Below are 57331 nucleotides of genomic sequence, written 5' to 3' on the forward strand. Positions count from 1 at the left end.
ATTTGCTTGGCCAGTGCCGTTGCCGTCTTGTTGATCGATGCGAGATCGACCGCGGCTCCCAATATCTCGGCGGCGCCGCCTTGGGCAGCCCCGTTGCTCGATGGCGCGCTATTGTCAGCGCCTTGATCAGGGGTTGCGGCAATCGCGCTTCTGCCGTCATTGACCGCCGCCGACTGCCCAGTCAACGTGGATGGCGCACCACTACCGTCATCGCCGCCGCAACCGGCGAGGCTCATTCCCAACGCGGATGACAAGATAACGCACGCCAATCTTCGATTATTCGATATATTAATCACTACCCCTCCAAAAAACTGACCATTCCCGCAGCCCACACTTCGCGCTCATATTCAGAAAGCCCCCCCCTCAAGCTTTCCGGCCGAAACAGTACCCCACCCGCTCCGGCAAACCATCGTCATCACTGACAGTTATCGGATAAATTTACAATTCATTAGATATAAAAATCGAAAATTCAGAAATCCGATACCCTCTCACGCAGCAATCAATGTCAAAATAATTGACTTGCTCGTTCAGAATACCCCCCAGCGCCTGATGTGCCCCCTTGCCCGGACAGCCCACCCAAGCGAGGCACTGCGTTCACCTCCTGCCCACCATCCACCAGCCAACAACTCAACCCATAAAAATATCAATCAATCACTTCAAAAAATATATTCAAAACTCAAAAATCTTTAAATATCGAAAAACCTGACCAAGGATGGAATCCCCCACCTTGAATTAAAATACCTTAATCCACGCAAAATGAAAGCGCGCCAAGCCACCAAACAAGGCGCTATTGAATATAGTTTGCGCGGTGGATGCGGCCCATGGCGCCCCACTCGGAGCAGATGGAATTCAGAAACGTCGCCCGGAAACGGCGCGCCTGGCGATGGAGCGCGGTCCCAAACGGTCGCGCCTTCGCGAAGCCTTCCCTCGCCTTTGGCTGGCTGGTGGCGAATGCGAACCGCCATGTCCTGCGTCTACTCGTCATGGCTGACGATGCCGGGCCGCGGGCGACGCACGCCCGCCCCTCCGCAATTCCGTTCAAGACGCCCGCGCATCCACGGCGCACGATCGCGGCCATGAACTCAAGATATGCCGGATACCTCTACCTGTCGCTCGCGATGCTCGGCGTGGGCAGCACCGTCGTCGCGAGCCGCCTCGCGGGCGACAGCCTCCCTCCCTTCACCGCCACCGCGCTGCGATTCGCGATCGCCCTGCCGCTGTTCTGTATGCTGATGCGCTTGCGCCGCACAGCATGGCCGCGCCCCGCGCGACGCGACCGCCTGCTGCTGCTCGCGCAGGCCGCCGCCGGCGCGGTCGGCTACACGGTGCTGCTGATCGCCGGCACGCATCTGTCGTCCGCCATCGATGCCGGCATCATGCTCGGCACCCTGCCCGCGATGTCGACCCTGTGCGCCGCGCTGCTGCTCGGCGAACGCCAGACTCCGCGCGACTGGTGCGCGGCCGCGCTCGCCACCGCGGGCGCGCTGGCCGTGACGCTCGACGGCAGCGCGTCATGGTCGTGGCGCGCGCTCGCGGGTGATCTCCTGGTGCTGGCGGCGGTCGCGTGCGAAGCCGTGTTCATCCTGCTGAACCGCCGCCTCACGCAAGCGCTCGCGCCACTCGCGCTGTCGACGACGATGGCGGGCCTCGGTCTCGCGCTGTCGCTCGTGCCGGCCGCCTTCGAATGGCGCGCGATGCACATCGCGCCGAGCCTCGGCGCACTGGCCGCGATCACGTACTACGCGCTGGTGCCGACCGTACTCGGCTATCTGCTGTGGTACGCGGGCTCCGCGCGCACGAGCGGCACCGAAGCCGCCCTGTTCACCGCCCTCGCGCCGGCGTCGGCCGTGGTGCTGGCCGCGCTCGCATTCGCCGAACCGCTGGGCGCCGCGCGCATGGCCGGCCTGTCGCTCGTGCTGGCGGGCGTCATGATGGGCGCGCTGCCGCGCCGGACCGGAAAGGCCCACCGCGACAATGCCCGCCCGCCCGATGCGGCCGCCCACCCGGAGCACGGCTGCCGCCCGGCGACGCCCGATGCCCAATGAGGCCCGGCCGGCACGCACCCGACAGGCGTGCCGGCTACGTGCGACGACCCGGCAGCGCGAACACCGGGCCCCGCGTCCCGCCACCCGACATCGTCACGCACTGGCCGGCCGTCCCGTCCCCGCCGCCGCCCCCGGACACCCCGCGCCGCCGCCCGCGTGCTCAGCCGCGCACCTCGCCCGGCGTCCGCGCGCGCCGCGCCAGCGCCGCGTACTGCAGCAGCATGATGGTCTTGCCATCGACGATCTCGCCGCGCCCGACCATCGCAAGCGCCTCGTCGAGCGTCAGTTCGACCACTTCGATATCCTCGCCCTCCGCCTCGACGCCGCCGCCGCCGCCGACCTTGGCGCCCGCGTCGTAGTCGGCGACGAAGAAGAACAGCTTCTCGGTCACCGATCCGGGGCTCATGAACGCCTCGAACACCTTCTCCACCCGTTCGACGCGATACCCCGTCTCCTCTTCGACCTCCTCGCGGATGCGCGCATCCGGCGTCGCGTGGTCGAGCAGCCCGGCCGGCACCTCCAGCAGCATCCCGTCGTGCCCGTTGACGAACGCCGGCAAGCGGAACTGCCGCACCAGCAGCACGGTGTCGCGCGCGCGGTCGCGCAGCAGGATCGTCGCGCCGTTGCCGCGATCGTAGGTTTCCCGGCTCTGTCGCTGCCACACCTGGTCGCGACGCAGGAAATCGAAGGTGGTCTTCTTGAGCACGTACCAATCGTCGGACAGCACCTCGGTCTTCAGGATGCGCACGCGCTCGGCGGTCGGGGTCATCGTTCGTCTCCGTTGTCGAAATCGAGACCCGATGGTATCGTGCAAATTCATGCAAAAACAAGAATTTTCGTGCAAGCCCAACCGATGCTCACCGACCAGAGAAAAACCGCGATCCTCACCGCGCTGCGGCGTGACGGCCAGGTGCTGGCCAAGCAGTTGAGCGAAACCTTCGGCGTATCCGAGGATACGATCCGGCGCGACCTGCGCGAGCTGGCCGCCGAAGGCAAGCTGCAGCGCGTGCACGGCGGCGCGCTGCCCGCGTCGGCCGCCGACGCCGACTACGCGCGGCGCGTGCCGCTCGAATCCGACGGCAAGCGCGCGCTCGCGCAAGCCGCCGCGCGCCTGATCGAGGACGGTCAGGTGGTGATCCTCGACGGCGGCACCACCGCCGTCGAACTCGCGCGCCAGTTGCCGCCCGCGCTGAAAGCCACGGTCGTCACGCACAGCCCGAGCGTCGCGGTCGAGCTGGTCGCGCATCCGGGCGTCGAGGTGATCGTGATCGGCGGGCGGCTCTTCAAGCATTCGATCGTCACGGTCGGCGCGGCCGCGCTCGAGGCGCTCTCGGCCATCCGCGCCGATCTCTACTTCATGGGCGTGACGGGCGTGCACCCGCGCGCGGGGCTCAGCACCGGCGACCTGGAGGAGGCCTACATGAAGCGCGCGCTGGCGTCGCACGCGGCGGAAACCATCGTGCTCGCGTCCGCCGACAAGCTCAACGCGGCCTCGCAATACCAGATCGGCGCCCTGTCGCTCGCGACCTCGATCGTGGTCGAGCGCGACGCGGATGCGGCGCACGTCGAGTCGCTCGTCGCGGCGGGCGCGACGATCGTGCGCGCCTGAGCGGCAAGACCCGCCTCCCCAAATGAAAACGGGCCCGCGCAAGCGGGCCCGTGATGCGGCGCTTCGAACAGCCGGACTTACTTCGCCTTTTCGGCCGTATCCGAAATCGCCTGGCCCCCCTTCGAGATGTCCTGGCCGGCGCCGGCGATCGTATTGCAGCCGGCGAGCGCGGCGGTGAGGATCAGCAGTACTGCAGCAATCGAGCGAGTCATTCGCAATCTCCTTGGAAAGAAGGGCTCGCGCCCGCGAGCCGTCGACGCATGCCGCCGCGCAATCGGGCGGGGACCGGTCCCGATTATACGGACCCGTCGCGCCGCTGCATCCGATTGCACAGCGAACGTGGTGAAGCGCGCACATGCCCCCTGGGGGACACGTTTCTCTTGACTTTGGCCGGCGCCGACCTAATATACGCACCGCGTATATTTCATCACCGAAGGCCATCCGATGACCGTCCCTCAACAAGCGTTCCTCCGCGACGCGATGCGCCGCCTCAACATGACCCGCGAAGCGTTCGCGAACCGTATCGGCGTCAGCCGACGCGCCCTCGACACGTGGCTCTTGCCCGACGATTCGCAGGAATCGCGCAGCATGCCGGAGATCGTCGAGCGCTTCGTGTCGGAAATCGTCACCCACGCCGCCCCGGCCGACGGATATACGCAAAGCGTAGATTCCCAGAGCGCATCGCACCAATTCCTGTTCGAGGGCAAGCCGCAGCTGCTGTCGGTCGACCAGTTCTCGCGCGACTCGGTCGAGGCGCTGTTCCGCGTCGCCGACGTGATGCAGCCGATCGCCCGCCGCCACAAGATCTCGCGGGTGCTGGAAGGCGCGGTGCTCGGCAACCTGTTCTTCGAGGCCAGCACGCGCACGCGCGTGTCGTTCGGCGCGGCATTCTGCCGGCTCGGCGGCTCGGTGTGCGACACCACCGGCTTCACGTTCTCGTCGATGGCGAAGGGCGAATCGATCTACGACACGAGCCGCGTGATGGCGGGCTACGTCGACGCGCTCGTGATCCGCCATCCCGAGCAAGGCTCCGTGGCCGAGTTCGCGCGCGCGATCAACCTGCCCGTGATCAACGGCGGCGACGGCCCCGGCGAGCACCCGAGCCAGGCGCTGCTCGACCTGTACACGATCCAGCGCGAGTTCTCGCGGCTCGGCAAGATCGTCGACGGCGCGCACATCGCGCTCGTCGGCGACCTGAAATACGGCCGCACCGTCCACTCGCTCGTCAAGCTGCTCGCGCTGTATCGCGGCCTGAAGTTCACGCTGGTGTCGCCGCCGATGCTGGAGATGCCGGCCTACATCCTCGACCAGATCTCGCGCCACGGCCACGTGGTCGAACAGACCCAGGACCTCGCGAAGGGCCTCGCGGGCGCGGACGTCGTCTACGCGACGCGGATCCAGAAGGAGCGCTTCACCGACGAATCGTTCGAGGGCTACACCCCGGATTTCCAGATCAACCAGGCGCTCGTCGACGCGGTGTGCGGCCCCGACACGCTGATCATGCACCCGCTGCCGCGCGACAGCCGACCCGGCGCGAACGACCTGTCGACCGACCTGAACCGCGACCCGCGCCTCGCGATCTTCCGCCAGACCGACAACGGCATTCCGGTGCGGATGGCGATCTTCGCGGTGCTGCTGGGCGTCGAGCACCAGGTGCCGCATTCGATGCGCGACGCCGCGTGGCGCCCGCCCGCGTACCTCGGCCCCGAGGACGCGGTGTTCCACGGCGTCGACTAAGCCTCCCATCTGTTACACATCGGCGCCGGGCCCCCTGCCCGGCGCCGTCCCACGCCGGCCGTCGCGGCCGCGCGCCGCCTTGCCCGTCTGAATCGAGCCCCGCATTTTTCGCCGACGTTGCGTCAATTTGGCTGCGAATTTGAGATTTGTTCAAGAATACGTAACAAGAACGCTTCTCATTCATGAAGTTATTCACTAGAATGCCCCTCGAAAACAATCTGTAATAAATGTGACGAGGTCGCCAAGCGCAACACGGCGGCCTTTCCATCACGCTCCGGCACAAGGAATAACCGTTCATGAAGTCGCGTATCGACGAGCGCAAGCTCGGCCAGTTCACCACGCTTTGCGGCGTGCTCGCCGCCACGCCGGCATTCGCCCAGGATGCCGCGCCGCCCGCCACCGCAGAAAACCATCTCGCGCCGATCCAGGTGAAAGGCCAGGCCGACCACGGCTTCAAGGCGGATACCGCGTCGTCGATCAAGTTCACCGCGCCGCTCGTCGATACGCCGAAATCGGTCACCGTGATTCCACAGGAACTGATCCGCAGCACCGGCGCGACGACCCTGGCCGAGGCGCTGCGCACCGTGCCCGGCATCACGTTCGGCGCGGGTGAAGGCGGTAATCCGCTTGGCGATCGCCCGTTCCTGCGCGGCTACGACACGCAGGGCAGCATGTTCGTCGACGGCATGCGCGATGCCGGCGCGACCACGCGCGAGATCTTCAACACCGAGACCATCGAGGTCACGCGCGGCTCCGACGGCGCGTTCGGCGGCCGCGGCGGCGCGGGCGGCAGCATCAACACCGTCACCAAGATGCCGCACCTCGGCACCACCGCGGCGGGCAGCGCGGGCCTCGGCACCGACCGCTACCGGCGCTTCACGGCGGACGGCAACTGGCAGTTCTCCGAACACGCGGCGTTCCGCCTGAACCTGATGAGCCACAACAACGACGTGGCCGGCCGCGATGCGGTGAACAACGAGCGCTGGGGCGTTGCCCCGTCGGTCGCGTTCGGCCTCGGCACGGCGACCCGCGTCACCGCGAGCTACTACCACCTGTCGACCGACGATCTGCCCGACGGCGGCATCCCGTACTTCTACACGACCGGCAACAAGCCCGCGAACGTCGACACGATCTACCCCGCCCCGGTCGACCGCCACAACTTCTACGGCCTGGTCAACCGCGACTTCCGCAAGACCACCTCGGACATCACGACGGTGCGGATCGAGCACGACATCACGCCGTCGCTGACGCTGCGCAACACCACGCGCTACACCGAATCGACCCAGGACTACATCTGGACCCAACCCGACGACAGCCAGGGCAACGTGATCAACGGCAAGGTCTGGCGCCGCAACAACAACCGCAACAGCGCGATCAACAGCATCGCGAACCAGACCGAACTGTTCGGCGAATTCCGCACCGGCCCGTTCAAGCACAGCTTCACGACCGGGATCGAGCTGTCGCGTGAATGGGGCAAGCGCGATTCGTACACGGTCGCCACCGACACCGGCAAGATCTGCCAGCAGGGCATCGGTGCGATTTCCGGCTACAACTGCACGAGCCTGTGGTCGCCCAACCCGAATGATCCGTGGGCCGGCTCGGTCAAGGCGAACAACGACCCGGCGCATGCGCGCACGGTCACGAAGTCGATCTACGGCTTCGACACGGTCGAGCTGACGCCGCGCTGGCTCGTGAACGGCGGCGTGCGGATCGACGATTACTCGACCCGCTTCACCGACACCCGCGCGAACGGCTCCAAGACCTACACCCGCGACGACACGCTCGTGAACTGGCAGCTCGGCCTCGTCTTCAAGCCGACCCAGTCGAGCAGCATCTACGCGTCGTACGCGACCTCGTCGACGCCGGCCGGCATGATGCTCGGCGAAGGTTCGGAAACCCAATCGCTGACGCCCGGCCGCGGCGGCGTCGGCTCGAACGCCGACCAGATGTCGCCGGAGAAGAACCGCAGCATCGAGCTGGGCACCAAGTGGAACGTGCTGAACGACAAGCTCGCACTGACGGCCGCCCTGTTCCAGATCGATACCACCAACGCCCGCGTCACGCTGCCGAACAACCAGTACGCGATGGTCGGCAACAAGCGCGTGCAGGGCCTCGAACTCGGCATCGCGGGCCAGCTGACCCGCGCATGGCAGGTTTATGGCGGCTACACCTACCTGAAGAGCGAACTGCGCGACAACGGCAAGAACACGGCCGACGACGGCAACCAGTTCCCGAACACGCCCAAGCACAGCTTCACGCTGTGGACCAACTACGACGTGACGCCGAAGTTCACGGTCGGCGGCGGCGCGTTCTATATGTCGAAGGTGTTCGGCGACACGGCGAACCTGCGGGCGGTGCCGTCGTACTGGCGCTTCGATGCGATGGCGCAGTACCGGATCAACAAGAAGTTCGACGTGCAGCTCAACGTGCAGAACCTGTTCAACCGCAGCTACTTCGACCAGGCGTATCCGGCGCACTACGCGTCGATCGCGCCGGGCCGCTCGGCGTACGTCACGCTGAACGCGCGCTACTGATGGCGCAGCCGGTTTCGCTGCGCGAGCTGGCGGCGGTCTCGCCCGACCGCTTCGCCGCACTGCTCGCCGGGCCGCCCGAGATCGCCGCCGCGTGGGTTGCGGCGGCGGCCGAGAACGGCGTCGTCGAGGCGCAGGCCGTGTACGGGCAATATCTGCTCGACGGACAGGGCGTCGCGCGCGATCCGGCGGCCGCGCTCCGCTGGTTCCGGCATGCGGCGCAGGCCGCTCACCCGATGGGCATGAACATGCTCGGCCGCTGCTACGAATTCGGCTGGGGCACCGCCGCGTGCGCGAGCGTCGCCGTGTACTGGTATCGCGAAGCCGCGCGCGCGGGGCTCGACTGGGGTATGTACAACTACGCGACTGCGCTCGCGCTCGGCAACGGCATCGAGGAAGATCGAGCGGAAGCGCTCGCGTGGTTCGAGAAGGCGGCGGCGCTTGGTCATGCGAAATCGCAGAACCTGATCGGCGGCTTCTACGAGGACGGCTGGGTGGTCGAGGCGAACCGCGACGCCGCGCTCGATTACTACCGGCGCGCCGCCGAGGGCGGCGATTTCCGAGGCCAGTTCAACCTGGCCCGCCTGCTCGGCGAGCAGGGCCGCGTGGCCGAGGCGCTCGAATGGCTGGCGCGCGTGCCGCGCACCGCGACGCCCGCGTTCCTCGAAAAAATGCGCGCCCATCTGGCGGATTCGCCGCTCGCCGCGTTCCGCGCGGTCGCGCATGCGCAGGCCGCCGCCTCCACGGAATCCGCATCATGATGCTGCACATCCCCGGCGTGCTGACCCAGGAACAGGTCGGGCAATGCCGCGCGCTGCTCGACAGCGCGGAATGGACCGACGGCAACGCGACCTCGGGCGCGCAATCGGCGCTCGCGAAACGCAATCGGCAGTTGCCGGAAGGGTCGCCCGCCGCGCGTGCGGTGGGCCAGGCGATCGAGGACGCGCTCGCGCGCCATCCGCTGTTCTTCTCGGCCGCGCTGCCGCTCAAGGTGTTTCCACCGCTGTTCAACCGTTATGAAGGCGGCGAGGCCTTCGGCACGCATGTCGACAATGCGATCCGGTTGCTGCGCGGCACCGATTTCAGGGTGCGCAGCGATCTGTCGGCGACGCTGTTTCTCGAAGAACCGGATGCGTATGACGGCGGCGAGCTGTGCGTCGAGGACACCTTCGGCGTGCATCGCGCGAAGCTGCCGGCGGGCGATCTCGTGTTGTATCCGGCGTCGAGCCTGCATCACGTGGCGCCTGTCACGCGCGGCGCGCGGGTGGCGTCGTTCTTCTGGATTCAGAGCATGGTGCGCGATGATGGTGACCGGACGCTGCTGTTTCAGCTCGATACGCAGATTCAGGCGCTGTCCGCCGAGAAAGGGGCGAAGGATTCGGTGGTCATTGCGTTGACGGGGGTTTATCACAACCTGTTGAGGAAGTGGGCGGATGCGTAGGGAGGAGTGAGAACGAGGCTTGATGCAAACAGCCTCCGTCGTGTGGCTCGGGGGCCAGCCGGGCCGTCATTATCGCCTCACACATCGACCGACAAGAACTGCTGCGACAGAACCTCCAAAGTTCCGGGCGAGTCCTTCACGAACCCGCCCGCCAACGATCAGTAGGTACCTGGAATCAGTGCTGATTGGACGTCGAGATGAAGCCTGGCGTGCTGTTGATGAAGTTGTTGATAGCGGAGATGTCGAAGCTGCCCCAGCCGGATGCGTGGTCCCAGCCGGCAGCGGCCGAATAGGCGCCGTTGCTGCCGCTGGTGACGTCATGCACCGGCAGCGTCTTGCCATACGCGTAGAGGGCCGGCGCGGCAAAGCCGATCGAGTTCGTGTGCGCGCTCTCCAGGCGGGCCCACGAGCCGACGAAGAGCGGCGACGCCAAACTCGTTCCGCCGTTGTTGTAGTACCCGGATCCGTTGGGCAGGGGGTTCTGCGAGTTGGCGGTCAGGTAGTAGATGATCGGCGAATTGGTCCAGTCCGCATCGAACGCAACGTCAGGAACTGCCCGATAATTTCCGGAGACATTGCTTTGCCAGGCTGGTTTTGCCTCAATCTTGCTGACGCCGCCACCGCTATACGGCCATACTTTTTCGGAGATGTAGCTGTCCGTGACCGTCGTGCTCAGCGTCGTGCCGCCAACCGCGACGACGTACTGCGAACTGGCGGGATAGCTCACGGCTGCTTGAGTCTTGTCACCGTATTCGCCGTTGAAGTTGGTACCGGCTTGAGCCGCGGTCGGGCAAGGATAAGCGCCATTGTCGCCCGATGAAACCGAGAAGGTTTGCCCTTGGGCCACGCCAAGCTTGAAATACGAATCCGCCCAGGCGGTGTCGGTGTTGGCCTGACCATTCAAGGTGCACACTTCGCCGCCGTCACCCCAGGACATGTTGATGACCTTGGCGGTATTGTCGCTGACAGCGCCATTGATCGCCGCGACGAGGCCAGCGGTCGTGACGGTGCTGCCGTTGCGCCCGTAGTTACTGTAGGCGGTATAGAAAGTCAGGCTTTTCACGCCGCCGCTGGTGCCGGCGATCGCCTGCGCATCCATTGCCCATTCGCCCTGCCCGGAGTCGTCGTTGCCGGTGGCACCCTTCGATCCGCCATAGGCCTTGATCGTCGTAGGCGTTTGCGGAATGCCCTGGTCTTTCTCCATCTTGACCAGATCCGCCGCGGACGTCGTCATGGAACCCCAACCCACGATAGCCACCGCGGTTGACGTCGCGGCGGCAAGACTGCCGGCGTCGTACACCGTCGCGAATTCCTGCGGTTTGTAGCCATGCGCATTCGGATTGCCGTCGACGCTGGTGACGACCGAGTAAGCGGGTTTCAGCTTCTGGACGGGCATCGAATAAACCCGCGGCTGATTCAACGTTTGCAGCCCGAGCACCCGATCCACCGTGTCGCCGAGCGCCGCCGGCACCTCCACGTTCGCCGTATTGGCGATCGCGTCGCGACCGTGAACGTTGAAGTGGCCGATCGTCGTGCGGAACGCCGAGCGCGCCATGCCTACCGTCCCTTGCGCCGTCACGAGCATCCGGTTGGGCGCGACCTGCACGTTGGTGAAGCCCGCCCGGGTCAGGTGGTCCACCACGGCTTGCACCTGCTGCTCGGTAGGCGTATACGTGGCCACGCTCTCATCCGTGCTCAGGAATTTCTGATACGACGCGCTGCCAGGGCGATGCGCCTCCTTGATGAACTGATCCAATGCCCCCTCGTTGCGAAGCTTCATCGTAACGGCAATCGCCAGCGGCTCCGCATCCTTCGCATCACTGGTGAACTGCCCCCCAGCCACTTCCGCGTGCACGTGATTTCGCGTGTGCACCCAGCTTCCTGCTTCGGTGGTTTGGGTTTGCGCCGCCACCGTCGTGCCGTATGCCGCGAGCGCAACGGTCAATGCAATCGCCAGACGTCCACGCGTCAATGCGCGTGATATTTCGTTTTCAGAAACCGACATATTTCAGCACTCCTGATGATTGATCTTGAAAATTGGACGATCTGCGTGGCCGTGACGTCATACGTTGACGCCGGATACCTCCTTCTCCAAAGGAAACCATTGATCTAGGCGCATCGGCCGTGGCGCGTCGACCCCACTGGAACCCGTCTCATCGAGACCTTCATTCATCAATCGATATATTTTGCACTCCTACTTATATCCCAAAAGCCATGTCCGGCATGCTGCGGCGCCTGAATTCTCGGCTTCGGCGGTCATTACGGACTCGTCCGGAGTCTGCCGGATGAAATGCTTGAGGAATACAACGCCCGGAGCCCGGACGTATTCAGCGGCCTCTCCGCACGTCTTCCCGCCGCCGCTTCGGTGGCCACGGGATCATCCACGGCCACCGGAATGCACGAATCAGGAATATCCGTACTCCGTACATTCGATCTATAGCGGCCGGGATTCCTACCGGATTTGAAAATCGTGACTGAGTGCCCTTGCGCCCTCTTGATCTGGCACCCACTCCTGAAATGTATGTATAACTAAATATTTCTGTTAGCATTTTGTTTGATTTAGACCAAACTGCGATAGCTCTCGGGGCACAAGATAACAATCAAAAATTACACCAGTCAAACTTTATTTGACTTGTGATAAAAATTTTAAGTGGATTTGAGAATCGCGCTTAGGTTTGGTGCGCGGAGTCGTGTGCGCAACACTGAATTGTCAACCACTGGGGGATGATGTCTGATTGAAATCACATTTTCACTCAGAACGCGATTGAATGCGGTCACACAAACGGTTTGCATGGACTTAGGGAAGCACTGTGACCTGAGGCTGAATTTTGTGACCAATCAGGCAGTGAGTCTCGCGTCGATATTATCGGAATCCAACCAGGCTCGACGGACCGTGGCCGGAGGTTGATAGCGATGCGCGCTATGGGGCCGGCGCTCGTTGTAGAACTGCCGCCAGCGTTCGATGAGTACCTTGGCCTCGGCACGGCTGCGGAACGATTCCCGGTTCAGCAATTCGTCACGCAACTTGCCGTTGAAGCTCTCGACGAACCCGTTTTGCCACGGACTGCCTGGCGCGATGAAGGCCGGACCGATTGCAGCGTCTCGCAGCCAGCTGCATGACCTTGGCAGCGGTAAATTCAGCGCCGTTGTCAGGCCGAACGAACGCTGGCTTGCCGTACAGCCGCATCAGTCGCGACAGCGTCAAGATCACATCCTGCGACCGCAAGCTGGCGCCGACTTCGATCGCAAGGCACTCGCGGGTGTATTCATCGATCACGCAGAGCATCTTCAACGCCCGCCCGTCCACCAACTGGTCGTGCACAAAGTCATAGCTCCATACCGAATTGGGTGGTGTCGCACCGGGCAAGCGAATGTCGTTGCCACAACGACGACGGCGCGGACGCCGCCGAGGAATGTTGAGCTGCAAGGCTCGCCACATTCGCCGCACGCGCGATTCGCCCATCGCCAGCCAGGCCGACATCCGCCGGTAGCCGAAGCGCGGCACTTCCTGCGCGGCCGCCATCAGTTGCTCGCCCAGGCTCCGATCCTTCTCCGGTTGCTTGAGCGTATAGGTAGCCACCCGGCGACTCAGCCCCAGATAGCAACATGCCTTGCGTTGCGAGAGACCCCGCCGAGTCAGGACTTCCAGCGCTTCGCGCCGGCCCGTTGGGGTACTCATTTTTTTCGGCTGAATTCCTTCAGACCGTCGATCACCAGCATCTGCTCGGCGATCAGGCGCTTGAGCCGATCGTTCTCCGATTCCAGATCCTTGAGCCGGCGGGCGTCGGCCACATCCATGCCACCGAACTTGTTGCGCCAACGATAGAACGTCTGTTCCGAGATGTTGTGGCGCTTGCACAGCTCCTTCACCGGTTCGTCCCGGCTTTCGGCCTCGCGCAAGATCCGGATGATTTGCTCGTCGGTAAATCGCTTCTTCATCGAGTTCTCCTTGCCTCCAGGATAAAAGAGAACTCACTTGCCAAATGGCTACAAGAAACGTCCCAGGTCAACAGGATCAAATAATTTTACAGATAGCGAACGCCAACTATCGAATTGGGCACTTTTTCTCGTCGCGGCTGCCATATTTGATTTTTGCAAAGGATTTAATGCACCAGGTACATATAACGGAATATCTTGGTATTTGATTGATTTTCTTTCTAGCGATGGATTCGCAACTTCTTTTCTTAGACTGGTAAGCTTCGTTTCTTTTATTGGGTGCTCAATCCTCGCACTTAGATACGAAAACTAATGCATAGAATCAATAGCTGAATCGGGGCGGTGGTGGCTTTTTACCCTTTCGCTCCTCCGCCGACCAGTCACCGAAGCCACGTAAGACGTCCGACGCTCAACCGATCTCGCCCAGCAGCGGCAGAAGATCCATCGAAATAAGCCGCGCTTCGATGTTGTGAGCAACGACCAAGTGCTCCTCGTTGTCGATCGAGAACACCTCGTCCTTGATGCTGACGAGGATCGTGCCAAGCCGCTTCTTGCCGTCAACTGAATGCACGGGTATGAGTTCCTGCGCTTCCGGAATTTGCTGGGCGGTAAATTCGATGGGCAGGTACAGCATCCAACCGACGCCGGGACGATCATCAAATGCCTGCTTTTGCTCATACCCGCCAGGCGCTGCAGTAACAACCGCAGGTGAAAACTCCAGCGCCAGCCGCTTCACCACACTGGCAACAAGCTCCTTGCTATCGAGAAACGCACCTCGCACGTCAATGGTGACGACATCCGGAAAATCCCCCCCGCAGGCCATCGTCTCAATCGAACCGCCTACGTCATCGCCGGCCACGTTTAGCCAAATTCCGATGACAGCGCTACCCTGACCTTGGTATTTGCCATCCAGCTCCGTGAGCACCGCCGGGTCCGGCGAACCATCAGCCGCATACACGGAAGTCTTTTGTGCTTCTTCGAGGGTATCGCCCCTCATGCGCCAATTCGAGCGAGCGACGGACGCATCGCCGGCCGCCATCGCATCGATTACTGCGCCAATTTTGGCAAAGGTCAGGGCGAAATTCGTCGGGGCAATCCCATCCGCCTTGATGATGCTCTCAATTTTCATGATGCTTTCTTACGGAAAGTGTTCTGACTCAATACCGAGGAAGCGAAAGCGACTCGACATCTTCTGATACGTCAGCGGTCCTTGAAAATAATACCTGAGTCGCGTGGGTGGATTTGCCTTCACCTTCTTGGCCCGCTCCAGCGCCTGCTCCATCATCCCATCCCACCCCGTGAAGAAATCTGTCGCTCTGGGGATAGACCCATCGAGGAACTGATCGTAGTTCCCCTTGGCTTCCTGTAGCAGGCATTCATTCGCCCTGAACCCATCAAAATCGATCCCTAGCCACTCCCACTCATCACTCCAACGGCAATTCTCCGTGTCGAACGCAAAGCCTGTCACACGGGCTTGATACCGATAAGCAGGCCAGTTTGGGCCGTGCCTGCTTCGCATGAGTGCACCCGTCTGCTCCGGCGGACATTTCTTGCAAGGTTCGGTTGAATCCGAGATTGTTCGCGATTCCGTTCTCGACTTCGCCTGATCATCCCCCTTGCTGACGTCACCTCGGAGACTACCGATCCCCGCTACCACCGCCCCGCCCAATAAAGCGCTTCCAATAGCTGACAATGCCGGACCCGCCTCCGCCGCTAACGCTGTCACCAGGGGGATAAACGGTACTGCCATGTGGGACTCCCTTCAAGCTGTCAGGATGTTGTGATCGCCAGGTGACTTCCTGAACGTAGACGTGAAAACGCTCATCTGCACTGCGACCGGGTTTGGTCAGCCAGGCATGCGTTGCGGGTTTCGCATAGAAGCTCGGCGAATATGCTTCGACCTTCAGAAATTGAACGAGGTGCTCGCTGTCCTGAATGCCAAGCGCATGGGCGGCTTGATACGCCTCCCATAGTCGATTCCGAAGGTCAGTGCCCTGCGTCAACGCAGGATCGGCTTTTATCATGTCGCGTCGCACACCATCCACGAAGTTGCGAGCCTCGCCCTCCGCAAGCGCCGACAGATGAGCAGGCGTGAGATTAAGCGGCATGAGGATGCGCCCTGAATAACTGTCCGTCGATCTCGATCAGCCAATCGAAAGTGGGCGAGAAGAACACTGTCCGTTCGGTCACACTCAGCGCCGGAGCGAAATGGCGCATCACACGAGCGTCGTAGTAGCGAAGCATCACGGATCGACCATCCGGCAACGCGCCCTCCAGTCGTTCGCGAAGCTCTCCCGCAAGTTGACCCGGACGATAGGCACTGATGATCCAGTTCACCCCATACTCACCCCGCGCCATTTGCTCAATCACGCACTGGACCGGACCTTCAACCGTTGCATAGTCGAACAGCCAGGGGCCAGCATTCGCGAGTGACGCATCCGGCGTTCCATCGAGCAGGGCTATCGCCGACTCGCCTGCCCTCTGTGGTGCGGAGCCTCCGAGTTCAGAAAACAACAGGCCGTCCGCGAGCGCGAACAGACGAACCGGAAGGCCCGCCCGCTGCTGCCATGCTGCAAAGAAGGTATGAATGCGCATCGTCCGTCACCCGCGAACGATCATAGAGGCTGCACGCTTGGCGGCCGCAATCATGCACGACAGGCAGAAACCTTCTGACGGCCTGGGTGTCCCGAGATCCAGCACTACCGGACCACCTGTAGCTGAGAAGCCCATTTTGACGAGTGCGTCGGATTCGAAGAACTGATACATCCCGGATTGCGACGCGATCATCGCCGGACGCGGCCTGCACCCACAAGCCACCGTGTCGCCCTCCAACGCCGCTTGACGGCCCATCAGCTCACCCGGCCAGCGCGGTCCTGCCGCAACGATGACCCCAACCTGACCACAGGTCGGACAAGTCACTCTCGCGCCGACGAAGGTCAGCCCAACTCCGTCGCAGCTCATCGTCGGGATGCTGTCCACGACCGTGCCACCGGAAGACGAATGATCACCCACTCTGAGAAAATTCCGTTTCAAGTGGCAGTCCTCTCAATTAATCACCACCATCCCGACGCAATCCGTGCGCCCGCAACGGCATCGGCGCGCTCTTGCCGAGCTACGTCACCGACATAAATAGCGGGGCGTGCTATGAAAAACCGAGATGAACGGCCGCGAACAGCTCGCGAATCTTCAAAACCACACGAGGACAGTCAACCACGACGGCGGCCAGTCACCTACAGAACTTGCAGCGAGGCGAGTCTACGGCCAGACGCATAAGCCGCCCATCCCCAATCACCTCCACACCTGCCTTCACTTTCCCCCGCCCCTTGCCGGAGCAACGGCGCAAGTGGAAAAGCATGCCGACACAAATCGTAGAAAATGCTTTCCAAGCAAGCGGCGCGCATGCCGCGCACCACCATCGACTCTTCTCGCCGCACTTATTTTTTATTGATTTTTAGATACGTCGAGCGTCGACACGGAAAGGAGGTGTCTCGCTTTCCGTGCACCGTCGAAAATTCGGGATATTCACTCGCGGGGAAATCGTCAATCGACCGACACCGGTACGCGCTCGCGCGTACCCTGCGGCGTCCCGTTGCGGTTTCCGCTCAATGCGCAGATCCGGCCGCTAGACATCGGGCGAATCAGGAAAAGTCCAGTCGTCGTTGCAACGACCGGAGCATCACGTGACGGCACAAGTACGCGCCATCACCCACCACCAAACCTACCGCCCCTCGCCTATCCCAGCAACGGACACGCCGTCACCGACGTCCCCCGCTCGACGCACGCACGCTCGTAGCCGCGCAGATAATCACGCTCCGCCTCATCGAGCAGATCCAGGTCGATCAGGTCCCAGTCATACCCGACCCACACGATATTCTCGAATTCGACCTTGCCCGCCTCGCATGTCGACGGGTGGATGATCACGACGTTCTCGATCCGCACCCCGCCCTGGCCCGCGAGATAGATGCCCGGCTCCACCGAGATCACCGCCCCCGGCACCAGCCCATAGGTCGAACCCGGGCTGAAGCGCACGCCGCCCTCGTGCACGTGGATGCCGATGCCGTGTCCCGTGCCGTGCGCATAGTCGTACCCCTGCGCGCGGCAGACCTCGCGCACCGCGTCGTCCACGTCGCCGCCCAGCGCATCCGCCGGGAAATGCGTGACGAGCCCCCTGATCGCGGCTTTCAGCGCAATCGTATAGATCGACTTCTGCCACGGCTGCGCGCGCGTGCCGGGCGTCGCGCTGCGCAGCACGACGCGCGTGCAGTCGGTCGCGAAGCCCGCGTCGTAATACGCGCCACTGTCCATCAACACCAGTTCGCCTTCGGTCAACCGGGTATCCGGATCCGCCGCCGTGTAATGCGTGATCGCGCTATGCGGCCCATTCGCGGCGATCGTCGTAAACGTCAGCGCGACCGCGCCGCGCGCGCCGTACTCGTCGTTGATCCGGCGCGCCAGATCGACCTCCGACGGCGACTCGCCCGGCACGCCGCGCTTCGCCCAGCGCAGCGTCTCGGCAATCGCGGCCGAACTGCGCGAGAACGCATCGCGGAACTGGTCGAGCACTTCGGGCGTCTTGCTCGCGCGCATGGCCTCGACCGGGCTGAAATCGACATGACGCGCCGCCGGCCAGAGATCCGTCACGAAATCCGGCACCGCGCAATTCACGACCGACGTGTCATAGCAAAGCGTGTCGACGCTGAAGCCGCGCAGCACGCGCGCCAGCGCGGCGAGATCGCCCCGCACCACCTGCAACGCGGAACCGGCCTCAAGCTCGACCGGGCACGTGTCGCAACCGTCCGGCAGGAACAACACGATCGCATCGCGCAGCACGAACAGATAACCGAGATGCGACGACGCCTGCGGCAGGTGATAACCGCGGCTGTTCAGCAGATAGCTGAGATCGTCGGCCGTGCAGGTCAGGAAGCAGATGGCCGCGTCGTCGCGGCCGAGATGCGCGCGCAGGCGCGCATCGAGCGCCGCGACCTGATCCGCGACGCGCGCCCCCGTGACCGAAGCCGGCACGCTGAAGATCGGCCTTGCGATCCGCCAGCCGGGCAACCCGATCGCGCGATCGGCCTCGCGCGCGCTGAGCGCGCGCCACGTGAAGTCAGCCGCGGCCGTGCCCGCGACCAGACGCTCGCGCTCGGCGACGCTGAGACGCAACGCGTCGTAGCCGATCACGCGCAGCGATCCGGCGCGCGCGGCCAGCCATTCGACCATCGCCTGCCAGATGCCGAGTTCGAGCGGCAGTTTCTCGACCTGCACGCGCGCGGGATCGCACTGCGTGTCGGCCTGCAAGTGATAGCGGCCGTCGACGAACAGCACGAACCGCTGCGCAATCCCGAGCCGCGCCGCGGCGCCCTCGCTCAGGAAGATGCCGTTGCCGGTCGAGCCGTCGAACGCCGACAGCGCATAGCGCGGGTTGTTCTGACGCGGCAGGTATTCGGTCAGGTACTCGTCCTGCGCGGTCACGATGAATGCATCGAGCCCACCGGCATCCAGCAGCGCGGACAAGCCCGCATGAGTGCCGGCCAGCGACGCCTCATAGTCCGGCACATCGGAAAAGTGGTATTTCAGTCGATCGATCATCGTGGGTCCTTGTTGTCGTTGTCAGGCCGCCCGGGAATGACGAAAAAGTTACAGTCGCCCCGAATTTACGTCAAGCTAAAATTTTAGTGAGACTAAAATCTCACGCGATGTGACAATTCACAACCGGGCGGTTCCCTGTCCATCGGACTGACGATCAAAAAAACAGGCGCGGTACAATGCACGGGCATTGCCGTCGGGACGACTTCGCTGGATAGAGTCAGACGGATGCGCGAGCGCGCGGGGGACGCGCCCGCATCGGCACGTCAGCCAACTGTCGCCTCGTGGGAGATTCATGGATTCGGACATCATGCATATCGGCGGACGCATTCGCCGCCTGCGCCGCGAGCTGAAAAAGACGCTGCTGCAAGTCGCCACCGAGGCCAACCTGTCGGTCGGCTTCCTGTCCCAGGTCGAGCGGAACCTGACGGGCATTTCCATCTCGTCGCTCGTCAACGTCGCGAAGGCGTTGAACACGCCGCTCGGCACGCTGCTCGACCAGCCGCGCCAGGATCAGCCGGACTCTCATCAGGGCAGCCGGGAATCGTACGCGATCCGCGCGACGCAGCAGTGCTACGAACGCCTGTCGACGAGCTTCACGGGCAGCCAGCTCAATGCCGTCAAGGTGCAGATGAAGGAAGGCTATTGCTCGGAATGGGTCGCGCACAGCGGCGACGAGTTCGTGTTCATCCTGTCCGGTGAAGTGCGCTATACGATCGGACGCAAGGAGTATCGGCTCGGTCCCGGCGATTCCCTGCATTTCGACGCGCACCAGCGCCACCGTCTCGCCAATCTCGGCGACGGGCCGGCCGAGCTGATCGCGGTGGGCACGTTGCCGCTGTTCGACGACGACCGTCCGGAGTTTCCCTCGCTGCCGCAGGAGCCGCCCCCAACCGAGGCCGCGCGCCCTGCCCGCACGAAGCAGACGCGCGCCGCCGCGGCCGGCATGACGACGGCGACGTTGCGCGCGGGCAAAGGGAAAAAAGCGCGTTCGTGAAGCGCGTAGCGCTGTCGCGTCCGGCCTGATTGGATCAGGCTGGAATGCGGCCGACAACGCGTCGGCCCACGCATCGGCAACGCAGCGCGTCGTTTTCGGCGCACGCGCCCGGGCATGAGCCGGTCACGCAACATCATTCGGTCAATCTTCGGAAAGCCTTCATGTCCATCGAGACGCTCGCCGTCACCATCCGCCCGGCCACGGAAGAAGACTGGGCCGCCCTGAAGTCGATCCGCCTCGACGCGCTGCGCGACAGCCCCGCCGCGTTCGGCCTCAGCTATGCGATCGCGTCCGCGTACAGCGAGCAGCAATGGCGCGACCGCGCATCGAGCAAGACCCCGCCCGAATTCCTGCTGGCGATCCGCCAAGGGCAGGCCGTGGGCCTGATCGGCGACAGCGTCGGCGCATCGAACGAATACCACCTGATCGCGATGTGGGTGCGCCCCGAATGCCGCGGCGCAGGCATCGCGGACCGACTCGTCGGCGCGATCAAGGCGCGCGCGGTGGCGCGCGGATATCGGCGGGTCGTGCTGAGCGTCGCGCCGGACAACGCGTCGGCCGTCGCGCTCTATCAGCGGCAAGGCTTCAGGTTCCTGCCGGAATGGGAGCCGCTCGCGAGCCAACCCGGCGTCAGCGTTCAGAAGATGGAATGGCGGGACGATCATTGACGGCCCCGGCGCGGCACCCATCGCGCACGACGCATGCGTTTTCCCGCCGCCTTGATCGAGGCGGCCGCCTGGCCTCGACAAGACGATTCGGCACTGCCTCCGAACCGCCTTGACGCCCTCGATCCGTCAGGACAAGGCGAAACTTCGCGCCCATCGCCCGACATCCGCGATGGCGGCGTCCTGCTGTTTCGATTCGACTTTGGCCTCGGCAAGGTACGCGACGACGACGATCGGTTGGCCCGTCGGCGACCAATACACACCGACGTCACCCGCGGCGCCCGTGCCGGCATTTCCGCTTCCCGTCTTATCGGCAAGGCGCCATCCGTCGGGCATTCCGGAACGGAACCGCGCGCCGCTGTATTTCGTCGCGGCCATCCATCGCGTCAACTGTTCCCGGGATGCCGGACTGAGCCCGTCTCCCAGCAGCAATCGACTCAGATTGGCCGCCATCGCAGACGGCGTGGTCGTGTCTCGGATATCGCCGGGCAATGCCTCATTCAGGGAAGGCTCCCCTCGATCGAGGCGCGTATCGGGATCGCCGATCGAGCGCACGTACCCGTTCCACCCAGCGATCCCGCCCAGTTTGTCGAGCAGCAACTGCGTGGCGGTATTGTCACTTTCGGTGATGGCCGCCTCGCACAGATCGCCGATCGTCATGCCCTGCCCGTCGGCGTGCCGCCGCGTGACCGGAGACCAATCCATCAGGCTCGCCTTGGAAAACGACACGCGACGATTCAGGCTGAGTCGCTCACCGTCCACATGGTGGAGTACGTGCGCGGCGACGAGCCACTTGAAGGTGCTGCAAAGCGGGAATCGCTCGTGCGCCCTGTGGCCGAATGCCTGGCCGGCACCCGTCTTCAGGATAGACACGCCGAGCCGCCCACCCGAGTCTTTCTCGAGCGCGGCCATGGCCGCCTCGAGATCGACTGACTCGAATGCGGCGGCGAGTCGCGGCAACCCACCGAGCATGCCGCTACCCATGATGAGGAATGTTCTTCTGTTCATGTGAAAGTATCAAATCGAAATGCCTCGTGATCGAATGAAAGCACTCGATCCGCCGGCGCAATCAGGTATTCGCGTCCGTTCGAGAGGGCTTGACGCGCGCGGCGACAACGTCGATTTCCACCCGCCAGCCCGGATTCGGCAGGCCGGCGATCTGGACCAGAGTGCGCGCGGGAAGATTGGGCTGCGCCCCGGTACCGAAAAACCGCACGTATGCTTCCATGAAACCCCGCGTGTCCATCCTGCCGTCGCTTGCCGGGTCCCCAACCAAGTAGACCTGCATTTTGACGACGTCGCCAAGCCCCAGCCCGAGCTCGCCCAGCGATCGCTCAATCGCCTTGAAGATCCCCTCCGCCTGCTGCCGGGTGCTTTCGCCGTAGGCCCGTATGTCGTCCGTCCGATATTCGGCATGCTGCACCGGCGGCGTCTTGCCGGAGAGGTAGACAAGCGAGGCAGTCGCCGGAATCTCGACGGCAGCCGCAACGGGAACGGTCGAATTGGCGACGCGATAGCGGATCACGTCATCGGCGGCCTGGGTCGCGCACGACGCCATCGCGAGCATCGCAAAGAGCATCGGAATTTTCATCATCGTTCTCCTGCCGGACATTTCACTTGATCAAATCAAGCATCAGCAATCCGGCCCGTTGCGATTGCGCGACCAGCGAATCGACATCGAGCGTTTCCTGTGGCGAATGCTCACTGCTGCCATTCGCGCCGATCCCGACGAGCGCCGTCGAGATATATGACGCGACATAGGAAATATCGCCGCCACCGCGCAGTTCCGCCGGCAGCAAACTGATTTTTTCGTATCCCAATCGCTGGCTGACCAGATTGTATTTCTCGAACAACTCGCGACTCTCCTCGGTTGAGTTCATTGAAGGCAGGGCCTCCTCGAATGGAAAAACAAAACCAGCTTCAATGAACCAACGCCAATGCACCTTCTTCGCACGCCCATCCTCCATTCACACACTTGAACGCCCTTCCAACCCCCGGCCACCCGCCTCATCATCCATTCGGACAGCTATATTTTCACCAAGGCCAAAGCGCCGGAGCCATGGACAGGCAAATAGGAACTCGTCATGGGTCGGTCTAAAGCAAGGCAGCACCTTCGCCCTGCTGCTGCCGGGGTGGCAGCCTACGCCGTCGAACCTGATCCGATCCGATCGCCCGTTGAGCGCGAAATCGGCGCTTCGTACAGGTGGAAGGCAACTCGAGAGATTTTCCAAACCTTCGGACCAGGCATCGCAGGCAGCGCCAGAAATTTCTTTTTTTAAGTATCCGGAAATTTCATTTTTCTTACAATCAACGATATCTTGGCGCAGCCTATAGAAAAACTATGGACGAGGCGTTTCGTGGGTTGCAGCCTGTCGCCACGCGCCCTTGCGCGCCGATGCGCCGATGCGCCGATGCATCCACGCCACCAAGCCTCCCTTATCCGAACGACAGGCGACCGGAACCCGGACATTTTTTCAATCCGGACAGACGCATCCTTGAGTGCGTCACATGCATCGGAACCGGCATCGTTCAAATTCGCGCGCCCCGCTCCAGTCGCGATCGGATTCAGCCCGGCTCGCCGCGGATCACCGCCCCGCGCTCGGCCAGCAGTTGCCGCAATACGCCGCGATGGCAGCGCGCCTCATCCTCGCAATAACATCCGATCGCGAAATGCGTGCTCGCCGACAGCGCCGCGAGCGTGTCCAACACCTTCTCCGCATCGCCGTGGCCCATCTCCGCGCGAAACTTGCGGACGAACACGCGCCACTGCACATCAGTGGTCGCGGCCTGCGCCTCGGCCACCAGCTCCGCACTCGGAGACAGTGTCGGTAGCCACACGTCGTAATAGTCCCGCGACGCGAACTCCGCCCTCGGCACCCCGCGCGGCGGCCGGCGCACCGTGCCGATGCGCACGCCCTCATCCGCGCCGCGCGGCGCGCCAAGCCTGACGATGCTGATGCTCATCACCCCTCCCGGTCTTCATCCTGCACGACGCGCCATGTGACGCCCCAAAGCAAAACGGCGAGGCTGCGCCTCGCCGTTTTCCGCTTTCAGCGCATGCTGCGCGCCTCAGACACCGCTTGCCAGCACCGCGCCGATCGCCTCCGACACAATCCCGACATTCGACTCGTTCAAGCCCGCGACGCACATCCGCCCCGAGCGCAGCACATATACGCCGTGGTCGTTGCGCAGGCTCTCGACCTGCGTCTCGGTCAGCCCGGTATAGGTGAACATCCCGCGCTGCTTCACGTAGCGCGCGAGCGCCTCGCCCTGCACGTGCGTCCGCAGGCCGTCGTGAATCGCGCTGCGCATCTTCGCGATGCGCCGGCACATCGCGGCCAGCTCCTCTTCCCACTGCGCGCGCAGCGCGGGCGTCGTCAGCACCTTCGCGACGACCTTCGCGCCATGCGTTGGCGGATTGCTGTAGTTCGCGCGCACCGCGCTCGCCAGTTGGCCCAGCACGCGCTCGGCCGCCGTGGCGTCCTCGCAGATCACGCTCAGGCCGCCGCAGCGCTCGCCATACAGCGAGAAGTTCTTCGAGAACGAATTCGCGATGAACGCCGGCATGCCGCGACGCGCGATCTCGCGCACCGCGAACGCGTCGTCGTCGAGGCCCGCGCCGAACCCCTGGTACGCCATGTCAACGAACGGCAGCAGTTCGCGCGCCTGCAGCACGTCGATCAGCTTCAGCCATTGCGCCTCGTCGAGATCGACGCCCGTCGGGTTATGGCAGCACGCGTGCAGCAGCACGACGCTGCGCTTGGGCAGCGTGTCGATCGCCGCCAGCATCGCGTCGAAGCGCAGGCCGCCCGTGGCCTCGTCGTAGTACGGATAGGTGTTCACCGTGAAGCCCGCGCGCTCGAAGATGAAGCGGTGGTTCTCCCAGCTCGGATCGCTGATCCACACCTGCGCATCCGGGAAGTAACGCCGGATGAAGTCCGCGCCGACCTTCAGCGCGCCCGAGCCGCCGAGCGTCTGCAGCGTCGCGATGCGGCCTTCGCGGCGCGCGTCGCTGGTTTCGCCGAACACCAGCGACTGGATGGCCGCGCGATACGCGGCCATCCCCGTCATCGGCAGGTACGGCGTCGGGCCCGGCTCCGCGCCGAGCGCGGCCTCGGCTTCGCGCACGGCGCCCATCACGGGGATCCGGCCGGCGTCGTCGAAGTAGATGCCGATGCTCAGATTCACCTTGCGGGTGCGCGGATCCTTCTGGAAATTCTCATTCAGCGTAAGGATCGGATCGCCCGGATACGCATCGATATGTTCAAACATGGCGGTTTCTGACTGATGGAAAATTCGAGGAAGCCTGCTCAACGCGCCGAGGCGCCGCTCCGTTGCGCATCATAACCCACGTTTTTTTGGCGAAACCGGTAGCCCACGCCGAGCACCGCGAGCCACACCGGGATCAGGTACACGGACAGCCGCAGATCCGGCGTCAGGTACATCACGACCAGGATGCCGGCCATGAACACGAGGCACAGGTAATTCGTCAGCGGATAGCCGAGGCTCTTGAACACGGTGTCCTCGCCGAGCGCGCGCTTGGCCTGGCGGAACTTCAGGTGGATCAGGCTGATCATCGCCCAGTTGATGATGATCGCCGACACGACGAGCCCCATCAGCAGCTCGAATGCCTTGCCCGGCATGAAGTAGTTGATCACCACGCACAGCGCGGTGGCGAGCGCCGACGCGCCGAGCGCGACGAGCGGAATCCCGCGGCGGTTCACCTTGAGCAGCGCGCGCGGCGCGTTGCCCTGCTGCGCGAGGCCGTACAGCATCCGGCTGTTGCAATACACGCCGCTGTTGTACACCGACAGCGCTGCCGTCAGCACGACGAGGTTCAGCACGTTCGCGACGAGGTTGCTGCTGAGCGCGTGGAAGATCAGCACGAACGGGCTGCCGCCCGACACCACCTTCTCCCACGGATACAGCGACAGCAGCACGCCCAATGCGCCGATGTAAAAAATCAGGATGCGGTAGATCACCTGGTTGGTCGCGCGCGGGATACTGTGGCGCGGATCGTCGGCCTCGGCCGCGGTGATGCCGACCAGCTCCAGGCCGCCGAACGAGAACATGATCACCGCCATCGACATCACGAGGCCGCTCACGCCGTTCGGGAAGAATCCGCCGTGCCGCCACAGGTTCGCGACGCCGGCCTCGGGCCCGGCCTGGCCGGTGAACAGCAGGAAAGCGCCGAACACGATCATGCCGATGATCGCGACCACCTTGATGATCGAAAACCAGAACTCGGTCTCGCCGTACGACTTCACGCTCGCGAGGTTGATCGCGTTGATGACGACGAAGAACACCAGCGCCGACATCCAGGTCGGCACGCCCGGCCACCAGTACTGCACGTAGATGCCGACGGCCGACAGTTCGGCCATGCTGACGAGGATGTACAGCACCCAGTAGTTCCAGCCCGACAGGAAGCCGGTGAAGTGCCCGCAATACTTGTTCGCGAAGTAGCTGAACGAGCCGGCCACCGGCTCGTCGACCACCATCTCGCCCAGCTGCCGCATGATGAAGAACGCGACGATGCCGGCCACGCCGTAACCGAGCAGCACCGACGGGCCGGCCATCTTGATGGTCTGGGCGATGCCGAGGAAGAGCCCCGTGCCGATCGCACCGCCCAGCGCGATCAGCTGGATGTGGCGATTCTTCAGCCCGCGCTTGAGGCCGTCCTTGTTGTGATTCGAACCCATGTCTTCTCCACACGCTCCGCCTTGCTCGAAAGCGGCGCGCCTTCGGGCGGGCTCGCGAGGAGCCGCTCCGGGCGCTGTTTTACTGTTACCGGCAGCCATGCGTGGTCCCTACGCGCGGCGCCGAATCGGGGATTGCAATCTTCATGCAGCGAGCCTCATCGTCCGTCCAGCGGGCTGACCGCCCCCGCGTCCGTCGCGCCTCGGCGCACCGATTTCTTGATCCAGCACAAAAATCGGCGCTCAGTTTAGCGCTGACACGATGAAATGGGGTTTCGTACGCCCTTCATGCAAACCCTACATTATGAGATAAGATTGCATCCAGGAGACGTCTGAGGAAATAAAAATGCAGGAACCTGTTCTCGACCGCATCGATCGACACTTGCTGGGCATCCTGCAGGAGCACGGCCGCACCAGCAATCTCGAACTGGCGAAGGCGGTCGGCCTGTCGCCCGCGCAAACCCTGCGGCGCCATCGCCGGCTGGAGGAAATCGGCGCGATCCGCCGCTACGAAACGCGCCTCGACCCCGACACGCTCGGCTTCGGCGTGACCGCGTTCGTGCAGGTGACGATGGAGCGCGGCCATATCCGCGACCTCTCGAAGTTCCAGACGCTCGTGGCCGAACTCGCGCAGATCCAGGAGTGTTTCTCGGTGACGGGCGACATCGACTACGTGCTGAAGGTGGTCGCGGAGGACCTGAAGGGATTGTCGACGTTCCTGCTCGACACGCTGATGCGTATTCCCGGCGTGAGCGGAGTGCAGTCGAGCGTGTGCCTCGACGAGATCAAGTGCACGAGCGCGATGCCGATCCGGGCCTGAGGGCGGCGCGGCCGCGCAGGGTCGCGCGCGCGGATCGGGCCCACCTTCGGGCCGCCCCGCGCAAGCGACGCCCGAGCGCAATGCTCACGCGACGTGCACCTCGATCTCATGCGACGCCCGCGGCGCGGCGTGCGGTTCGAACGCGCGCCCCTGGACGCAGCGGACGATCGTCCTGCCGGCCGCGAGGCCGGTGATCTCGAACCGTTCGTCGACGCTGCGGCTGCCCGGCGCGCCGGGCGCGGCCGCCGGCTCCGCCGCCGCGCGCTCGACGCGCACGACGCCGGGGTCATCGACGGACACCGTCCATCGATAACCCGCGGCGCCGAGCCCTTGAAGCACGACGACACGGCGCTCCTGCACGTTCAGTTCAAGCTGCTCCATGCGACTCCGCCGTCAATGCACGGACCCGAACACCGGGCCCGCGTGCCACCCGCCTCCGTCGCGCCAGAAATGCTGCAATGAGCCGTTGGACAGTTCCGCGACCAGCTCCAGGTTGAACGGGAAGCTCGACTCGATCAGCCCCAGCACCGCCGTCACCGTCTGACCGGCGACGTTCGTCCCGAACGTCGCGCTCTGGCTCCACTCGGCGCTCGTGCCGGGCTGCGGATTGCCGGGCGTCCACCAGTGCTGGATCTGCCCTTTCACGGCCACGCACAGTTCATAGTTGCCGGGGACGGTTTCCTCGCTCGCGCCATACTGCGAGCGGATCATCACAGGCGGGCTCGCGACGTCGGCGCCGAAGGTCTCGCACGCGACCCAGCCCTTGTTGTTCGGGTCGTCGCGCCACCAGCGCTGCATCTTGTTGCCCGCCGCCACGCAGACGAGGTCAAGCCCCGCCGGCGTGCCGATGGTCATGCCGCCGCCCGCGGCCCAGCGCTGCGTGAGCGTCGCGCCGCTCAACAGGATACCGCTGCCGAAGGTCGCTTTCGATGCCCACTGGCCGTTGTTGTCCGCATTGTCGCGCCACCAGTTCTCCAACTCGCCCGTCGCGCGCCGCACCACGACCTCGAAATTGCCGGGGCCGCTGCTGTTGACCTGGATGAAGCCCGGCACGCCCGCGGCGTCTTTCGGGCCGAAGATGCCGCCGTCGACCCACGCGCCGGACAACTGATTGAAGAAACAATGGCGCAACTGCTTCGAGGTGCTCAGATAGACGCCCTCGAAATTGCGGAAGTAGGTCGATCCGAGGAAGCTCGGCACACCCGCGCAATCGTAGCCGCTCGTGTTGAAGTTCGGCGCGAGCGACACCTTGGGCAGCGTCTCCGCCAGCGTCCAGGCCTGCGTCTGGCCGTTGCGGTAGTAATGGCGAATCGCGTTCTCCGGGCCCGGCCCCCACACTTCGAAATTGCGATGCAGGTTGCCGTCGCCGCTCTCGTACATGTTGCCGTTGTGCAGCCGGCGCTTCGACCACGGATCGGGATTCGTCGCGGAACCGAGAATGCCGCAGCACGAGTAATACTCGAGCCCATGCTCACCCTGGCCGTAGCCGAACCAGCCGTAGCCGCCGGTTCCCCATGAGGTCCCCCAGCTGTTGCGGATCAGCCAGGCCTGCTTCGCATCGTCATAGCCGACGATGACGATGCAATGCCCGTCGCTCGGCAGATTCTGCGGGTTCTTGTAGATATAGACTTCGTTGTTCTGGCACGCGCCGTCGAACTCCGGATAGCACGCGAAGCAGGCCGTGATCGGGCCGTTGGTGTCGATCCAGGTCTTCATGTCGGCCGCGCCGCCCAGCGTCACGTAGCCGTCGAGCTTGCAGGTGCGGCCGAGCCGGTCGGCGCTCGGCTCCGCCACGCTGCTCGTTTGTTCATAGGGCCAGCAGCCGGGGTCCGCGACGCCGTTGGTCTTGATCCAGTCGAGCACGCCGTTGGGCGAGCCGCCGGCGCATTTCGAATGCGCGCCGAAGAAGAGCGAGACCGCATCGCCCACGTCGCCTTCCGAACGCGGGCACCAGACGCCGTGCTCGATCCTCAGCATCGCCTCGAAAGCGCCCACCGCCGAGAAGATGTAGCAGGACCCGCAGCCGCCCTGGTCCTTGATGTTCGTGAGCCAGGGCCAGCCCCAGCGATTGCGCCAGTCCACCGAGCTTGAGCTCATTTGATGTCTCCTTTCTCGGCAAGCGGCGGGAGAACCACTTCGCGCAATTCGGCCGGCAGCGTCTCGGCCTTGAGAAAGCCTTGCTGGATTCTCAGCTGGCGCAGCATGGGATTGGAGCTATCCACGCCGAGAATCGCGGACAGATCGACTTTCGCGATGTCCGCTGCCTTGGGCACTTGCGAAAGATCGCAACCTCTGGGATATCGGGTAGCCATAACGTCTCCTTGTTCATGGGTTCCTCGTTCGAACGAAAACGCCGTGGCGGCTCGTTGCGCATCGTGTCGGCGGCACGCGGACCATGCGTTTTTTCGACATGCCCCCAGCATCGCGGGCATATCCCCACGGAGTCTAATTGTTTCGCAATCCCAATATAGAGGGTGTAATTGAACTCGGCGGAATATTTATCGATCGTTTTTCGGGGGCGGGCGATGCATTGAAAACGGCCCGGCGCGCACCGTCGTGACGCGCGACTGTCATGCGGCAGTCATGCGGACGTCGCGTCACTTCCAGTCCCGAACCGCGTCCCGCACCTGTATCAAGGCCTTCGTGCGGCCCGCTGCGTTCGGTCCCGCCTCTTCCAGATCGCGATTGACGATGCGATCGAATACCTCGGGAAACGCGCTGCGCAAATAGGCAAGCTGGTTCAGCACACCCGTCACCTGATCGCGCACCAGCGATTCGTAAGTCGTTCGATCGATGTCGTGCGGCAGCAGCAACACCGGCGTCGGCTCGACGAGCGAGCCGTTGACGACGTTCTTGCGCATCAGGTCGGCGCGCGGGAAGTAGGCGTCGCCCGCGCAATAGGTGATCGTGTAGGTCGGATTCGATCGCGCGATACGCAAGCGGAACATGCCGCTTTCAGCCTGCGATTTCGCGGCGTCGAGCGGCGTGTCGCCATAGGTCGGGCATCCCTTGCCGAGCGGATCGCCCGATTTCAGCCCGGGCCACGCCGTGACGTCCGCCGCGACCGGCCGCCCGGTGCGAAACTCGACAACCCGCCCAGGGTGATCCAGGACGCCGTCCGCGTGAGCGAACCCGACCATGCCGCTCCATGCCAATGCGGCCGCGGCCAATGTCACACCCGCTTCAAGAACACGCCTGCGCATATGCATAATGCGACTCCCACGAAACCGATCAAGCCGAGGTATAAGGACATCGCCGCGACGGACAGCCTATTCACGGCATCCGGTTCATTGCGCACGACGACGCTCACGCGCTGCATGTCGAGCGGCCGGTCGCAGATCACGCTGAGCCCCTGCGGCGCCGCGAAGCGCTGAATCTCGATCATGGGCGTCGCCCTGTCCCAATCAATCTGCACGGCCTGAGTCGGGGCCGCGGGATCCTCATCGAGCATCCGGCACGACGGATCGAGCGGAGACGGCAGCAGCACGCGCAGATCATGCGCGCGGCGCGCGGCGCGCGGCGCGCAATTGGAAGCCCCGGGCGTCCGTGGCGGCGTCGAAGCGGATCGTGTCCGAGGCGAACCAGCAGCAGGCCGCGATGCCCGCCGCGATCCAGATCAGGATGACCGCCGCCCATCGTCTACCGCCCCGCGCGATCATGAGTGCGCATATCGACGACACCAGCATCGCGATGCAGTACAAACCGATCGGCTTCACCACCGGATAATCCGGTTTGATCGGCAAGGTTGCGGTCGCAACGGCAATCACCGCCGACAGCAGGGCAACCACCATACTGATCCGTTCGGATTTCGTCATGTCTCGCCAATCCACCGGAAAGATTGAATCCGCGCCAGCCGCATGTGGAACGCGCCGTCGCACGTGACGTCGCCAATCCTGGTCGCTCTTCAATATAGGTCAACCAAGAGGCGAGAAAATCGCGATGGAAACGACGTGCGATGCGGTGACCACGTCGCGCAAGTCGAGAAGGCGGATCAGGGCATCGCGTTGCTTCGTTCGCCGCAGCGATTCGAAGCGGCCCATCACGGCAGCGGCGCGCGCTCGCGGTTCATCGACGAGGCATCGCGATCGGGTTGGCAGGCACATCGGCACGTGGTCGCATGCCGCGATCACGTGCGCCCCGCGCAAGACACGCACTCGCGGCCCCCTACGGCCCGCGCTTTCAGCTTGCCCCGCGTCGCGTCGCCTCGATAAGGAAATGAAAGCGTCGAGTTTTGCATATCCGACAATTCCCCAACACTACCAATTCTAGGTAGCTGCCTCCGCCATCCCATCCAGGCTAAGCTTGGCGCGTGCAATCAAGCTGCACGGGCGCTTGCCGCGCGCCGCCCCGGCGCCGTCGCCCGCTTTACGATTGCATGACCCGATCCGGATTCCGACAGGCGAGCCGTCAGGCGCATCGTCGCGCGCCGGCGCGGCTGCGCGCCGGAACCGGGCAAACCGATCCCGCCACCCGGGATACCTGCGACGCGCCGCGACGACCCGTGCCGGGCTCGCCGCGCGCAGCGCCGCCTCACGTCACTTCACTTGATCCGAGGGGGTTACATGAAGCAGTTGATCCGACGTCCGCTCACTTCCGCCGCCGTGCGCACGCTGGCCGGCGCGCTGCTGGTCGGCTTCGCCGCCGCCGCCGGCGCGCACGGCCGCATCACCGATCCGCCGTCGCGCATCGTGCTGTGCACGCTGGGCCAGAACCCGAACTGCGATATCGACGCATGGCAGGCCAACGCGATGGAGAACGGCAAGTTCTTCCCCGCGACCCAGGGCGGCCTGACCGACCCGTTCGCGCCGGCCGATGCGAAGAACGCACCGCCGCCGCCCGACGGCGACATCGCGGGGGCAAGCACGGGCGGCAGCGTCACGGTGCTCGACGAACAGTCGCCCGATCGCTGGACCAAGGTGCCGCTGCGCTCCGGCGCGGTGCAGAGCTTCAAGTGGGAATTCAGCGCCGTGCACAAGACCCGCCGCTGGAACTACTTCATCACCCGCGCGAACTGGGATCCGACGCAGAAGCTCACGCGCGCGCAGTTCGAAGCCACGCCGTTCTGCACGATCCAGAATCCGGGCCAGCCGTACTGGGATCCGAACGCCAACCTGGTCCCGCAGCAACCGACCATTCACCAATGCCAGTTGCCGGTGCGCACGGGTTATCAGGTGATCCTCGCGGTCTGGGAAGTCGCCGACACCGCGATGGGCTTCTATCAGGTGATCGACGCGTACTTCACCAACGACAGCACGACGCGCCGTCCGTTCTGACGCCGCCGCGCCGCGACCTTCATGCCGCACTGGTCGCGGCGCGCGCCCCCGCCCGCCCGCGTTGTAATTACATCGACAATTCGCAGTAACGCCCGCGAAAGCCTTCCGACTCCATAACTTCATACCTAACTGTTTCAATGCTGCTGCTTCGAAGCCGGACCCGGGCGAACCACGCGCGACCGGCCTCGATGCGACATCCGAAACGTATTCGGTTCATGCCGTCCCACAAGAGCTGTCCCATACGGGGAAGTCAATAAACGGACGGCTTTCCAATGGAGTCCCACAAGATGCTTCGTCGAGCTTTGATCGCCACGGCGTGTGCCGGTTCGGCCATCGCCCTCTACGCCTGTGGCGGTACCGACAGTTCGTCGCCCGCCGCGTCGTCGACCACTCCGGTCGTGTCGTCGCAGGATGCGCTCAAGACCACCACGCCCATCAAGCACCTGGTCGTGATCTATGGCGAGAACGTATCGTTCGACCACTACTTCGGCACCTATCCGAACGCGACCAACCCGTCGGGCGAGCCGACCTTCAACGCCGCATCGGGCACGCCGACCGTCAACGGCCTCACGGCCGCGCTGCTGAACACGAATCCGAACGCGGCCAACAGCGCGAACGGCGCGGGCGCCGCCAATCCGTTCCGCCTCGACCGCACGCAGGCCGCGACGGCCGACCAGAACCACGCGTACACGGCCGAACAGCAGGCCTACGACAACGGCCTCGCCGACCTGTTCCCGAAATACACGGGCTCGGGTTCGAGCGGCGGCGCGGGCGCGTTCGGCACCACCGGCCAGGTGATGGGCTACTTCGACGGCAACACGGTCACCGCGCTGTGGAACTACGCGCAGCGCTTCGCGATGAGCGACAACGCCTATACCTCGACCTACGGTCCGTCGACGCCGGGCGCGCTCAACGTGATTTCCGGCCAGACCAACGGCATGCAGATCGTCAAGACCTCGAAGGCCGTGTCGACGCTCGCGAAAAGCTCGTACTACATCAACGACGGCCAGTCCGGCTACACGATGATCAACGACGTCGACCCGGGCTACGACGTGTGCTCGAGCACGACCGATCAGGCGATGATGTCCGGCAAGAACATCGGCGACCTGCTGAACGCGCAGGGCGTCACGTGGGGCGGCTTCATGGGCGGCTTCAACCTGTCGACGACGAACGGCAACGGCACGACGGGCTGCAAGCGCAGCACGATCGCCACCGCCGTCAACGCCTCGACCGCCGACTACATCCCGCACCACAACTGGTTCCAGTACTACGCATCGACGTCCAATCCGCAGCACACGCGCCCCAGCTCGCTCGCGGCGGTCGGGTCGAGCGTGCAGAGCGACGGCAAGACGGCCGAGCCGGCGAACCACCAGTACGACACGGATGACTTCTTCGCCGCGGTGAAGGCCGGCAACTTCCCGTCGGTGAGCTTCCTGAAGGCCCCGGCCGCCCAGGACGCGCACGCCGGCTACTCGGACCCGCTCGACGAGCAGGCCTTCGTCACCAAGGTGATCAACTTCCTGCAGCAGCAGCCGGACTGGCAGAACACCGCCGTGATCGTCACCTACGACGACTCGGACGGCTGGTACGACCACGCCTACGCTTCGCCGACGCGCGCCTCGTTCGACGCGATCGACCAACTGAACGGCAACGCCCAGTGCGGCTCCGGCACCGCGACGACGGGCGTCGGCGGCGCGACGGTCAACGGCCGCTGCGGCCCGGGCACGCGCATTCCGTTCGTCGTCATCTCGCCGTGGGCGAAGCAGAACTACGTGAGCCACACGCTGATCGACCAGGCCTCGGTGGTCCGCTTCATCGAGGACAACTGGCTGAACAGCACGCGCATCGGCGGCGGTTCGTTCGATGCGACGGCGGGCGATCTGCGCGATCTGCTCAACCTGAGCGGCAGCGCGAACAGCAACACGCTGTATCTGGATCCGACGCTCGGCACGGCCGTGGCCACGCCGCCGTCGATCTGACCTGAGCGAAACGGGCGGCCTTTCGCCCGTTCGAACGGCCGGCGCCTGGCGCCGGCCTTTTGCCTATCTGGCGCCACGGCGCCAGCCCGACATTTCGCCACGAGACCGCTTCAGCATGACCGAGTTTTCCGCTTCCCGTCCGGCCGCCGGCCCGTCGTCCGACTCCCCTCCCAAGCGTGCGCGCCGCCCGCTGCGCATCGTCGCGTGGCTCGTCGCGGCCGTCGCGCTCGGCGGCGCGGCCCTCGCCGCCGCGTTCCCGGCCGCGCTGCCCGCGCCGGCCGCCGAATTCGTCGCCGACCTGACGGGCGCGAACCCGCACCCGGTGGTGCTGCAACGCCCCGCCGCCGCGCCGCTCAGCGCGGTCGCGCAACTCGGCAAGACGCTGTTCTTCGATCCGACGCTGTCCGCATCGGGCCGCCAGTCGTGCGCGTCGTGCCACAGCCCCGCGCATGCGTACGGCCCGCCGAACGATCTCGAAGTGCAACTCGGCGGCAGCGCGCTGTCGCAGCCCGGCTATCGCCCGCCGCCCTCGCTGACCTACCTGTATCGCCAGCCGAACTTCAGCATCGGCCCGGATACGTCGGAGAACGACGACGCGGCCAGCGTCGCGCAACTCGCCGCCTCGTCGGCCGACGTCGTGAAGGCGCAGAAGACGGCGGGAGTCGCCGCCGCGCCGCAGATGGTGCCGCAAGGCGGGATGTTCTGGGACGGCCGCGCGGACACGCTCCAGCAGCAGGCATTCGGGCCGCTGCTGAATCCGGTCGAGATGGCCAACCCTGACATCGACACCGTCGCGCGCAAGCTCGCGCGGGCGCCCTACGCGCACCAGTTCACGCAGTTGTTCGGCGCGCGCATCTTCAACGATGCGCGGCTCACCGTATCGGAGGCGATGTTCGCGATCGCGCGCTATCAGGTCGAGGACCCGTCGTTTCATCCCTACAGCAGCAAGTACGACCACTGGCTCGAAGGCCGCGCGCGGCTCACGCGGGCGGAACTGCGCGGCCTGCGGCTGTTCAACGACCCGAGCAAGGCCAACTGCGCGGGCTGCCACCTGTCGAAGCCGAGCGCCGACGGCCTGCCGCCGATGTTCACCGACTACCAGTACGAGGCGCTCGGCGTGCCGCGCAATCGCGCGCTCGCGCAGAACCACAACCCGGCGTTCTACGATCTCGGCATCTGCGGCCCGTTCCGCCAGGACCTCAAGGACCAGACCCAGTACTGCGCGATGTTCCTCACGCCGACGCTGCGCAACGCGGCCACGCGCCACGTGTTCTTCCACAATGGCGTGTACCACACGCTCGATCAGGTGATGGACTTCTACAATGCGCGCAACACCGATCCCGGCAAGTTCTATCCACGTGGACCGGATGGCAAGATCCTCAAGTACGACGACATTCCCGCGCAGTATCAGGCGAACGTCGACGTGACCGACGCGCCGTTCGATCGCAGGTTCGGCGATCAGCCGGCGATGTCGAAGCAGGACATCCAGGACATCATCGCGTTCCTGAAAACGCTCACCGACGAACCGGCACGCTGAACGCGGACGCGGCGTTCAGCACGACGCGACGAAGCGCGCGAGCGCGGCGTCGCGGATCTCGAACACGTCGAACAGGCCGAGCGCGCGCAGCGCCGGCAGGAGTTCGGCGAGGTCGCGCGCCGCCTCCTCGCGCGCGGCCGCCGTGCCGGCGGGATCGCCCCAGACGCGCGCGCTGGCCAGGAACGCGCCGACACTGCCCTTGCGGACCGTGACGCCGTCGAGCGTCACGTGGTTCACCGCGTCGGGCAACAGGACTTCAGCTTTCATGGATGACTCCGGAGAAGAAGGAGTCGTCACGATAGAGGGCGCGCGCGGGCGCGGCTCCGCTTTCACGGCCAATCGATACGTCATCCGCGCCATATCCCATTCAGCCATTCAGCCCGTCAACTCACGTATGCGACGCCCGTTCGGTTCCGGATGACGGCGCGCTTTCATTTTCGGTTAGCCACTTTGGAAGATCCGTCCGGGAATCGCGAAGATTGGTCTTTATCTGTCGTGAATCGTACGGCGCTGTACAAGGATGCGCGGCCGGCAACCACCGGCCGCGCACCGCCCCGCTCAGAACAGGTACATGCCGGCAACGAACACGATGCCGGAGAACAGCAGCGTCGTCACGCAATACCCCATGATGTCGCGCACCCCGAGGCCCGCGATCGCGAGCGCCGGCAGCGCCCAGAACGGCTGCGCCATGTTGGTCCAGGCCTCGCCGTAGGCGATCGCCATCGCCGCCTTGCCGAGGTCCGCGCCGAGCGCCTGCGCGGCCGGCATGATGAACGGCCCCTGCACGACCCAGTGGCCGCCGCCCGACGGCACCGCGAAATTGATCACGGCCGAGCTGAGAAACGCGAGCAGCGGGAAGGTGTGGACGTTGGCGACGTCGACGAACCAGTTGGTGATCACGCCGGCCAGCCCGGAATGATCCATCAGCGCCTGGATGCCCGCATAGAACGGGAACTGGATCATGATGCCGGACGCGCCGCGCGCCGCGCCGGCCACCGCGCGCGCATAGGCCATCGGCGTCTTGTGCAGCAGGATGCCGGCCGCGAGGAACGCGAGGTTGACGGTATCGATGTCGAGCGCGAAGCCCTTCTGCGCGAAACGCACGCCGAGAAAGCCGAAGCACAGCAGCGCGACGAACGCGGACAGCAGCCGGCTTTCCTCCATCCGTTCCGCGAGCGTCGCGTCCGGGCCGAGCTTGCGCTCGACGCTCGGCGGATCCTCGAGCAGCTTCGGATCGACCGTCACGACGGCGTCCGGTTTCGGCATCATCAGGCGCGCGAGGAACGGCAGCATGACGATCAGGCCGATCGTGATGAACGCGTTATAGCCGGTGAAGATCGTATCGGACACCGGGATCAGGCCGATCGTCTTTTCCATCGGATTGCCCTTGGTCGCCGCCACGAGCGGAATCGATCCGGACAAGCCGCCGTGCCAGCTCAGGAAGCCCATGTAGGCGGACGCGACCAGCAGGCGGTAGTCCGTGCCCGGCACGCGGCGCGCCACCTCGCGCGCGAGCATCGCGCCGAGCACGAGGCCGAAGCCCCAGTTGATCGCGCACGCGAGCGCCGCGACGAACGCGACCAGCATCACGCCCTGGCCCGGCGAGCGCGCGGCGCTCGCGAGCGCGACCAGCACGCGCTTGACGGGCCCCGAGCTGGCCAGCGCGTGGCCCGTGACGAGGATCATCACCATCTGCATCGAGAAGGCGAGCAGGTTCCAGAACCCGGAACCCCACAGCAGCACCAGTTGCGCGGGCGTCTTCGGCGTGAGGCCGAACGCGAGCGCGAAAGTCGCGATCGTGAGCAGCACCGCGAAAATCAAGGGGTCGGGCAGCACGCGGTGCACGACCTGGGTGAAAAAGCTCGAAATGCGTTGAATCAACTGTCGTCTCCTCTTCTCTCGTCTGTCTATGGGTTCGCGGTCGCGGCAGTGCGCGGGAACCCGGCGGATTCTTGCATAAAACCACCTGAATTGCTGCGGAGAGAGGCCGCGCCGAAGGTGGTCGGGCACCTTGCAAACGATGCGGCGGCCTGCCTGCAATCGCATCGAATCGGTTGCGATCACAACGTATCGTGGACCGGCCGTGGTTGCGCGAACGCGGCGCGACCTCACGGGCGCGCGGGATGAAAGGAGAATGAAGCACGGGATCCGATGCTTTGCCGGCCGTCATCGCGGCAGCGCCAGCCGAGGATCCGCGGGATCGCCTGCGGCGACGACCGGCTCGACCTGGACGCTACGCCGGCATCGTGTTCCGCCACGCGGGCGATCGCCTGCGGCGCGGGCCATGGACATGCGCGTCATCGGCGTCGGGACGCCTCGCACCGCCGTCGCGCGTCATCGACGATCCGCGCGCGCTGCCCGCCCCGCTGCTGCGCGCATGGCACGCAGCGCCTGCCGTCAGCGGTCGACGCGCCGCGCGAGCCGATCGGCCGTCACGATCGCGCCCGCCACGGCGAGCAGGATCGGAAACAGGAAATCGTGGTCCACGCGCGTGAATTCGAGCATCAGCACCACGGCCGTCAGCGGCATCCGCATCGAGGCGGCCAGGAACGCCCCCGCGCCGACCACCGCATACGCGCCGAGCGCCGTGCCCGGCCACGCGAGGCTCCACGCTCCGCCCAGCACGATCGCGAGCAGCGCGCCGTTGGCGATGCCCGGCGTGAGCAGGCCGCCTTCCGCGCCCGCGCGCAGGCTGCCGAGCGTGATCGCCACCCGCAACGCGAGCAGGGTCGCCGCGAGCCCGATCCCGAGGCCGCTGTCGAAACTCAGCCCGGCCGGCCCCTTGCCGTTGCCCAGCAATTGCGGAAACCCCATCGCCAGCACGCCGATACAGGCGAAATTGAGCAGCGCGAACACCGGCAGACGCCAGTCCTTCGGCGCCGCGCCGCGCGCACGCTCGGCGAGCCGCGCGAAACCCCAGGCGGCCGCGCCGAACAGCGGCCCGCACACGGCCGCCCAGACCACCAGCGACGGCGTCAGCGCGAGCGCCGGCACCCGGTACTGGTGTTCGTTGCCGAGCCCGATCCAGGCGACCAGCGCCGCGATCGCCGAGGTGGCGAACGCGGGCGCGAGCGCACGCCAGCCGAACGAACCGATCAGCACTTCGAGCACGAACACCGCGCCGCCGAGCGGCACGTTATACACCGCCGCGAGCCCCGCGCCCGCGCCGCAGGCGACGAGGATCCGGCGCTCGTCGAGCGACAGTCCCGCGCGCCACGCGAGCCACCCGGCCCACAGCGCGCCGATCTCGCGCGGCGCGACCTCGCGCCCGAGCGGCGATCCGAGCGCGACCGTGACGATCTGCAGCAGCGCATGGATCGTCGTGCTCGCGGGCGGCAGACGCGGATCGTCCGACGCCACGGCCCGCCGGATGCTGACGAGCGGCCGCCCGAAGCGGTACAGCGCCCACCAGCCGCCGCCCGCGACCACGCCGCAGCCGATCAGCACCAGCACGCGACGCAGCGGCGTGGTGCCGGTCACGCCTTGCAGGAAACTTTCGTCGCTGATCAGGTGCGCGGCGCTGTAGCCGTAGGCGAGATGCTGGATCCCGTGCAGCAGCAGAGCGAGCGCCATCCCGCCCAGCCCCGCGCCCACGCCCGTCAGCACCGCGGCGAGCGCGAATGCGACGCGCGCCCGCGCCGGCGGGCGCGGCGCGCGAAAGGATTCAGCGGGAACGGAAGACTGGGAGGAAACCGACATGGCAGCGCTCGACGAGAATCACCGAGGCGCCGCCCGGCGCCTCATGGCTGGCGCTCATCGTAGGCGCGGCCCACTCATGAGGCAAATTGATTTTTTGACTGAATCAATGCGCCCGATACATGAGATGCACGCGCCGCCGTCGCTCACACGCCCTGCGCGGCGCTCGCCGGATAGCTGAGCCGCTCGGGCTCGCGCCGCAGGATCACCTCGCCGCCCCGGATCGACACGCGCGCCTTCGCCTGACGGCGCACCGCTTCGTAGTCGCTGTCGGCGTCGAACACCAGCAGGTTGGCGGGCCGCCCCGCCTCGATCCCGTAGCGCTCGCCGAGGTTCAGCGCCTTCGCGCTGTGGTCGGTCACGAAATCGAGGCTGCGCTGCAGGTCGTCGTAACCCATCATGTGACAGATATGCAGGCCCGCATCGAGCACGCGCAGGATGTTGCCGTTGCCGAGCGGATACCACGGATCCTGGATCGAATCCTGCCCGAAGCAGACGTTGAGCCCCGCCCGGTCCAGCTCGCCGACGCGGGTCACGCCGCGACGCTTCGGGAACGTGTCGAAGCGGCCCTGAAGGTGGATGCTCTCGGTCGGGCACGACACGAAGTTGATCGCCGAGCGCTTCAGCAGCCGGAACAGCTTCGAGCAGTAAGCGTTGTCATACGAGCCCATCGCGGTCGTGTGGCTCGCCGTGACGCGCGCGCCCATCCCGCGCACGCGCGCCTCCTCGGCCAGCACTTCGAGGAAGCGCGAATGCGGATCGTCCGTCTCGTCGCAATGCACGTCGACGAGGCAGCCCGTGCGCTCGGCCAGGTCCATCAGGAAACGGATCGAGCTGACGCCCTGCTCGCGCGTGTTCTCGAAGTGCGGAATGCCGCCGACCACATCCGCGCCCATCTCGACCGCACGCTCCATCAGCGCACGCCCATTGTCGAACGACTCGATGCCCTCCTGCGGAAACGCGACGATCTGCAGGTCGATCAGGCCGCGCGCCTCTTCCCGCACCTCCACCATCGCGGCGAGCGCGGCCAGCGTCGGATCGGTGACGTCGACATGGGTGCGCACGTGCTGGATCCCGTGATCGCGCAGCATGCGGATCGCCGTGTGGGCGCGCGTCTTGGTGTCCTCGTGCGTGATCGTGGCCTTGCGCTGCCCCCAGCGCTCGATGCCCTCGAACAGCGTGCCGCTCATGTTCCACTCGGGATCGCCCGCGGTCAGCACGGCGTCGAGATGGATGTGCGGCTCCACGAGCGGCGCGATCGCGAGCTGACCGTCGGCGTCGATGTCGTGCGCCGCCGCGGCGATGCGCGCCGGCTGCGGCTCGACGCGCGCGATCAGCGCGCCGTCGAGCTCGATGCTGAACAGGCCGTTGCGCTTGCGCAGCTTGGCATTGACGATTTTCATGACAGCTCCTGGCGTTGGGCGTCCGCCATCCGCCACGCGAGCAGCGCGACGGAAGCGTTCAGACGGAAATGCGGGTCGGCAAGCGATTGCCCGGACTGCGTCTCGATGCGGCGCAGCCGATGGTTCAAGGTGTTGCGGTGGATCGACAACTGCTCGGCCGCCCGGATCGTGTTGCCATTCTCCTGCAACAGCGCCTCCAGCGTTTCGATCAGCATGGTCGGATGCTTGCGGTGGCTGTCGACGAGGCTGCCGAGCGTTTCCTTCACGAAGCCGTCGAGCAGCGAGGGATCGGGAATCGCGGCGAGCAGCTTCAGCACGCCCAGCTCGCTGTAGTCGCACAGGCCCTTGCCCGCGCGCATGCTCTCGGCCACGCCCAGCGCCTGGCGCGCCTCGCTGAGCGCGCGCCCGTAGTGATGCGCGGCGGACACGGTCGCCGACACGCCGATGAACAGCGTCAGCGCGCCGAGCTGGCCGCGCAGCGCGTGGTGCAGCGCGGCCAGCTGCTGCTTGCCCTTGCGGAACTGCGCATCGTCGCAGGGCATCAGCAGCACGAACAGCTCGCCCTGGATCACGGGCGGCAACGCATCCTCCTGCTCGCGGCTCCAGGCATCGAGGTGCCGCTGCACCGCCTGCCGCGCATCCTGCAACATCGCCTCCGCGGCCTCCGGCTGGTGCCCGTCGAACAGCGCGGGCACGCCGGACAGCCGCAGCGCGACCGCGCGGCGCGGCGCATCGAGCCGCAGTTGCAGATTGCGCGCGCGATGGCTCGCGATCTCCAGGCTCGGGTAGTCGCCCGTCAGCAGCTGGTTCAGGATGTCGCGCTGCGAGCGCAGCGTGTTCTCGTGCCGGACGAGCGCCGTGCCGATCAGCTGCGTGACGATCACCATCTTCAGCAGATACGGCTGCTCGATGAGCGGCATGTCGAGCGACTGCGCGAGCTCGATCACCGAATCGGGAATGCGGCGGATGAATGCCTCGCCCGTCAGGATCACGATGCCCGCGATGCGGCTTTGCGCGCCTTCGCGAATCAGCTGCAACAGATTCTGCTCGTCGCGCGGATGATTGATGCCCGTGACGAACACCAGTTCGCCGCCCATCACCCAATCGGCGATGCCTTCGTTCTCCGCCACGTAGTACCAGCGCGCCGCGCGCTGCACGCCGCGTTCGCCCGCGCGCAGCCGCAGTTCGCCGAGCCCCGGCAATTGGAGGATTTCACTGACTGTCAGGCTCATCGGCTTACTCTCCCCGCGCCGGCGCCGCGCCCGCCGGCCGGCGGGCGAACTGCACGAGCACGAAATAGCTGAGCGCCGAGGCGGCGATCCCGACGATCGGCGCGATCCACGGCGACGCATAGGCGAGCGCCGCGCCGATCGCGTACGCGCCGAGCCCCGCGACATTGAAGCGCGGCAGCTGCGCCGACGCGAGCGTCGGATAGCGGCCGCGATGGCGATACCAGTAGTCGGCCATGATCACGCCGCCCACCGGCGGGATGATCGAGCCGAGCAGGATCAGGAACGGGATCAGCAGCTCGTACATGCCGCCGATCGCGAGCACGATGCCGATCGCCGCGCCGACGAGCGTGAGCGTGCGGCGGCGCTCGGTGCGCAGCAGATGGCACGCGGCCGCCGACACGTTGTAGATCGTCGGGCCCTGGATCGTCCACAGATTCAGGCACAGCATCACGACCGCCGCGATCGACAGCCCTTGCAGCAGCATCACCTCGACGATGTCGGGCTGCTGATAGACGATCGCGCAGTACGCGCCCGCGACGATCATGAGGCCATTGCCGACGAAAAAGCCGATCAGGCTCGCGAGCACCGCGGTGCGCCCGTTCGGGGCGAGACGCGTCCAGTTGGTCGCCTGCGTCGCACCGCTCGCGAACGTGCCGAACACCATCGTGATCGCGGCGGAGAAACCCATCGGGTGGGTCGGCACGATCTTCACGAGGCCCGCCCAGCCGCCGATGTCGCGCGTCGCGATGCCCATCGAGATCACCAGCAGCGCGAACATCAGCGGCACCGACACGCGCGACAGCGCGTCCATGCCGCGATAGCCGATGATCGCCGTGATCGCGAAACCGAATCCGAACAGCACCATGAGCGGCGTGGTGACGCTCGCGGGCCAGCCGAGCAGCTTCACGAGCACGATCGCGACGGTGGCCGTGCCCCACGCGTACCAGCCAAGCTCGGCGAAGCCGAGCAGGAAGTCAGACAGCTTGCTGCCGATCTCGCCGAAACAGAAGCGCCCCATCAGCACCGAGTTCAGCCCGCTGCGCGACGCGATCAGCGCGAGCGCCGCCGCGTAGACGGCCAGCAACAGATTGCCGATCACCGCGATCCACAGCATGTCGACGATATTGAACGCGACGCCGATCTTGCCGCCCGCGAACATCGTGCCCGTGAAAAAGGTGAAGCTGAGCAGCACCATCGTGATCGACAGCAGTCCCTTGCGCTCCTCTCTCGGAACCTCGCTCAATGAAAACTCGCCCTGCGTACTCATGGTTCTTGATCTCCGGCGTTTCAGCGTAAATGGCCGCCACACTGTGATCTCAGTGTGCGGACCCGTTCGCAAAATCGGCTGACTTGTGCTGGTTGATATCGGAAACAGGGCGTCATGCTGCGGATCGAACAATCAACATTGTTCATGCTGCACATTGAATCGCGCCTGTTGGCAGCCGCCGCGCTATTTTAATGTGCAAACCGCTGAAGAAAACAGGACGATCATCAATTGAACGGATTTTTATCGAATCAGGAACGGCGGGATACCTGGACAATGAGGCGATGCGCGGGGGGCTATTGGATAATCGGGATGAATTAGATGGGGGAGCGATTCGTTCCGACCGGGATTATTGGCGCGGTAGCGCTGTCGCATTGCTCTTGGCATTCAGGAGCCACGGGCAGACCACGCTCGGGTGGGCGACGGTTACCGGCACGCGTCCTTTCTCCCGTCAGCGTCGACACCTCCAACACAATGCGGACGCTATTGATCTACGACGAATGTCCCGCTCTTGCAGCGATATTTGTGCGCGAGCAGCGCCGGGCTGGTGTGGTTCAACCAGTGGACCTGGAAACCATCGCCGTCATCCGTCCACGTGATCGCGAGATAGAGCTACTTGCTCAAGGCGACATCGATGCACGACTCGTAGCTCCGGCGGAACGGTAAGCGTCAACTGCTTGACATGCCGTGCATTCGCGATGATCACGAACGCCTTCGGTCTCGCACTCAGTTGAACATACTGTGGTGCCGGCGTATGTGCGACAGAGACGGCGCTGACAGATCCGGCAATCGTCACACGAACCGCCGCCTTGATTGTTCGCCATGTGGCCTGCATGGCGGATAGATACCCTTTGACGGATCGTTCATTGCAGCATCAAACGATCTTGCGACATTGCTCCATCGCCGCCCGACTACATCTCATTGCGATTATTTTCCGTACCGGCAAAGAAAAAGGCGAGGTGCGCGACATCGGAACAGTTTTGCGTGGCAGTTGGTGGTGATTTCGGTACATCGCATGTCGCATGCCGATATGATTTGCATCAGCGACGAAGGCTGGGGAAGCGAACTCATTATTTTCTAGCGCACCTTGATCGATGCAAGAAGAGCGTCCCACTCTATGAGCAGCGGCCCGCGATCTGCTTCGGTCGTGCCAGCTGTCGTATCAATACGAACCTCGATACCTGGTTGCGTTGCGCGATCGCCGCCCGGGAGCGCCCTCCATGTCAGGGCGACATTGCTGCTGCTCTTCACGACATACCCGTATTCATCGCCGTTGCGGCCGACAACATTTCGAGTGTCTTTCCGCAATGTTTGGGTTGACTTGTCCACGAATCCGGAAAGCATCGGTGGGAGCTTGGACATGATGGCGAGAAGACCGTCGTTGGTCCCGGCGTCCCCGGTATCGGTGTTGAACGCGAACTCTGTCTTTGATCTCGGCAGCACCGCGCCGAAGCTCGCCGTTTCTTGCCATTCCAATACGGACCCGGGAATGAAGCCCCGCTCTATGCAGAATCCCTTCTCTGCCGGCACGTCGTGCGGCTCGCGAACCCGGATGCGGCGCAGAAGATTGGCGACTGCGATCTTGGCCCCCGACACCGATTCAGTCTCGACTTGGACGTGGAGCAAAAACGCGACATTCCCCTTGAGTACCGCTCCTCGGACGGTCTGAAGGCCTGAGCCGTCATCGAAGGCATGGATCCGCGCGCCGGCAGGCAGGTCAGACGGTGAGTCGGATGCCTTATCCGGCAATTCGGCGACTCCCGCCTCACGTTCAAACTGGGCCGGGTTGCGGGGCGCCTTCACTTCGATCGTGATGCCGTTGTAGCTTTGCCCCATCGGCAGAATGGTCGCACCCGGGGGAAGGGCGAGTGCGTACCGACCTACACATACCGGTTGCCAATCATCGCGCGCCGAACTCTCCGTTGCTGACATTCTCGATTCCTGGTGGCGGCCGCAAGCGGCCAAGATTACGATGGCGCCTGTGAGCGCCCAACGACTCGGAAGCTTCAAGCGTCCCCCCAGTCTGCTTTCTGGGCGATCTTCGCGATCGCGTATTTGCTGACAGCCATCACGTTTTCCATTTCCGTTAAGTACGCGCTCTGATGGTCGAAGCCGAGCAGTTCAAACTGTTCGAGGGCTGTACCGCGCGACCCAGGCGCAATACCGGACTCATGCGGCACAGTGCCGTCTCCCTTCGATTCCGGTTCGCGAATCGTGAAGCGATCGCGAATACCTCCCATCCACGAGGCATGGTCCGCACGAACTTCGACTGTGCCGTAACCACCGTCATCTGCCAGACGGCCGTCTAGGGACAACGCCTTCAATTCCGCGTCAGAATTCAGCACCGAGAACGGTCCGCGCATCGCGAAGCGCAAGGTTCCAATGTCCCATTGGATCTTACCCCACGCATTATGCTGAGGATCCGCACCGTAGAACGCGTATGTCACCGGATGATAGCGGTCGCCAAGGCCGGCGTGGAAACGCTCCGCCTCCGACAAGCAAGACAGATACGTTTTCCACGCCGTGTCAGAACCTGTAGTGCCAATGCCCGCCGCACCGTAGCGCGGCCCGGAAGCGTGGGCCGGGTCAAGCCAATCGGGATTCACCAGTCGCCACCACTTCGTCCGCTCGCGATAGATAGTCGCGTATGGGTTGCCAGATATGGGATAGCGCGACCCACCGGACTGAATGGCCAGCCAATCGCCCGGGTAGTTCTGGTTGGGGAGCAACTGCAGGCCGCCAGGAGACTGCCCCAGGATCGGTGTCACATCCTGTCCGTGCATTCCGAGAAACGCCCACACGCCGACAGCCTTCAGGACCGAGAGCGGGTTCAACGTTATGCCTGCCAGCTCATTCCCGGCCCGCATGCGCTTGTACGCTGCGGGGGCGCCGAGTGCGGGCATCGCTCCATGCAATATGCCCAAGACCTTGTCGGCGGCCGCGCCCATGTCCGGATGAACCGCCGCCCGGGCGACAAGCCCTCCCATCGAGTGGGTCACCAGGATCACCTTCTTGACGGCCTTGCTACCCCACTTCGTTCGATAGTGTTCCAGGATGTCATCGATCGCGCGCGCCAGATCCTTCCCCGACTGTTCGTTCGATTGCAGCCAGTTGTAGCCGACGGCATGAACTGGATACCAGTACTTCGCAACCGTCGATAACTCGTCTCGCGATAACTTCAAGGTTCGCTCGCGGCCGGCAGAAGTGACCGAAATGCCTTCCGCCGCGTAGCGCCCCCAGTCGCCCGAAAAATTCGATCTGCCGTCAGCGGAAGACCAGCGCATGACGTCATTCAACTGACCGTCGAGATACTCAAGGAAAGACCCATAGCTGCCCCAAAACACGGTGCCCCAACCACGCGACTTCAGCAGAGCATTCGGGAACCCGAGCGAGGACTTAACGAGTTGCTCGTTGTTTACCGAGATTTCAGCATCGACCTCGAGATTGGCTGGATCAAAGACCGCTCTACGAGTTGCGGGCCCCATGCCGATTACTCTGAACACCGCATCACGCGAGTCCGGCCTCCAGACGTTGATCAAGCGCTGTGCCTTGGCGCGATCTCTCGCCTTCAGGTTCGAACCCATGATCCCAGGAACAAAGAGCACCGGGATGATTCGATCGGGATGCATCAAGCATTCCGCGCGAGTGGTCATGCTAACTGGCGACGTTTCCGAGTGCCACACCGGCAACCCATCTTCGTCGTAGCTCCGCGGAACTGTTCTCGTCTTCACGCTCATGCGTCACCTTCGGGTAAAAATCTAAGGCGCATCCCTTCGCCCATCGAGCTCTTCTGCAATCCCGTACCGCCATTGGCATCCGTGCGGCCGCTGATGACGGCGCCATCGGCCCGCGTCAGCTCAAATCGCCGATTTGCCATCGGTTGACCGGTCGCATGATGACGCAGCACGAATTCCTCGTCGTACGGCATGTTCGGCCACTCGTTCATCGATTTGGACAGCGACGTCGGCCCCTCGAAGCTATGGGTACCGCCCTTGATGTCGATCCTGCCCGGTGCGTGGATCTCGATGTTGCCGTCCTTCAGGCGTAAATAGGCACCGCCGGAAGTCAGCAGAATGTCCTGCTTGGCGACGCCCTCGATCCCCTCCGTCGCCGACAGGATCTTCACCGTCTTCTGCGCGGTCAGCTCGATGTCGTCGTCGTGCGCCTGGATCTCCACCTTGCCCTTGCCTGCGAACAGCTTCATCCCCGCGTTCTGCGCGAACAGGCTCAGCTTCTCCGTCACGCTCGCGATCAGCGACTTCCCCGCCGCCACGTGCGTGCTCTGCCCGCTCACCACGTTGATGTGCTGGTCCGCGCTGATCTGCGTGCTCTGCTGCGTCGACAGCCCGATCCCCGCCGGGCTCCCGAACAGCATCGCCGGCTCCTTGAACGCCGCCGCCGAGCCCGTCCCGCCGCCCGCCGTGCGTCCGCCCGTCGTACCGCCCGGCTTCGTGTCGCGCGTCACGTCGCTCAGCGCGCCCAGCGCCGCGCGCCCTTCGCTCAAACTCTCCGCGTGATGGGTCGCGCTCGCGTTCGACAGCGCGTCGAGCAGCTGCTGCGCGTTGCCCAGCTGGCGATGCGTGTCGCTCGCGTCGAACGGCTGGCTCGCCGCCGATTTCGGATAGGTCGTCACATACAGGCCGCTGCCCGCGCGCACCGCGCCGTAGGCGTCCGTGCGCAGATCGAAGCCCTGCCCGAGGAACGGCCCGCGCGCATTGCCGTCCTGCTGGATCAAATACCCCAGGTGCAGGTGCGTATTGCCCTGGCTGCTGAACAGCTGCGCACGGTTCTGGCCCGTCGCATCGTCAAATACCATCTGGTTGTAGCCGCTGCCCGCGTATTCCTTCGTCCGGTAGCCCGACAGGATCCCGTTCGAATGCCACTGCGGCTTCACCGCGCCGTTATAAACCCGCGCCGTGATCAGCGGCCGGTCGCAATCCCCACCCACGTAGTCGACGATCACTTCCTCGCCCACCCGCAGCGGATGCACCGCGCCGTAGCCCGCGCCGCTGTCCGAGAACGCCGCGCGCAGCCAGCACGACGCGCGCTCGTCGCCCGCGTTCAGGCGGTCCCACACGAACTGCACCTTGTGGCGGTTCAGCTCGTCGGTATAGACCTCCTCGCCCTTCGGCCCCACCACGATCGCCGTCTCCAGGTGCATCTCGGGCTTCGCGTGCTCGAACGCGCTGCGATACGGCACCGACGCGCGCTGCGCCTCGATCTCGACGTGGTAGAACCCTTGCGCGCCATCGCCCGCGTGCGGCACGCTCGCCGCGGCGGATGCGCCTGTCGCGCGCGCCTCGGCGATCACACCCGCGAGGCTGTGCGGGAAGTTCGTCTCCCCGCCGCCGAGCGGCAGGTTGTTCTCGATCACGCGCGTGATCCCGATGATCACGAACTCGCGCTGCTCGGCCGCGTCGCGGTCGTGCTCCGGATGCCCGGCGAGATGGAAACGGCGGCCCGCGTCCGCGCCGCGCACGCCGCCCACGCCATGGAAACGCTTCGCGCGCGACTCCCATTCCTCGAGCCGGATCGCCGACAGCCGGTCGCCGTTTGCCTGCGCGCCGTAGGTGTACGCACCCGTGTATTCGTAGACCTCGGTCTGCCCCGGCAACTCGCCCTGGTTCGCCTTGGTCGGCAACGACGTGCCTTTCGGGTTGTGCGGCGTCGACGGCTGCTTGTAGTCGAACGTGCGCGACGCGAACGCGGTGCTTTGCAGCGTGCGCGAGCCGGCCCACTGCGTGAGCGCGTCGCGCTCGCTGCCGAGATCGGCGCGGTGGAAGCGGATCGTGTCCGGCGTCATCGCATCGAGCGACTGCGGCGTGTCGGTGATGACGAACGTATGCGACTTGCCGTCGTCGGCGTGACGCCAGAAGCCGTACAGGCCCTCCGCTTCGAGCAGGCGGTGCACGAAGTTCCAGTCGGTTTCGCTTTGGCGGCAGTAGGAGCGCGACGGCAGCGGCTTCGACAGCGCGAACTGGAAGTGCCCCCGGGCCTGGGGGTGTTCGTTGAAGACGTCGGCAATGATCGCGTCGGCGGGACGGTCCTGCCAGATGCGCTCGTCGCGCCGGAAACGCAGGAAGTGCAGCCACGACGCGAACACCAGCTGATAGCTCGTCAGACCGCCGTCCGCGCCCAGGCGGCGGGCGGTGTGCACGTAGCCGTTGAACGGGTGATACGATTTGTCGGCCTGCTGCAGCCATGCGGTGACGGGCTGCGCGATCAGCTTCTTCAGTTCGACGTCGGCCGCCCCGGACACGACATCGAGGGTCCAGCTGAAATCACGGCCGAGTGCCGAGACCGCCAACGCGCGCCTGGGAACGAACGTGTTCGCTGGCAGCGGTGTGTCCAGCCGCAACAGCCGGTCTTGTTGAAGCAGTCCGGTTCTTATGCTTTCCCTAAGCCGATACTCGTCCATGAAGTAGTGTCCGTTCTTCTTGCATGCCCCTAGTCTAGCGGCCCGATGACGGCATTCAGTGCATGTCGAGCTTCAACATCGGCACTTGATTGACGCCATCGAACACTTTGTTCGAAAAGTTCTTGTACTGCGAGGCCTGGCATTCCTTGTCGAAGATAATTTTGCCGTTCTTCGATACGTACACACCGCCCGGCGAAACTGAGGAGACGACATACGTGTATGCCACCTTGAAGAACTTCAGGTGCAGGCCCCGGATGCTACCCTCGGACACGTCGGTGATCCCCACTACCTTGGCCGGCGCAACGTTTTTGGCAGGAAACGCGAAAGTATCTCTCTCGGTGCTGTAGCGGTACTGCACATAGCCTTTGTCGGGACTGACATTCCCCTTGGCACAAACGGAAATCGTCTTCCCATTTTCCAACGGACAACTAAAGTATATCTCCTCGTCTTCGCTGCAGAGCGTCTGCTCGTTCTGCGAAGACTCGGTCTGCCCCGCTTGAGCGCGAGCTGCGCCGAGATGAGAGAGCGACGCCAGTCCGATGATGAAAATTCCAGCCGTGCGTATCACTGCAAGCCTCCCCACGAGTGAATCGAAGAAAAATTGGTCCGCCGATCTGTGATGTCGGCCATGTTTTCCGGTGTGCACGTAACCGTTGAACGGGCGATACGACTTGTCGGCCTGCTGCAGCCACGCGGTGACGGGCTGCGCGATCAGCTTCTTCAGTTCGACGTCGGCCGCGCCCGATACCACGTCGAGGGTCCAGCTGAAATCACGGCCGAGTGCCGAGACCGCCAACGCGCGCCTGGGAACGAACGTGTTCGCCGGCAGCGGTGTGTCCAGCCGCAACAGCCGGTCTTGTTGAAGCAGTCCGGTTCTTATGCTTTCTCTAAGCCGATACTCGTCCATGAAGTCGTGCCCGCTCTTTTTGCATGCCTCTAGTCGACCATGCGCCCAAGACTCTTAAAATATATATTTTTCAAACCGAATATTGCCGACGGATTATATGCCAAGCCTCCCGGAATCTGTAAATCAGAACAAGAAAGAATAATTAACAATTATCTGTCGACTGCAGGGAAGACCATCGGAGCGATGTACGCTCGGCCTCAGAGGTGATTGGCTGCGTATGTGCAGGTCGAGACATGCACCACGTCGCTCGGTGTCGCAGTCAATATTTCCTTGCTTCATCTGCATAACCGCGCGGGCAGACTATCTCGTAAAAGGATGCACGCGATTCAGTATCGATTTGCCACAGAAACATCAAACACCCCAGCGCCGGAATCCCTCACATCCTGCTTCGCTTGAGCCTATTCATACTATCAAGGGGCTTCGACACTTAAGATCAGCGCCCGCCGATCATCAGACACCCCTTCCCGAACGACATCTCCGCATGCGCGAGACGCCCTTCTTCATCGGTGATCACCATGCTGAGGGCGGGGCGAATTCATCGATCGGCTCCTGCGACGCGAACGGAAGTTCATTCGCCGCAGCGCCCGCCCGAGCGTCAATCGACACATATCGAACCCGTCCCCGCCGGATCGCCCGCCGGATGCTCAGAAGCGCGTACGCAGCCCCGCCGCGACGACCACCTGATTCGCGCTCGACGACGCGCCGCCCGCCGTGTTCATGAACGCGACGTAGTTGCGCCCCACCGCGTGCTGGTACATCCCTTCGAGATAGACGTCGGTGCGCACCGACAGCTTGTACACGGCCTGCAGGTCGACCTGATGCCATTTCGGGTCCGCGCCGTAGCGGGTCGTGTCGTCGACATGGCCGTCGGTGTAGGTATAGGCCGCGCCGAGGCTCAGCGCGGGCGTCACGTTGTACTTGCCGTTCAGCTCGTAGTTGTCGAAGCTGATCGTGCCGCCCGAGGAGCCGAACGAGGTCGAGTTCTCGAATTCGCTGCGCGTGAACACGAAGCCGACCGTGGCCGGCCCGAACGCGTAATTGACGCCGCCGCCGAACGCGCGCTGGCGATCCGCGCCGACCGTGAAGCCACCCTTGCCGTTCGCGCCCGATTCCGCGATGTCGACCGCGCCCGGGCTGCTCGAATTCGTGCCTTTCGAGCCGTTGATCTGCAGGTAGCCCGCCGCCGCGTTCAGCGGCCCGCGCGTGTAGCTCGCGCCGACGCTGTAGACACGGTTGGCCGCGAAGTCGGTGTTGTTCGAGAACGCATACAGCGCGCCGAACTTGAATCCGCCGTAGGTATGGCTCGTGTACTTCACCGCATTGCTGATGCGCAGCGAATGATTCAGGTTGTCGTTGTCGAACGGATGCGCGAAGCTCGCGTCGCCGAAGGTGCCCGCCGTCGCGGACAGCGGCGCGACGAAATCGACGAGCGAATCGTATTGACGGCCGAGCGTGACGGTCCCGAGCGTGCGATCCGCGAGCCCGACATAGGCGAACCGGCCGAACAGCTTGCCGTCCTGGCCGAGCTTGCCGTTCTGGCTGTTGAAGCCGTTCTCGAGCACGAACAGCGCGCTCAGGCCGCCGCCGAGGTCCTCGGTGCCGCGCACGCCGAAGCGGTTGCCGTTCACCGCGCCGCTCGTCGCCTGCAACAGGCCGCCGCCCGCGACGTTGTTCGTATACATGACGCCCGCATCGATCAGGCCGTACAGCGTGACCGAGCTTTGCGCCTGCGCGGCCGTCGCCGCCACCACCCCCGCGGTTGCCATCGCAAACCGGATTTTCTTCACAACCAGACTCCTTATTGATTTGAAACCACTCACGAAACGGCATGAGTGTAGAAACTCGCGCGCGTCCGATCATCCGCCCTCGTTGGAGAACAGCTTTGACGCGCGCGGAACGAACCGTCATCGGACTGTCATGAATTCACGTCGTCCGTCTGATCGATTCGCAATCCTTCTGACTTGAATGTTGTGCGATCTGGAAGGCTGCTTGCCCCGATTCACGGTTTTTTCACGCATCGCCGCGCCGTAAACTGCCTGCATCGGTTCGGCCTCCCGGCCATGAACCACCCGGAATCCACCTGGAGATCATCGTGAAATCGCTCGTTACCGCCGCCGCCGTCGTCATGCTCGCCGCACCGGCCCTCTCGTTCGCGCAGGCGCCGCATGGACAGCTCACCCGCGCGCAGGTCGTGCAGGAACTGGTCGATCTGGAATCGGTGGGCTACCAGCCGTCGCGCGGCAACGAGTCGACCTACCCGGACGACATCCAGGCCGCTCAACTCCGCCTCGCGGAAAAGCGCCTCGCGGCGCGCAAGGCCAGCGATGCCGCCTACGGCCCGGCTGCCGCAGGTGCGACGCAGGCCGGCGTGCGCGCGCAGTAAGCGCGCGAGAAGCGGCGGGCGCAACGGCCCGCCGCCACGGCGGCGGCGTGAGCGACGCCGCCGTGGCAGATCCGCTTCGCGGGTTTCGCTTCGCGCGGTTCAACGACGAACACCAGAACCGTCTCATCGACCTTCCGCGTCACGCTGTCGGCGCGCCCCGTCGGCGACGCATTTTCTTGTCTCGAACCGGTCGAGACGTTTTCTATCGCGCCGCCCCGCGAATACGCCGCGACGCGGCGCGCATCCGCCCGGACCTCAATGATTCAGCGCCGGCCCCGCGCGCACCGCCGCACCGGCCGGCCTATCCCCCGTGAACAGATACGACGCATCGCGCCCGAGCGCAGCCAGCACCGCCTCGTCGCGCGCGATCATCTCGGGAATCCGCTCGCGCAGGCATTCGACCCAGGTGCGCACCTTCGCATCGATATAGCGGCGCGACGGATACAGCGCGTAGACGTTCATCTTCTGCAACGTATGTTCGGGCAGCACCCGCACCAGCGCGCCGCTGCGCAGGTCGTCGATCGCGGCATAGAGCGGCAGCATGCCGATTCCGATCCCGCCGCGAATGGCGACCGCTAGCGATTCCGCCGTGTTGGTCTGCACCGGGCCGCTGACGCGGATGCTCTCGACGCCGTCCGGGCCGTCCAGCTGCCATTCGTGCGTCGGGAACGCGGGAGTCTGCAAGGTCAGGCAGTCGAAGGCCGCGAGTTCCGCCGGGCAATGCGGCGCGCCGTGCGCCCGCACGTAGTCGGGCGACGCGCACAGGATGCTGAAGGTCGAGCCCAGCTGATGCGACACGAGTTCGGAATCGGGCAGCGACGACGCGGTCACCACGGCCACGTCGCTGCTGCCGTCGAACATGTCCGGCGTACGCTGCGACAGCGTCACCTCGATCGATACGTCCGGATGCCGGGTCCGGTAGGTGGTCAGCGCCGGCAGGACATAGTGCTGCCCGACGCTCGCGAAGCTGTACATCCGCAGGAGGCCCGCCGGCCGTTCGTGCGCGCAGCTCGCCTCTTCCTCGGCGCGATCGACGTCCGCGAGGATCTGCCGACAGCGCCGCAGGTAGTTTTCACCGGCCGGCGTCAACGCGAGGCGTCGGGTCGAGCGGTTCATCAGGCGCGTGCGCAGACGGGCCTCGAGTTCCGACACGGCGCGCGACATCGCGCCCGTGGTCGCGTTCAACGACTGCGCGGCGGCGGTGAAACTGCCCGCCTCCACCACACGGGCGAATACCCGCATGTTCTGTAGCGTATCCATTCTCGTTCGAGCGGTTCTGAAGAAGCGATATTGTCCTCCAGCCATCCCCCCGCATTGTTACCGCCACAGAAACTGAGGTTTCCCCGCCATTGCGTTAATGCGGGCGCGCGAGGCTCCTACAATCGGCGCCTTTCCGGTCCCACTGGCGTCGTCGCGCAGGCCGGAGCCGTCGATCCGCGCTTGCCAGCAGCCCTATCCCCATCATGAAGCACCTGCCTGCGTCAGCACGAACCTTCGTCGATCCGCGCCGATGGAGGCCTTGGCTGCATCGCGTCGGCCAGCTCGGCCGGCAATGGGCGACCCGCGACGGTCTCGTCTGGCTGCATCTCGGCAAGACAGTCGGCGCGGCGCTGTTGGCGATGGGCATCGCGATGCGGTGCGACCTGTCGCAGCCGCGCATCGCGATGACCACCGTGTTCGTCCTGATGCAGCCGATGAGCGGCATGGTGTTCGCGAAGAGCTTCTACCGCGTGATCGGCACGGGCGTCGGGCTGGTCGCCGCGCTGGTGCTGGGCGGCCTGTTCGCGCAACAGCCGGAGCTGTACATGGCGGGCATCACGCTGTGGGTCGGCGGCTGCATCGCGGCCGCGGTGCGCAACCGCCATTTCCGCTGGTACGGCTATGTGCTCGCCGGCTATACCGCCGCGCTGATCGGGATCCCGGCCGTGATGACGCCGAATGCCCTGTTCCTGTCCGCGCTGACCCGCGCGGCCGAGGTGGCGGTCGGGATCTTCTGCTCGGGCGCCGTCAGCGCGCTGATGTTTCCGCTCAGTTCCAGCAAGGCGCTGATGCGCTCGCTCGATGCACGGCACGCCGGCTTCGTCGACTTCGCGGCGCTCACGCTCTCGGGCCGCCTCGAGCGCGGCGTATTCGAGCGGCGCTTCGCCGATTTCGTCGACGGCATCGTCGGCTTCGAGGCCACGCGCGCCTTCGCCTCGTTCGAAGACCCGCGGGTCCGCGCGCGCAGCCGCCGGCTCGCGCGGCTCAACAGCGAATTCATGCACGCGAGCACCCGCCTGCATGCGTTCCACCAGCTGCTCAAGCGGCTCCGTGGCGGCCAGTCGGACAACGTGATGCGCGCGATCGCGCCGCACGTCGACACGCTCGCGTCCCTGCTCGCGGCGCTGCGCGCCGAACTCGAGCGCGGCCCGGCCAAGCCGACCGGCGCATGGCTCGATCTCAGCGCGTTCCTCGCGATGCTGCCGCGCCGCGCGCGCGAATCGCGCCGAGCGATCGAGGCGACGGGCGAGGCGGCCGGCGTGCTCGACTTCGACACCGCGATCGAGCTGCTGTACCGCTTCGTCGACGAATTCCTCGGCTATACCGAGACCTATGCGTCGCTCGCGCAGGACAGCCACGTGCTCGAACAGTCGGTGACGCGCTACACGGTCAAGACCAACGCCTACTTCGTCGGCTTCACGTTCCTGCGCACCGTCGTCGCGCTCGGCGCGATGAGCGCGTTCTGGATCGCCTCCGAGTGGCCGAGCGGCGGGCTCGCGGTGGTCGGCGCGGCGATCGCGTGCGCGCTCAGCTCGACCGCGCCGCGCGCGCCGCGCTTCGTCGCGCAGATGGCGGCCGGCGCGGCGCTCGCGACGCTCACGGGCTACCTGTTCGTGTGCCACGTGTACCCGAACATCGACGGCTTCCCGCTGCTGTGCGCCACCCTCGCGCCGGTGCTCGCGTTCGGCGCGTGGCTCGCGACGCGGCCGGGCCGATCCGGCTACGGCATCGGCTTCGCGGTGTTTTTCTGCCTGCTCGCGGGGCCGGACAACGTGATCGTCTACGCGCCGGACGTGCTCGTGAACAACGGGCTCGCGCTCGTGGCGTCGATGCTCGCGGCGGCGCTGGTGTTCGCGGTCGTGTTCCCGATCGAGATGCCCTGGCTGATCGGCAAGATCCAGCGCGACCTGCGCCGCCAGGTGTCGCTGGCCTGCGACGGCCCGCTGCCGTCGCTGAACCCGCGCTTCCAGTCGAGCGCGCACGAGCTGATGTCGCATCTGCGCAGCCTGCTGCTGAAGCGCTCGAAGCAGCATCGCGACGCGCTGCGCTGGCTGCTCGCCACGCTGGAGATCGGCCACGCCGTGATCGACCTGCGTCACGAGCTGGACGCGTTCGGCGCGACCAAGCCGCGCCAGGCGCAGCGCTGGATCGCCTCGATCGATCGGGTTCGACGCCGCCTGCCGCAGCTGTTCGAGCGGCCCGACGCGGCCCATCTCGCGCGCGCCTGCGGCGCCGTCGACGCGGCGCTGCGCTCGGTCCAGCGCGCGCAGCCCGAGTGGTGCGGCATTCCCGAGGAGCGCCGCCGGATGCAGCGCATCGTGAGCCAGCTGCACTTCATTCGCAGCGCGCTGCTCGACCGCGACGCGCCGTTCCGGCGTCGCGCCCGATCGCGCGCCGATCGTTGAGCGGATTGGAAAGATGCTCCCCGGGCGCGGTGATTAATCCGGACACCTTGGCGTCATATAGTGCGTGTGCCGCCAAGCCCGACGGCGCCACCCAGGAGAAGCAATGAAATCGCCGTACCTCGCCCTCGTCGCCCTGTCGCTGTCCGCCGCCGCCACCGCCGCGTGCGCGCAGGCGACCGCCACGGGGACGACCGTCCAGCCGACGCCGCACGCGCAGTCCGCCCAGACGGCCGAGCGCGCGCCCGTCGAGCGCACCCGCCGCAGCGATGCGAACGAATGCGTCGGCCCCGCCAGCTTCTGCAACATCTACTTCGGCAGTTGAGTCGCGCCCGGTCGAGACGCATGAGCGCCGGCCCGGCGAATCGTGTTCCGGATCCCTGCGCTCCGCCGTCAAATCACGGCTGCCGCTGAACGCGCGGCGGCCGACCTCGGGCCGGCCGCCGCCTCGCGCAAGCGCCCCGCTCAACCGGCCCGCATCACCGCCTTCACGCGCGCCTTCGGCACGACCGGC

The 57331-nt window shown here is 64.9% G+C and carries 53 protein-coding genes and 1 pseudogene (2 of these 54 only partly in view); 15 read left to right on the top strand and 39 right to left on the bottom strand.

Annotated elements, in window-relative coordinates:
* Nucleotides 1-236 carry the beginning of a beta-glucosidase gene (locus AC1RQF_RS08415; RefSeq protein WP_273998173.1) on the bottom strand. Its footprint begins 2545 nt before the window's first position, so only the first 236 of its 2781 coding nucleotides appear in the window; its start codon is at nucleotides 234-236; the stop codon falls past the left edge of the window.
* Between the two features lie 840 nt (nucleotides 237-1076).
* Between AC1RQF_RS08415 and AC1RQF_RS08420 the strand changes: the two genes are divergently transcribed.
* Nucleotides 1077-2045: a DMT family transporter gene (locus tag AC1RQF_RS08420; protein WP_492871758.1), complete on the top strand. Its 969-nt coding sequence runs from the start codon at nucleotides 1077-1079 to the stop codon at nucleotides 2043-2045.
* Between the two features lie 160 nt (nucleotides 2046-2205).
* Here AC1RQF_RS08420 and AC1RQF_RS08425 read toward each other — a convergent pair whose 3' ends face one another.
* Entirely contained in the window at nucleotides 2206-2814 is a 609-nt protein-coding gene (locus AC1RQF_RS08425; protein ID WP_492871759.1) for an NUDIX domain-containing protein, read from the bottom strand.
* An 84-nt stretch (nucleotides 2815-2898) separates the two neighbouring features.
* Between AC1RQF_RS08425 and AC1RQF_RS08430 the strand changes: the two genes are divergently transcribed.
* Complete coding sequence (locus AC1RQF_RS08430; protein ID WP_492871804.1) at nucleotides 2899-3654, top strand: DeoR/GlpR family DNA-binding transcription regulator; 756 nt, start codon at nucleotides 2899-2901, stop codon at nucleotides 3652-3654.
* Between the two features lie 77 nt (nucleotides 3655-3731).
* On the opposite strand, the gene AC1RQF_RS08435 is transcribed toward AC1RQF_RS08430, so the two are convergent.
* Nucleotides 3732-3866: an entericidin A/B family lipoprotein gene (locus AC1RQF_RS08435; RefSeq protein WP_273998168.1), complete on the bottom strand. Its 135-nt coding sequence runs from the start codon at nucleotides 3864-3866 to the stop codon at nucleotides 3732-3734.
* A 232-nt stretch (nucleotides 3867-4098) separates the two neighbouring features.
* Between AC1RQF_RS08435 and AC1RQF_RS08440 the strand changes: the two genes are divergently transcribed.
* From AC1RQF_RS08440 to AC1RQF_RS08455, 4 genes are all read left to right on the top strand, one after another.
* Nucleotides 4099-5391: an aspartate carbamoyltransferase gene (locus AC1RQF_RS08440; RefSeq protein ID WP_273998166.1), complete on the top strand. Its 1293-nt coding sequence runs from the start codon at nucleotides 4099-4101 to the stop codon at nucleotides 5389-5391.
* 296 nt (nucleotides 5392-5687) lie between these two features.
* Nucleotides 5688-7925 carry a TonB-dependent receptor gene (locus tag AC1RQF_RS08445; RefSeq protein ID WP_492871760.1) on the top strand — a complete coding sequence of 746 codons (2238 nt, stop codon included), beginning with the start codon at nucleotides 5688-5690 and terminating at the stop codon, nucleotides 7923-7925.
* A complete protein-coding gene (locus tag AC1RQF_RS08450; RefSeq protein ID WP_273998164.1) occupies nucleotides 7925-8683 on the top strand; it encodes a tetratricopeptide repeat protein in 759 nt (252 codons plus the stop codon). The genes AC1RQF_RS08445 and AC1RQF_RS08450 overlap by 1 nt, the downstream gene beginning before the upstream one ends.
* Nucleotides 8680-9363: a Fe2+-dependent dioxygenase gene (locus tag AC1RQF_RS08455; RefSeq protein WP_273998163.1), complete on the top strand. Its 684-nt coding sequence runs from the start codon at nucleotides 8680-8682 to the stop codon at nucleotides 9361-9363. The genes AC1RQF_RS08450 and AC1RQF_RS08455 overlap by 4 nt, the downstream gene beginning before the upstream one ends.
* Nucleotides 9364-9538: 175 nt before the next feature.
* On the opposite strand, the gene AC1RQF_RS08460 is transcribed toward AC1RQF_RS08455, so the two are convergent.
* The 10 genes from AC1RQF_RS08460 to AC1RQF_RS08505 form a co-directional block, all read right to left on the bottom strand.
* On the bottom strand, nucleotides 9539-11368 hold the full coding sequence (locus AC1RQF_RS08460; protein ID WP_273998162.1) for a S53 family peptidase: 1830 nt from the start codon (nucleotides 11366-11368) through the stop codon (nucleotides 9539-9541).
* Nucleotides 11369-12201: 833 nt separating this feature from the next.
* A complete protein-coding gene (locus AC1RQF_RS08465; RefSeq protein ID WP_492871805.1) occupies nucleotides 12202-12492 on the bottom strand; it encodes an integrase core domain-containing protein in 291 nt (96 codons plus the stop codon).
* Entirely contained in the window at nucleotides 12380-12943 is a 564-nt protein-coding gene (locus AC1RQF_RS08470; protein WP_492871761.1) for a DDE-type integrase/transposase/recombinase, read from the bottom strand. The genes AC1RQF_RS08465 and AC1RQF_RS08470 overlap by 113 nt, the downstream gene beginning before the upstream one ends.
* Nucleotides 12944-13038: 95 nt before the next feature.
* Nucleotides 13039-13302: a transposase gene (locus tag AC1RQF_RS08475; RefSeq protein WP_492871763.1), complete on the bottom strand. Its 264-nt coding sequence runs from the start codon at nucleotides 13300-13302 to the stop codon at nucleotides 13039-13041.
* A gap of 406 nt (nucleotides 13303-13708) precedes the next feature.
* On the bottom strand, nucleotides 13709-14428 hold the full coding sequence (locus AC1RQF_RS08480; RefSeq protein ID WP_273998161.1) for an Imm52 family immunity protein: 720 nt from the start codon (nucleotides 14426-14428) through the stop codon (nucleotides 13709-13711).
* Between the two features lie 9 nt (nucleotides 14429-14437).
* Nucleotides 14438-15049, bottom strand: a complete 612-nt coding sequence (locus AC1RQF_RS08485) for a restriction endonuclease fold toxin 5 domain-containing protein (RefSeq protein ID WP_492871764.1) — start codon at nucleotides 15047-15049, stop codon at nucleotides 14438-14440.
* The gene (locus tag AC1RQF_RS08490; RefSeq protein WP_273998158.1) at nucleotides 14937-15407 is read right to left on the bottom strand and encodes a hypothetical protein; all 471 of its coding nucleotides are present in this window, start codon (nucleotides 15405-15407) and stop codon (nucleotides 14937-14939) included. Before AC1RQF_RS08490 ends, AC1RQF_RS08485 begins: the two co-directional genes overlap by 113 nt.
* Nucleotides 15397-15894, bottom strand: coding sequence for a DUF4123 domain-containing protein (locus AC1RQF_RS08495; RefSeq protein WP_273998156.1), 498 nt, complete (start codon nucleotides 15892-15894; stop codon nucleotides 15397-15399). Before AC1RQF_RS08495 ends, AC1RQF_RS08490 begins: the two co-directional genes overlap by 11 nt.
* Before the next feature lie 6 nt (nucleotides 15895-15900).
* The gene (locus AC1RQF_RS08500; RefSeq protein ID WP_492871766.1) at nucleotides 15901-16332 is read right to left on the bottom strand and encodes a PAAR domain-containing protein; all 432 of its coding nucleotides are present in this window, start codon (nucleotides 16330-16332) and stop codon (nucleotides 15901-15903) included.
* A gap of 699 nt (nucleotides 16333-17031) precedes the next feature.
* A complete protein-coding gene (locus AC1RQF_RS08505) occupies nucleotides 17032-18888 on the bottom strand; it encodes a M24 family metallopeptidase (protein ID WP_492871768.1) in 1857 nt (618 codons plus the stop codon).
* A 292-nt stretch (nucleotides 18889-19180) separates the two neighbouring features.
* Here AC1RQF_RS08505 and AC1RQF_RS08510 point away from each other — a divergent pair, with 292 nt between their 5' ends.
* Nucleotides 19181-19882, top strand: coding sequence for a helix-turn-helix domain-containing protein (locus tag AC1RQF_RS08510; RefSeq protein WP_273998152.1), 702 nt, complete (start codon nucleotides 19181-19183; stop codon nucleotides 19880-19882).
* 161 nt (nucleotides 19883-20043) lie between these two features.
* On the top strand, nucleotides 20044-20550 hold the full coding sequence (locus AC1RQF_RS08515) for a GNAT family N-acetyltransferase (protein WP_492871769.1): 507 nt from the start codon (nucleotides 20044-20046) through the stop codon (nucleotides 20548-20550).
* A 126-nt stretch (nucleotides 20551-20676) separates the two neighbouring features.
* Here the strand turns inward: AC1RQF_RS08515 and bla are convergent, their stop codons facing one another.
* From bla to AC1RQF_RS08545, 6 genes are all read right to left on the bottom strand, one after another.
* Entirely contained in the window at nucleotides 20677-21555 is an 879-nt protein-coding gene (gene bla / locus AC1RQF_RS08520; RefSeq protein ID WP_492871770.1) for a class A beta-lactamase, read from the bottom strand.
* A gap of 61 nt (nucleotides 21556-21616) precedes the next feature.
* Nucleotides 21617-22138 (bottom strand): Rid family hydrolase, encoded by a 522-nt coding sequence (locus AC1RQF_RS08525; protein WP_492871772.1) that lies wholly within the window; start codon nucleotides 22136-22138, stop codon nucleotides 21617-21619.
* Nucleotides 22139-22160: 22 nt separating this feature from the next.
* Nucleotides 22161-22514 carry a hypothetical protein gene (locus tag AC1RQF_RS08530; protein ID WP_492871774.1) on the bottom strand — a complete coding sequence of 118 codons (354 nt, stop codon included), beginning with the start codon at nucleotides 22512-22514 and terminating at the stop codon, nucleotides 22161-22163.
* Nucleotides 22515-23112: 598 nt separating this feature from the next.
* Nucleotides 23113-23511 carry a DUF488 domain-containing protein gene (locus AC1RQF_RS08535; RefSeq protein ID WP_273998145.1) on the bottom strand — a complete coding sequence of 133 codons (399 nt, stop codon included), beginning with the start codon at nucleotides 23509-23511 and terminating at the stop codon, nucleotides 23113-23115.
* Nucleotides 23512-23616: 105 nt separating this feature from the next.
* Nucleotides 23617-24819 carry an amino acid aminotransferase gene (locus AC1RQF_RS08540; protein WP_492871775.1) on the bottom strand — a complete coding sequence of 401 codons (1203 nt, stop codon included), beginning with the start codon at nucleotides 24817-24819 and terminating at the stop codon, nucleotides 23617-23619.
* 38 nt (nucleotides 24820-24857) lie between these two features.
* Nucleotides 24858-26246: an amino acid permease gene (locus AC1RQF_RS08545; RefSeq protein ID WP_492871776.1), complete on the bottom strand. Its 1389-nt coding sequence runs from the start codon at nucleotides 26244-26246 to the stop codon at nucleotides 24858-24860.
* A 343-nt stretch (nucleotides 26247-26589) separates the two neighbouring features.
* Here AC1RQF_RS08545 and AC1RQF_RS08550 point away from each other — a divergent pair, with 343 nt between their 5' ends.
* Entirely contained in the window at nucleotides 26590-27063 is a 474-nt protein-coding gene (locus AC1RQF_RS08550) for an Lrp/AsnC family transcriptional regulator (protein WP_273998142.1), read from the top strand.
* Between the two features lie 84 nt (nucleotides 27064-27147).
* Here AC1RQF_RS08550 and AC1RQF_RS08555 read toward each other — a convergent pair whose 3' ends face one another.
* From AC1RQF_RS08555 to AC1RQF_RS08585, 7 genes are all read right to left on the bottom strand, one after another.
* A complete protein-coding gene (locus AC1RQF_RS08555) occupies nucleotides 27148-27444 on the bottom strand; it encodes a protease inhibitor I42 family protein (protein ID WP_273998140.1) in 297 nt (98 codons plus the stop codon).
* Between the two features lie 12 nt (nucleotides 27445-27456).
* A complete protein-coding gene (locus AC1RQF_RS08560; protein WP_273998139.1) occupies nucleotides 27457-29160 on the bottom strand; it encodes a C1 family peptidase in 1704 nt (567 codons plus the stop codon).
* Nucleotides 29157-29375 carry a hypothetical protein gene (locus tag AC1RQF_RS08565; RefSeq protein ID WP_273998137.1) on the bottom strand — a complete coding sequence of 73 codons (219 nt, stop codon included), beginning with the start codon at nucleotides 29373-29375 and terminating at the stop codon, nucleotides 29157-29159. Before AC1RQF_RS08565 ends, AC1RQF_RS08560 begins: the two co-directional genes overlap by 4 nt.
* 285 nt (nucleotides 29376-29660) lie before the next feature.
* The gene (locus AC1RQF_RS08570) at nucleotides 29661-30203 is read right to left on the bottom strand and encodes a hypothetical protein (RefSeq protein ID WP_492871777.1); all 543 of its coding nucleotides are present in this window, start codon (nucleotides 30201-30203) and stop codon (nucleotides 29661-29663) included.
* Between the two features lie 32 nt (nucleotides 30204-30235).
* Entirely contained in the window at nucleotides 30236-30550 is a 315-nt protein-coding gene (locus AC1RQF_RS08575) for a hypothetical protein (protein ID WP_492871778.1), read from the bottom strand.
* A 7-nt stretch (nucleotides 30551-30557) separates the two neighbouring features.
* Nucleotides 30558-30851 (bottom strand): hypothetical protein, encoded by a 294-nt coding sequence (locus AC1RQF_RS08580; protein ID WP_492871779.1) that lies wholly within the window; start codon nucleotides 30849-30851, stop codon nucleotides 30558-30560.
* A gap of 126 nt (nucleotides 30852-30977) precedes the next feature.
* A complete protein-coding gene (locus AC1RQF_RS08585) occupies nucleotides 30978-31103 on the bottom strand; it encodes a hypothetical protein (RefSeq protein ID WP_492871780.1) in 126 nt (41 codons plus the stop codon).
* Between the two features lie 522 nt (nucleotides 31104-31625).
* Between AC1RQF_RS08585 and AC1RQF_RS08590 the strand changes: the two genes are divergently transcribed.
* The 3 genes from AC1RQF_RS08590 to AC1RQF_RS08600 all read left to right on the top strand — a co-directional run bounded on the left by AC1RQF_RS08590 (nucleotide 31626) and on the right by AC1RQF_RS08600 (nucleotide 35852).
* On the top strand, nucleotides 31626-32336 hold the full coding sequence (locus AC1RQF_RS08590) for a lytic polysaccharide monooxygenase (RefSeq protein WP_273998131.1): 711 nt from the start codon (nucleotides 31626-31628) through the stop codon (nucleotides 32334-32336).
* Between the two features lie 287 nt (nucleotides 32337-32623).
* Complete coding sequence (locus tag AC1RQF_RS08595; RefSeq protein ID WP_492871782.1) at nucleotides 32624-34315, top strand: phospholipase C; 1692 nt, start codon at nucleotides 32624-32626, stop codon at nucleotides 34313-34315.
* Between the two features lie 115 nt (nucleotides 34316-34430).
* Complete coding sequence (locus tag AC1RQF_RS08600; RefSeq protein ID WP_273998129.1) at nucleotides 34431-35852, top strand: cytochrome-c peroxidase; 1422 nt, start codon at nucleotides 34431-34433, stop codon at nucleotides 35850-35852.
* Between the two features lie 15 nt (nucleotides 35853-35867).
* On the opposite strand, the gene AC1RQF_RS08605 is transcribed toward AC1RQF_RS08600, so the two are convergent.
* From AC1RQF_RS08605 to AC1RQF_RS08655, 11 genes and pseudogenes are all read right to left on the bottom strand, one after another.
* Entirely contained in the window at nucleotides 35868-36119 is a 252-nt protein-coding gene (locus AC1RQF_RS08605) for a hypothetical protein (protein WP_273998126.1), read from the bottom strand.
* Nucleotides 36120-36410: 291 nt separating this feature from the next.
* Nucleotides 36411-37733 carry a TIGR00366 family protein gene (locus tag AC1RQF_RS08610; protein WP_492871783.1) on the bottom strand — a complete coding sequence of 441 codons (1323 nt, stop codon included), beginning with the start codon at nucleotides 37731-37733 and terminating at the stop codon, nucleotides 36411-36413.
* Nucleotides 37734-38249: 516 nt separating this feature from the next.
* Nucleotides 38250-39551, bottom strand: a complete 1302-nt coding sequence (locus AC1RQF_RS08615) for a chloride channel protein (RefSeq protein WP_273998122.1) — start codon at nucleotides 39549-39551, stop codon at nucleotides 38250-38252.
* A gap of 143 nt (nucleotides 39552-39694) precedes the next feature.
* Nucleotides 39695-40951 carry a cytosine deaminase gene (gene codA / locus AC1RQF_RS08620; RefSeq protein ID WP_273998120.1) on the bottom strand — a complete coding sequence of 419 codons (1257 nt, stop codon included), beginning with the start codon at nucleotides 40949-40951 and terminating at the stop codon, nucleotides 39695-39697.
* Nucleotides 40948-42183, bottom strand: a complete 1236-nt coding sequence (locus tag AC1RQF_RS08625) for a PucR family transcriptional regulator (protein ID WP_273998119.1) — start codon at nucleotides 42181-42183, stop codon at nucleotides 40948-40950. The genes codA and AC1RQF_RS08625 overlap by 4 nt, the downstream gene beginning before the upstream one ends.
* A gap of 4 nt (nucleotides 42184-42187) precedes the next feature.
* Nucleotides 42188-43450, bottom strand: coding sequence for a cytosine permease (codB, locus tag AC1RQF_RS08630; RefSeq protein WP_492871785.1), 1263 nt, complete (start codon nucleotides 43448-43450; stop codon nucleotides 42188-42190).
* Between the two features lie 1074 nt (nucleotides 43451-44524).
* Nucleotides 44525-45379 (bottom strand): T6SS immunity protein Tli4 family protein, encoded by an 855-nt coding sequence (locus AC1RQF_RS08635; RefSeq protein WP_492871787.1) that lies wholly within the window; start codon nucleotides 45377-45379, stop codon nucleotides 44525-44527.
* Between the two features lie 74 nt (nucleotides 45380-45453).
* A complete protein-coding gene (locus tag AC1RQF_RS08640; RefSeq protein WP_492871788.1) occupies nucleotides 45454-47076 on the bottom strand; it encodes an esterase/lipase family protein in 1623 nt (540 codons plus the stop codon).
* Between the two features lie 104 nt (nucleotides 47077-47180).
* Nucleotides 47181-49865 carry a type VI secretion system Vgr family protein gene (locus tag AC1RQF_RS08645; protein WP_492871789.1) on the bottom strand — a complete coding sequence of 895 codons (2685 nt, stop codon included), beginning with the start codon at nucleotides 49863-49865 and terminating at the stop codon, nucleotides 47181-47183.
* Nucleotides 49866-50496: 631 nt separating this feature from the next.
* Nucleotides 50497-50772, bottom strand: a pseudogene (locus AC1RQF_RS08650) (type VI secretion system tip protein VgrG); the annotation flags it as partial.
* Nucleotides 50773-51416: 644 nt separating this feature from the next.
* Nucleotides 51417-52559: a porin gene (locus tag AC1RQF_RS08655; protein WP_492871790.1), complete on the bottom strand. Its 1143-nt coding sequence runs from the start codon at nucleotides 52557-52559 to the stop codon at nucleotides 51417-51419.
* A gap of 305 nt (nucleotides 52560-52864) precedes the next feature.
* Here AC1RQF_RS08655 and AC1RQF_RS08660 point away from each other — a divergent pair, with 305 nt between their 5' ends.
* Nucleotides 52865-53155, top strand: a complete 291-nt coding sequence (locus tag AC1RQF_RS08660; RefSeq protein ID WP_492871792.1) for a DUF4148 domain-containing protein — start codon at nucleotides 52865-52867, stop codon at nucleotides 53153-53155.
* 255 nt (nucleotides 53156-53410) lie between these two features.
* Here the strand turns inward: AC1RQF_RS08660 and AC1RQF_RS08665 are convergent, their stop codons facing one another.
* Nucleotides 53411-54415: a LysR family transcriptional regulator gene (locus AC1RQF_RS08665; protein WP_273998109.1), complete on the bottom strand. Its 1005-nt coding sequence runs from the start codon at nucleotides 54413-54415 to the stop codon at nucleotides 53411-53413.
* A 203-nt stretch (nucleotides 54416-54618) separates the two neighbouring features.
* Here AC1RQF_RS08665 and AC1RQF_RS08670 point away from each other — a divergent pair, with 203 nt between their 5' ends.
* Nucleotides 54619-56820 (top strand): FUSC family protein, encoded by a 2202-nt coding sequence (locus AC1RQF_RS08670; protein WP_492871793.1) that lies wholly within the window; start codon nucleotides 54619-54621, stop codon nucleotides 56818-56820.
* 103 nt (nucleotides 56821-56923) lie between these two features.
* Entirely contained in the window at nucleotides 56924-57142 is a 219-nt protein-coding gene (locus tag AC1RQF_RS08675; protein WP_492871794.1) for a hypothetical protein, read from the top strand.
* A 140-nt stretch (nucleotides 57143-57282) separates the two neighbouring features.
* On the opposite strand, the gene AC1RQF_RS08680 is transcribed toward AC1RQF_RS08675, so the two are convergent.
* Nucleotides 57283-57331, bottom strand: partial view of a Xaa-Pro dipeptidyl-peptidase gene (locus AC1RQF_RS08680; protein ID WP_492871795.1) — the 3' end only. 1853 nt of this gene lie beyond the right edge of the window; only the last 49 of its 1902 coding nucleotides appear in the window; its start codon lies beyond the right edge, outside the window; the stop codon is at nucleotides 57283-57285.

Source organism: Burkholderia sp. GW821-FHT14F03, from assembly GCF_058803765.1.

Excerpts from the sequence above, each read along its gene's own strand:
- AC1RQF_RS08600 (WP_273998129.1), top strand. The coding sequence starts at position 34,431 with ATGACCGAGTTTTCCGCTTCCCGTCCGGCCGCCGGCCCGTCGTCCGAC.
- AC1RQF_RS08635 (WP_492871787.1), bottom strand. The coding sequence starts at position 45,379 with ATGTCAGCAACGGAGAGTTCGGCGCGCGATGATTGGCAACCGGTATGT.
- AC1RQF_RS08625 (WP_273998119.1), bottom strand. The coding sequence starts at position 42,183 with ATGAGCCTGACAGTCAGTGAAATCCTCCAATTGCCGGGGCTCGGCGAA.
- bla (WP_492871770.1), bottom strand. The coding sequence starts at position 21,555 with ATGAACAGAAGAACATTCCTCATCATGGGTAGCGGCATGCTCGGTGGG.
- AC1RQF_RS08645 (WP_492871789.1), bottom strand. The coding sequence starts at position 49,865 with ATGGACGAGTATCGGCTTAGGGAAAGCATAAGAACCGGACTGCTTCAA.
- AC1RQF_RS08505 (WP_492871768.1), bottom strand. The coding sequence starts at position 18,888 with ATGATCGATCGACTGAAATACCACTTTTCCGATGTGCCGGACTATGAG.
- AC1RQF_RS08665 (WP_273998109.1), bottom strand. The coding sequence starts at position 54,415 with ATGGATACGCTACAGAACATGCGGGTATTCGCCCGTGTGGTGGAGGCG.
- AC1RQF_RS08445 (WP_492871760.1), top strand. The coding sequence starts at position 5,688 with ATGAAGTCGCGTATCGACGAGCGCAAGCTCGGCCAGTTCACCACGCTT.
- AC1RQF_RS08430 (WP_492871804.1), top strand. The coding sequence starts at position 2,899 with ATGCTCACCGACCAGAGAAAAACCGCGATCCTCACCGCGCTGCGGCGT.
- AC1RQF_RS08435 (WP_273998168.1), bottom strand. The coding sequence starts at position 3,866 with ATGACTCGCTCGATTGCTGCAGTACTGCTGATCCTCACCGCCGCGCTC.
- AC1RQF_RS08425 (WP_492871759.1), bottom strand. The coding sequence starts at position 2,814 with ATGACCCCGACCGCCGAGCGCGTGCGCATCCTGAAGACCGAGGTGCTG.
- AC1RQF_RS08550 (WP_273998142.1), top strand. The coding sequence starts at position 26,590 with ATGCAGGAACCTGTTCTCGACCGCATCGATCGACACTTGCTGGGCATC.
- AC1RQF_RS08590 (WP_273998131.1), top strand. The coding sequence starts at position 31,626 with ATGAAGCAGTTGATCCGACGTCCGCTCACTTCCGCCGCCGTGCGCACG.
- AC1RQF_RS08515 (WP_492871769.1), top strand. The coding sequence starts at position 20,044 with ATGTCCATCGAGACGCTCGCCGTCACCATCCGCCCGGCCACGGAAGAA.
- AC1RQF_RS08495 (WP_273998156.1), bottom strand. The coding sequence starts at position 15,894 with ATGCGCATTCATACCTTCTTTGCAGCATGGCAGCAGCGGGCGGGCCTT.
- AC1RQF_RS08640 (WP_492871788.1), bottom strand. The coding sequence starts at position 47,076 with ATGCATCCCGATCGAATCATCCCGGTGCTCTTTGTTCCTGGGATCATG.
- AC1RQF_RS08585 (WP_492871780.1), bottom strand. The coding sequence starts at position 31,103 with ATGGGCCGCTTCGAATCGCTGCGGCGAACGAAGCAACGCGATGCCCTG.
- AC1RQF_RS08530 (WP_492871774.1), bottom strand. The coding sequence starts at position 22,514 with ATGGAGGATGGGCGTGCGAAGAAGGTGCATTGGCGTTGGTTCATTGAA.
- AC1RQF_RS08570 (WP_492871777.1), bottom strand. The coding sequence starts at position 30,203 with ATGGTCGGGTTCGCTCACGCGGACGGCGTCCTGGATCACCCTGGGCGG.
- AC1RQF_RS08475 (WP_492871763.1), bottom strand. The coding sequence starts at position 13,302 with ATGAAGAAGCGATTTACCGACGAGCAAATCATCCGGATCTTGCGCGAG.
- AC1RQF_RS08565 (WP_273998137.1), bottom strand. The coding sequence starts at position 29,375 with ATGGCTACCCGATATCCCAGAGGTTGCGATCTTTCGCAAGTGCCCAAG.
- AC1RQF_RS08460 (WP_273998162.1), bottom strand. The coding sequence starts at position 11,368 with ATGTCGGTTTCTGAAAACGAAATATCACGCGCATTGACGCGTGGACGT.
- AC1RQF_RS08480 (WP_273998161.1), bottom strand. The coding sequence starts at position 14,428 with ATGAAAATTGAGAGCATCATCAAGGCGGATGGGATTGCCCCGACGAAT.
- AC1RQF_RS08440 (WP_273998166.1), top strand. The coding sequence starts at position 4,099 with ATGACCGTCCCTCAACAAGCGTTCCTCCGCGACGCGATGCGCCGCCTC.
- AC1RQF_RS08490 (WP_273998158.1), bottom strand. The coding sequence starts at position 15,407 with ATGCCGCTTAATCTCACGCCTGCTCATCTGTCGGCGCTTGCGGAGGGC.
- AC1RQF_RS08675 (WP_492871794.1), top strand. The coding sequence starts at position 56,924 with ATGAAATCGCCGTACCTCGCCCTCGTCGCCCTGTCGCTGTCCGCCGCC.
- AC1RQF_RS08485 (WP_492871764.1), bottom strand. The coding sequence starts at position 15,049 with ATGGCAGTACCGTTTATCCCCCTGGTGACAGCGTTAGCGGCGGAGGCG.
- AC1RQF_RS08555 (WP_273998140.1), bottom strand. The coding sequence starts at position 27,444 with ATGGAGCAGCTTGAACTGAACGTGCAGGAGCGCCGTGTCGTCGTGCTT.
- AC1RQF_RS08455 (WP_273998163.1), top strand. The coding sequence starts at position 8,680 with ATGATGCTGCACATCCCCGGCGTGCTGACCCAGGAACAGGTCGGGCAA.
- codA (WP_273998120.1), bottom strand. The coding sequence starts at position 40,951 with ATGAAAATCGTCAATGCCAAGCTGCGCAAGCGCAACGGCCTGTTCAGC.
- AC1RQF_RS08605 (WP_273998126.1), bottom strand. The coding sequence starts at position 36,119 with ATGAAAGCTGAAGTCCTGTTGCCCGACGCGGTGAACCACGTGACGCTC.
- AC1RQF_RS08450 (WP_273998164.1), top strand. The coding sequence starts at position 7,925 with ATGGCGCAGCCGGTTTCGCTGCGCGAGCTGGCGGCGGTCTCGCCCGAC.
- AC1RQF_RS08560 (WP_273998139.1), bottom strand. The coding sequence starts at position 29,160 with ATGAGCTCAAGCTCGGTGGACTGGCGCAATCGCTGGGGCTGGCCCTGG.
- AC1RQF_RS08420 (WP_492871758.1), top strand. The coding sequence starts at position 1,077 with ATGAACTCAAGATATGCCGGATACCTCTACCTGTCGCTCGCGATGCTC.
- AC1RQF_RS08525 (WP_492871772.1), bottom strand. The coding sequence starts at position 22,138 with ATGAAAATTCCGATGCTCTTTGCGATGCTCGCGATGGCGTCGTGCGCG.
- AC1RQF_RS08510 (WP_273998152.1), top strand. The coding sequence starts at position 19,181 with ATGGATTCGGACATCATGCATATCGGCGGACGCATTCGCCGCCTGCGC.
- AC1RQF_RS08535 (WP_273998145.1), bottom strand. The coding sequence starts at position 23,511 with ATGAGCATCAGCATCGTCAGGCTTGGCGCGCCGCGCGGCGCGGATGAG.
- AC1RQF_RS08540 (WP_492871775.1), bottom strand. The coding sequence starts at position 24,819 with ATGTTTGAACATATCGATGCGTATCCGGGCGATCCGATCCTTACGCTG.
- codB (WP_492871785.1), bottom strand. The coding sequence starts at position 43,450 with ATGAGTACGCAGGGCGAGTTTTCATTGAGCGAGGTTCCGAGAGAGGAG.
- AC1RQF_RS08545 (WP_492871776.1), bottom strand. The coding sequence starts at position 26,246 with ATGGGTTCGAATCACAACAAGGACGGCCTCAAGCGCGGGCTGAAGAAT.
- AC1RQF_RS08670 (WP_492871793.1), top strand. The coding sequence starts at position 54,619 with ATGAAGCACCTGCCTGCGTCAGCACGAACCTTCGTCGATCCGCGCCGA.
- AC1RQF_RS08615 (WP_273998122.1), bottom strand. The coding sequence starts at position 39,551 with ATGTCGGTTTCCTCCCAGTCTTCCGTTCCCGCTGAATCCTTTCGCGCG.
- AC1RQF_RS08595 (WP_492871782.1), top strand. The coding sequence starts at position 32,624 with ATGCTTCGTCGAGCTTTGATCGCCACGGCGTGTGCCGGTTCGGCCATC.